The sequence below is a fragment of the Bradyrhizobium sp. CIR48 genome, assembly GCF_014198315.1.
Classification (GTDB): Bacteria; Pseudomonadota; Alphaproteobacteria; order Rhizobiales; family Xanthobacteraceae; genus Bradyrhizobium.
Genome location: NZ_JACIHG010000003.1, coordinates 230,687 through 288,357 on the forward strand (window position 1 = coordinate 230,687; position 57,671 = coordinate 288,357).

Below are 57,671 nucleotides of genomic sequence, written 5' to 3' on the forward strand. Positions count from 1 at the left end.
GGCCGATGCGATGGGGGCGAGAGCCGCAGCCACCTATCCGTCGCTCGTCGCCAATCGCAATCTCGAAGCAAGCTTTGAAGTGATCGATGTTATCCTCAACGGCCGCCGCGGCATGCCCCCTTTCGGCGAAATGATGAGCGACGACCAAGTCGCCGCAGCCGTGAACTACCTACGCACGCATTTCGGAAACAGCTACTCAGATGCAGTTATGGCGAGTGACGTGCAGCGGCGCGAAGGTAAAGGTACAAGATAAATAATAACGGGAAACGACGCTCTCCATGCCCCACTTGTGGACAGCCCCGCTGGGAGACGGTTTAGCCGGCCTTCTTCGCGAGGGCTTCAGTAGTTATCCCAGCAGGATTGTGTATGGCATCGCTTGCGGCATACTACCATTCGCCCATACACGCCTCCTTCGCAAAGTTTGATAGGATTTGGCGCACTTTCGCGTTGGACCTAACTACCGGGAAGCCCTTCAGGATCGTTGGCGATCTCGCCAATCACACGAGCTTGGGCTCCGACACAGTTGCCGAACGAATAGTCGCTCACTTCAAGAAGAGCTCGTCTTCATGATTTGCACGTACGGGTCATGAAGTTAAACTGAATTATTTGATTCGATATATGTAAATGATCCAACCTTATCGCTTAACCTCGTGCTCTTGGACGCTTCTGAGCTTGCTGCCGGTTTGATGGACACCAGACCTTGCCCCAACCATTGCGCGATGAACGATCGGCCGAGGCCTCGCCACCGCGAAGGCGAGAAGCGCTTCGGTCGAAAGGCCACACTCAATCAAGTGCAGCGGCGCCGGCCTGAACTACGCCATCGCCATGCATAGCTATGGTTCGCGTGTCGCGTGACGATCACGCGGAACTTTGCGTGTGCCCAGATCGACGCGTATTGAACACATCCTCGCCGATCAGAAACTTCTTCAGCCCGGTCTCAATCAGAAGACATCTCGGGTCCGAAGGGATCTCCACGTGCCAGATGCGCGCCGAACTCCTTGCTCTGCCACGGCGCGCGTTGCGGCTTAACCTTGCCCCCTGTCTTGGCCAGTTCGGCTGCGATGCCCGCCACGCCGATGGCAATCTCGTCAAACACGAAGGCGATCTGCTTATTCCTTGGCTTGTGGCTCCGCAACCGTTCTGAGCGGGTGCCGTAAAGCGTGCGCTTCAAGCTCTTCACGATCGCCGTCAACTCCAGGATCCACGCGTCGGCCGTCTAGTTAACCGCGGGGAGATCGAAAGTTCGCCGCAGTCAGTATTGCAACCTCGGACACGATGCGGCTGTTCTCCGCCTCAATCACCAACCATTCTGGTGCCGAAGCGAGAATCGTGCATGGGCATCGGAAGGGTCGTCGGAAGCTTTACAACAGGCGGAGCCAGTGCCGCCCATCACAGCAGAGTTGCGCCCATCTCTTCCAAGCCTTTCAGCGCCTCAATTCAATTCGCCGCAAGGTATCAACTCGCCGATTGGGCTTCACAACCGTACCATCATCCAATCTACTGCAGCGACGTGTCAGCTCCTGTCCTAAATTGCGGACTTTCCCGCAAACCGAGTTTTCAACGCAGTGTAACGGTTCGGCCGGGCGGCGCATCTGCCGATCGGCGGCATACTGATCGCTACCACAATCGGCGAGACAAACAACTTGGTGCGTGGCCTAAGTGCAGCCAGCCACATCGCAGCCGGTGCTGCTGGTCATGAGATCACCAACGACCGCTTCCTATGGCTAAGCTAGAAGGCTTCAACCTTTACCGCGCGATCTGCTCAGCGAAATGGGACAGGCGCAGGGCCGCTTCCTCGATTTCCGCGTCGGAGGCACCAAGGTTGATGCGCAAATGACCAGTTGCGCTTTCGCCAAAACCATCTGCGGGTAGGATTGCGACTCCCTCTTGGAGGACTAGGCCCTTAGCAAAGTTATACGCCGAGAGACCAGTGGCGCGCGCATCCAGCATAATGAACATGCCGCCCTCTGGGCGGTAGCAAGACAGCAGGGGAACTGTTTCCATGTAATCGCAAAACTGATCGCGGCGGCGACGATAGGCTGCTCGCAATTCGGGGAGCCCGTTCGGAAACTGCTCCAGCGCCACGACGCCCGCATCTTGGAGAAAAGTAGGAATGCCGTAGGTCGAGCAGAGGGCTACGTTGCCAGCATGACGCACCAGCTCCTGCGGACCGATCATCCAACCGAGCCGCCAACCCGCCATCGCGTGCGACTTGGATAGACTGCTGATGGTGATGGTGCGCTCCGCCATGCCTGGGAGCACACAAGGCGAGACGTGCTGGCCCTCATAGGTAAGTTCACCGTAGACTTCATCCGAAACGAGCCAGAGATTATGATTGCGGCAGAGAGCCGCTATAGCCAGCAATTCGTCTCTCGAATAGACCGCCCCCGTCGGATTATTAGGGGTGGACAAAAAGATCGCGCGGGTTTGTGGAGTGATCGCGGCTTCCATCTCGTTAATTAACGGATGAAACCGGTTTCCTGGCGGCGAGCGGATGCTGACGATGTCGCCGCCGGCAGCAGCGACGGTCCCGGGATAGGTGGTATACATCGGCTCAGGTACTAAGACCTGGTCCCCTGGCTCGACGAGACAAAGGGCCGCGGTGAGCAGCGCGTTCTGCGCGCCGATAGTGACCATGACCTGATCGGCATTGATCGCTTGGAAAGTTTTGCGTGTATGCCGCCGTGCAATCGCCTCGCGCAACGGACGGCCGCCTGCACTAGGGCTGTAATGGGTCCGGCCGGCGGCCAGGTTCTGACGTACAGCGGCGATCGCCCGTTTTGGACTGGCGAAATCGGTGTTTCCGACCGTCAGCAGAATAACTTGATCGCCGCGGTTGCGTTTCTCGATGGCGATCTGATGTATCTCCCAAGCCTCCAATACGCTATCGGCCATTCTGCAGATTCGGGACGAGTAATGCATGGGGTAAGTCCTATTGAGCCTAGAAGATGAGGCTGTTCGCGCCACGGGCCGGAAATCAGCCATTCTGACTATCTTGGTCATTGGCCTGATTGCATCTGACCAACTGATTGCAACACCGCCGACTGCCGAAAGGCCCACGCATCTTACCGCTCCAGCTCGATTACGGTGAGGCGATCATGAACGATGGCTCCCGGGGAAGTGCTCTTTCGATCACGGGCTATCGCGGTTGCGTGGACGTCAAGGGCTAAGGGCCGTCGACAACCGAAACGCAAGCACTTTTCTTCCGGCCTGCCCATTCGCGGGTCCACGATTGAATTCATGAATCGACTACCCCGTCACGTGACGGCCGGACACAGTGCAAACTCCTTGCCACGGATGGGACATAGCTCGTAAATAGGATTAATTGTCAGTGAGCGACGTGCTATTCTGACAGGGTAGTCTCGGAATCGTAGACGTCTCGCAAAAGAGAACACCTTCCAAAGAGGCGAGATACGACCAATAACGCTGTCAATCGGGGATGAGGTTGCGCCAACGTCGCCCTGATGATGGAGACTTACCGGAGAGTTTTTTCAGTGTTTCTCGATTCGTCCGATGCCAATGCTCGCGGAAAGGTCACAGCGCGGCCTGCTTCGACAGGAGAAAAGTGCCACGGTTTTGTCGGGTTTTCGACGATAGCGTCGGACATGTCCTGCATGGCAAGACTAGGGCAATGCATGAGAAGATCGTCTCTCCAACTTGCTTGCGCCGTTGAATGCGCGAGCCTTGTGTTAGGTTCGTAAGGGGTGCAGCATTTGCTGGAAATGATCAGAAGCCAGAGCTGACGATCGGGCGATATCCTTGGCTCTCGCATCTGAACGGATTTTGCGCAATTGCTTTTGGCCAGTTGAGTCTTTACGCGGCGGCGCGCAGAAGCTGAACGCACTGAGTTGGCGACGGGAGCAAGATGCAAATGCCCCCGATCCGCGGAGGCGTAGGTCGTGGAAAAGGACTAGGCCGTCCCGAGATTGATATCTCTCGCGCATATAGGCGATCGCTCGACGCTCAATCATCGAAAATTCGGTGCGATATGTGGACGCATCTGAGGCAAGAGCTCAGAGTGTGTATCCTCGGTGCCTTACCCGGGACGCACACCGTTCGCTGCCCTGCCCACGCGGCATACCCGAGTGTCGTTTCTGGAGCTCGTGAAGGACGACGGCTTCACCTCGAAGGCCATTCAACAAGCTCTGCTATGCTTGAAGCCATGCGCGCACCCCACCTGACTAGGTAGTGCTTCGCTTCTTGTTAATGATGTAAGACTCGGAATGTTGGCCATCAGGCTACAACGCCGCTGATCACGACAGGAGGTGCCGCAATGGCAAATATTGCCCGTCTCTCGGGCCTTCCGCGCTTGCTTCAAACAACCACAGCCTTTAACAGTGCTAAGCTCTGAAAGGACCTCAAGATCGTACGAGCACACAGAGCCTGTGTGCAAGACACGAGATTTCCAAGTCGCTCGATGATAGTGCCGCGGCTCCCTCACGCGCATGCTGGACGCTAGGCCGAGTTCCTAGTTGGGCGAAGCCGATCGCTCGTCTCTCGTGATCGAAAATCTCAGTGACCTCAAAATGCAAAGAATGCGTCTTTCGGCGCGCCCGCTTTTTTCCTTGATCGCGAGGTTTCCAATGCTCCCCATAACACAAAGTCAGTTCCAAGAGCGTGTCACGAATGCGTTGCGGAAGATCCAGGAACTGGAAGCTGCGTATGAGACGATCACTATTGGACAGCTGGTTTCAGAAAGAGCGAGAACGCATGGATCGTCGACCGCAATCGACGTCTTCGAGCAGGGTATGCGCGCGACTTACTCTGAAATGGACCGGGCGTCTAACAAATGTGCACAGGCGCTACGTTTGTTCGGCGTACGCAAGCACGACCGCGTCGGAGTGATGCTACCTAATCGCATTGAATATCCTATCTTATGGTTTGCGATCGCGAAACTTGGTGCGGTGATGGTTCCGATCGACATCCGCTACACGCCAAGGGAGATCGAATACGTTCTCAGCGACACACAAGCGAAATTCGCCGTAGTCGACGAGACGGCTTGGCCAGCGTTCTCGGTAATGGAGCCTTGGCCGCAATACTTCACCAAGGAGCAGATAGTTCTCGTTGGACAGCTTTCCGCAGGAGCAGCTACTACCTTCGATGAGTTGCTTAAAGGAACCGACGACTCTGTGGTGGACGTGGATGTCCGCTCCGACGACTTATTGACCATTCAATATACCTCGGGAACAACGGGCTTTCCGAAAGGCTGCATGCTGACGCACGACTACTGGGGCGTTAGCTCATACCAGGAGGCATCCGGAGACGAGCAGCCGTACCAAAGCTATCTGTGTACAAACTCGTTTTCCTACGGCGACGCGAGACAATACTTGCTGAGGTCATATCGACAGGGCGGCACGCTTTACTTAGCTGCGTCAGTAGACCCGGCACGCTTCGTCGGTTGGCTGAAGCAGCACCGCATTGAGTGGTGCGCTTTTCCAGAGTTGGTGGCGCGCCACGTGGAGACTTCAGACGAAGACGGTGCGACATGCCTGAAACAGACCCTAAATTGGGGCTGGAGCCCTTACTCAGTGCGTCAATTCCGGAAACGCTTTCGCGTGCGCACCCAGGATGCTTATGGGATGACGGAAATTTGGCTTGGCACGCAAATGCCGAACAATTTTGACGAGATGTCCGAATCCGGTTCTGTGGGAATTCGAGCTCCATTTCGGAATCTGCTATTGATGAATGAGGACGGCACCCCCACCGAGATCGGTGAAATCGGCGAACTCTGGGTGAGTGGCCGTGGAATCTTCAAGGGTTATTGGAATAGGCCTGAGGCAAATGCGGCGTCATTCAAAGGCGAATGGTTTAAGACCGGGGACCTGTTGCGGCGCGACCGACTCGGCTTGCATTGGCTGGTAGGACGCACGAAGGATATGATCCGGCGTTCGGGTGACAACATCGCTGCGCGTGAGGTGGAGGCCGTGATCCGCGAAATTTCGGAGATCGCGGACGTAGCTGCCGTTCCCGTTCCCGATGCGGATTGCGGCGAGGAAGTCAATATCTTCGTGGAGTTGAAAGAAGGTCTCGTACCCGACGATCTACTTCTGCAGCGGATCATCGAAAAAGCCCGTGCTGAACTTGCCCTGTTCAAGAGGCCGCGATACATTACTTTTATACCGAAGCTTCCTAGGACGAGCTCCAGCAATAAGGTGCTAAAACGTGAGCTGATAGCCGCGCATGATCTGCGTGCCGAGACCTACGACGCTGAGAACAAGTGCTGGCGCTGAGATAAACATTTGTATCGCAATCCAGGTCGGCTGCCGGTCCGGCCCACATTGCGATACAGCCAGAACCACCTGAGCGCCCCACCGTCCATGGACTCACTTCTTCGTGGTGCGGTAAGGTCCCTGTCTTCCGATGATATATCACGATCGCGGCGTAATGGATGATCTCCGGAGCGGACCAAGATGTACTGGGAATTGTGTCCGCTACCCTGACCGGGTTAGGCGCCGGACCGCCAGCTCATGCCCATAGTCGGATTCCGAGTCTCGTTCGCGCTGGACTTCAAAATCTCCAAAGCAGGATGGATTCTGGTCTGAGCCCCTCGCTTCATCCAGCAATGGAAAGATGAATATGAGCCCAAAGGGCTCGGTGAAGCAACGGGGCGGGGCGCGGAGCCCTCGGCATAGCGCAGCGTCCCGTCCCGTTGCGGCCCAAGAGCGTTGCGTTTGGCGTACTCGGTCGGCGTGAGGTTGCCTAGGGCGCTGTGCGGCCAGGCGTTGTTGTAGTCGTCTTTCCAGGCCGCCAGCACGGCTCGCGCCTGTGCGAGCGAAGTGAACAGCGTCTCATTGAGAAGTTCATCGCGCAGGCGGGCGTTAAAGCTCTCGATGAAGGCATTCTGGGTCGCTTTGCCGGGCGCGGTGTAGTGCCACTCGATCTGCCTCTCTTGGCTGAAGCGCAGCACGGCCATTCCGGTTAGCTCAGTGCCGTTGTCGGACAGGCACATCGCTGGCCGGCCGCGCCAGGCAATGATGACATCGAGCTCGCGTGTGACCCGCAGGCCCGGGAGCGAAGTATCGGCGACGAGCGCCAAGCATTCGCGAGTGAAGTCGTCGACCACGGCCAGAATCCGGAACCGTCGGCCATCGGCGAACGCATCCGACAGAAAGTCGAGACTCCAGCGCTGGTTGGCGCCTTGCGGGATCACCATTGGCGCCCTGGTGCCGAGTGCCCGTTTACGGCCACCACGCCGGCGGACTTGCAGCCGTTCCTCGCGATACAGACGTCGAAACTTCTTGTGGTTCATGACCAGCCCCTCGCGGCGCATCAGCACCAGCAGACGACGGTAGCCGAGCCGGCGGCGGATCGCCGCCAGTTCGCGCAGGCGGGCGCGCACGGCTGCATCATCGGCTCGCCCGCTGCGATAGCGCACCGATGTGCGATCTGCCCCCAAGGCTTTGCACGCCCGCCGTTCGCTCACCTCGAAGGTGGTCCGCAGATGAGCGACGGCCTCTCGCCTCGCGGCGGGCGTCACCATTTTACGCAACGTCCTTGAGCATGGCGTTGTCGAGCATTGCCTCGGCCAGGAGCTTCTTCAGCTTGGCGTTCTCGTCCTCCAATGGCCTTCAGCCGCTTGGCATCGGATACCTCCAGGCCACCGTACTTGGCCTTCCATTTGTAGAACGTTGCGCTCGAGATCCCGTGTTTGCGGCAGCCGTCGCCACACCGGCCTCCTGCTCCCGCAAAATCCCGATGATCTGCTCTTCCGTGACCGACTTGGCTTCATGGTCCATCTCCTCAGACGTGACAGACTCTACCCATTCTTGGAGGGGTTTGCGGGGCTCAGACCACATAGACAAGCTCCCATAAACCTCGTCCGAAACCAGCCAGAGATCATGACTGCGGCACAGAGCCGCTATGGCCGAGAGTTCGTCTCTCGTATAGACCGCGCCGGCCGGATTATTGGGCGCAGCCAGAAAGATCGCGCGAGTCCGCGGCCCGATAGCGGCTTCCATCTCGTTGATCAGTGGATGGAAATGGCTTTCTGCCGGCGAGCGGATGCTGATAATCTCGCCGCCAGCAGCAGCGATGATTCCGCGATAAGAGGTATTGGCTCCGGCACTAACACCTAGTTCCCGGCTCCACGAGACAGAGGGCGGCAGTTTCGCGTTCTGCGCGCGGATGGTGACAACAACTGATCGGCATCGATCGCCTGGCCAGTGTTGCGGGTATGCCGCCTTGCAATCGCCTCGCGAATTGCGCGGCCTGGGGCTCTTATAGGTCCGTCCGGCTGCCAGGTTATCACGTACAGCGGCGATCGCCGGCTCGGGATTGGCGAAATCGGTGTTGCCGACCGTAAGCAGAGTGATGCGTTCGCCGCGGTCGCGTTCTCGACGGCGGTGTAATGAATATGTCCCAGGCCTTCGACCCCCTTACGGCCATTCTGTGGATTCGTGATAAGTAACGCATGGCGAAATTCCTGTCATAGAGCTTTGGAACGCTGTCCCTTGTCAGGCCACGGACTGAAGACGAGCGATTCTGACGAGCTCAATCGCCAGCCTGCTCGCGTCGGAAATTGCATTACGAGGCCGGCGGTGCCGAGTGGTTCCGCATGTCAAAGGCCCCGTTCTGGCAGGACAACCTCACTGACGTCGAGCTTGGACGATGGTTTGCCATATCAAGCCACTGACTAACTGGGGCTTCGCCCTATTGGAACTTTCGTTGAAATCGAAGCTCACATAAATAGCCTACGCAGCACCGCTCGCGAGAGCAAGCGCTGAGTAGTTAGTCAGTTGATCATCCTCAGCACGTCTTTTTTAGTGCACGTGTGCGTCCCGGATCGCATCAGAAGCGCATTGACTACGTTCGGTCAACCCCATGACGAGATGCATCACGCGTAGCACTTTCGTTGCGTGGGCGTGATCACTGCCGCCGCGATCAGACGATGATACCAGTGATAACGCTCCCCCTGCCGCCAGCTCCTTCGGACCAGTGCGGGAACCGCGTTCACTCGAGGTCGAGTTCGCCGGTAAGTCCGTAGTTGCGCGCAAGCGTGCACAGTTTGTCCCAGGTCGCGTTCTCGAGTTCAATGCCGTTTGCCGTGCGCTCCTGCTCGTGTAAATATCCGATCTCGCCGGGGTAGAACACGCCGGATGAGCCTTCGGACGGCGCCGCCGATTTCATGTGCCGTGCGAAGTCCGCGACCTCTTTCTTGAATTTATCAAGCGAGCGGAAGGCCGCCACGTTGAACACGGCCATAAAGCAGCCGAAAGTCTCGCGGCCGCTCGGGTCGCCCCCGAAATCGGGACCAGTCGACAGTCCGCATAACAATTCGACCATCGCTGCGAGGCCACTGCCCTTGTAACCCTCGGTGCCGCCGAGCGGCAGTAGCATACCGCCTTTGCGGTAGTCGCGGGGGTCGGTCGTTGGGCGTCCCTCGGCATTGATCAGCCAGCCCTTCGGAATCTCCTGTCCGCGCGCGATCGCGAGTTCGAGCTTGCCGGCGGCGACCGCCGAGGTCGCCATGTCGAGCAGAAACGGGGCCTTGAGATTGGAGGGTACCGCAATAGAGATCGGGTTGGTGCCAAGCCGCGCCTCGCGTCCGCCGAACGGTGCGACATATTTACGTAAGCGACCAGAATCAGCGACGGCAAGCCCGATCATGTCGGCGCTTGCTGCCATCAAGGGATATTCGGCGAGCCGTCCGACATGGCTTTGCCTGAAAACTGTGCAGGCCGCGACGTTGGCGGTCTTTGCCTTTTCGATCGCGAGCGCCATCGCCTTTTTGTTGACATGAAAGCCAAAACCCCACCGGCCATCGATAACAGCTGTGGTAGGGGTTTCTCGCACGATCGTCCATTCCGCGCCGGGCACGATATCTCCCGCTTTCATACTGTCGATATAGCTTGGAATGGCGATGACGCCATGGGAATCATGACCCGCCAGGTTAGCATTGACACAGCCGGTGGCGACTGCCTGCGCCTCGTCCTCTGAAGCGCCGGCTGCTTTCAGCAGCGCCACACAGACACGGGTGAGACGATCGGGCTTCAAGACCGCCTTTTCGTCCGGCTTGCCCAGCCGTAGGTCCTCGATTGAACTCATGAAGGTTTCCTCGATTTAGGCCCATCCTGGCCATCCGGCCGGCGCGAGACGCACTGCAAACTTCTTGCCGCCCGCAAGGCTCACGTTCGCGAACAAGATTAGTCCTTAAAATCCATACAAGCGCACGCGCTACTCCGACAAACAGTTCCGGAAGCTGGAGGTGCATCGCAAGCACAACAGCCGCCATTTGGAAGGCGGAAGAACCAAAGAACCTTTCAATCCGGCGGCAATCGTCTGCACCAGCATCAGAGGCCGATTGGTAAAGCTCTAGGATACGGAAAATCCGGTACTTTTTTAGTCATTCCATGCCCGCCGCTTCGCGGGAGCTCCAGCGCAGCTTGGCTTGAACGGCAGAAACGTGCTGGCCGGCCGAACTCTCTGGTGGCATGATCCAATCTTCGCGCACGCGACGATCATCCAGTCGAGCGTCGGCATTTCCGCGGCTTGCAGGCACGACCGTTGGGCGGAGCAATACGGCGCTTAGCGCATTCTAACGACGGTTGGCCGTCCGCGCCGGCAGCCCAAGGCGGTTACAGTGACCGTCCGCAAGATTGCGATTCTGTTCTATCATACGCTCAGGTACGGCATGAACAAGGATACGGGTGCCGACCCTACGAGGACAAAAATCGCAGTCGCGTAGTCGCCAAGGTGAAGCGGCGCGCCAAGTCGCTCGGCTTCGTTCTGCAAGTAGATCCTGCCGGCCAATCGGCTGCTTCTTAGGGAGGCGAAGTACAGTGGTCTGGATTCGTCCGAGGCAAGCGCCGCGGATTCTGGCTGTCTTCGACGGCTTGACCCGCTAAAATCTGACGCTCGTCGCCGATACCTCGCATACCTCGCTGCAGAGCCCACGGTCGTACTCTGGCTCGATGTCTGCATCGCCTGGCGTGGTCGACCGGCGCTGTGCCGTGTCCGATACAGAGATCCATTACAAGGCTCTCGTGACCACGCGATTGCCAACATTCCAACCGACGGTGAAACCTGCTCCGCGACAACGAAACTCGGGAGTGAGACGATCCGCAGATCACGATGGGGGCTGGCAGGCTGGGCAAAGAGCGGTCGGCTCAAGAGCTCGGCTTAAAAGCAGGTGAGTATCCGACAGACGAAAGAAGGGAACGCTCCGAAGACGAGCGCAGTGCGCCGGTCCGTCCGCCATCCCTCTCCATGTATCCGTAACATTTACGTTCGGTTGATGCCGGCGGTGTCTGGAAGACGACAAAGCATCGCGGTCGTTCCACTAGATATGCTGGCTCTGCGTGTGTTTCACGCTCGACAAGCAAGCGAACACACCATTCCGCTAGTGGCACGCATGTTGCTAGAATGAGGAGCAAAAGAACGCCGCTCCTGGCAGAGGCATCGGTCCAAAAGCTCCAAATGAGACTTGCCCCGATTGACCTTGGTCAATGCAATGCTGGTGATCCTTGTAATGCAGGAGCGTCGAAAACAAATGTGGCGACCGCCTCAAAGTTCACTGAGAGACGGCAAAAGATGATGGCCGAAACAGAAGAGCATGCACGCGGCCAAGTAGAACTTTGGCGCGAGCAGATACCTTAGAGCCAGATCCCCCGCGCTAAAATGGTGGGAACTGATCAAGACTACCCTTTTTCGTGAGATTGTCGCAGACGCAGCACGGAGATCGACCTATGAAACTCGCTTCCGGATACAAGGCCTTTTGGGAAGCGGCCCACAAGAACTATCCCGATCAAATAAGGTCCGACGGACTTCTCGACCAGTGCGGAATGTTTGACGCATTAACTAACGTTCTGAATGCGGACCATTCTGACCGCTTTGCAAAGCCATCCGAACGAGGGTGGATGTCCTCTATCAATCCATGGAGTGCTGACAAGCGGTCCACAAAAATTGGAGCCTTGGCGAAGACTTATAGAGGGCTGATACTTCTCAAGACACCTTTTGATCTGGCTCTGTATCCAAGACTCATTTGGGAGCTTCAACCGAGGACAATTCTAGAGCTCGGTTCATATCAAGGTGGCAGCGGACTGTGGTTTGCTGATAATATGTCCGTGCTATGTGATAATCCCGGTGAAGTTCACTCCTTTGATTTGTACACTAAGTGTGTCCATGAGCAGGCCAGAAAGCACCCACTGCTCACTTTTCACCAAGTTGATCTTTCGGACGTCGCCAACCTCGATGAAAATTTGCTGATGAGGCTGCCTCATCCCTGGCTTGTGATCGATGACGCGCACGTGCAAATATTTTCGATGTTTTCCTACCTAAATAACTTTCTGGTCTCAGGAGACTACTATGTAATTGAAGACAACCCTGCGAGAGCAAATAAAGAGATTATCGAGGGTTTCCAGTCAATCGAGCAATCAGGATTTTTGATCGACACTTATTACACCGATGCATTCGGGACTAATGTCACTTGTGCTCCAAATGCGTGGCTTCGAAAATCACAAGCCTAGGTCAGCAGGAGTGTGTTGAACAGCAGAACAGGTTGTAACCCGCAAGCTCCAGATTGTTTTCGCAAGAAGAGTTGGCCTTTCAATCAGGCCCTATGGATGACCATCCATCAGATGATCGCAGCCGAGGGATTGGCTACCCGGAAGCTCTTCTCGCGACCTTGAGAGGGACGGCTACAATGCGATAATCGACTTCATTCTGGACAAGCGCTTGGGCGCAAACGTCAGGGCAGATCGGAAGATGATCCGCTATAGCTCAAGCCGGCCTCGAGACACGGCTCTGCGTGGCCGATTGCGCGATCTCGCCAACGAGCGGCGGCGTTTGGGATACCGCCGGCTCTTCGTCTTGCTGCGGCGGGCTCGTTTTCGTTCAGAGTGCCTCTAGAAAGGTAAGCAGGCGGTCGTTCGGCTGGAAGCGGGTTCGCTTGCCGCGCTCGTACGGCTTGAGCTTCGCCAGAGCAGCTTCCTTGAGGGCGAGGTGGGCGTGCAGATAATCGGCGTCGTCTCGACCGATTCATGGCCGAGCCACGGCGCGATCACGGAGCAGTCGATGCCGGCTTGCAGTAGTTCGATTGCGGCGCTGTGCCTCAGCACGTGCGATGACACGCTCTTGGCCTTCAAAGACGGGCAAGTCTTGTGAGCGACACGAAGATGCTTTCTCAGTAGCGACTGGACACTGTCAGCACTGAGCCGGCCGCCGTGCACGTTGGTGATCAACGCTGTAGCTCTTTTCCGCACCGGTTCCTTGAGCCATGCCTGGAGCGCAGACCGAGCGAGTGTGGTCAGCGGAGTGGTCCGCGCCTTCCGCCCTTTACCGACGCATCGTACGTGTGCGCCAGACCCAAGGTGGACGGAATCCGGTCAAGGCCAGTTAAATCTGAGAGACGTAAGCCCGTCTGGGCCGCGACCAGCAGCAAGGTGTGAACTCGGCGGCCAAGTCGTTCGATTGGGCGCGGCGAGAACCGCCTCGATCTCGGGGCGCGCCATGAAGTGCACCTGTCGCTTGTCGTGGCGCTTGCTCGGTATGGCGAGCACGCGCTGGATCAGGCCACTGTGTGCCGGTTCCTCGAAGGACACGAACCTGAAGAAGGACGCAGGTTAGGCGTCTCGCGCTGGCGCCGCGCTTTACCTCGAGATCGGTGAGGAACGCGCCGGTGAACGTTGCATCCAGATTGGCGAGCGTCAGGGCCGATGGGGACTTCCGCAGCCGCACCTGTGCGAACATGAACAGCAGCCGGAACTGCCCCTGTAGGAGGCGATCGTGTTGCCGCTAACATTGCGTTGGCGCATGAGGCGGTCGGTGAAGAAGCGCTCGATCAACGTGGCGACATTGCAGGCTGGCTTCATCGCGTCACCTCCCATCGCCGATTGAGACGCTGCGCCGCTTCTTCCATCAGCTCGGGCAAGCCGAGAGATACCAGTAAGTATCGCGCACGCAGGCGTGGCCGAGGTAAGTGGACAGCACTGGGAGTTGCTGCTCAACGTCCTTGCCTTCGCGATACCAGTCGAGGAAGGTCCGGATGGCGAAGTGGTGACGGAAGTCGTGCACACGTGGCCCGGTACGATCACCGGGCGCCGCAGCCCGATCTCTGTGGACAATCGCCGGAAGACGCGATGCACGTACTGGTGCAGCAAGCGGCCTCCCCTGTTCGGCAACGAAGAAGGTCGAGCCGCAGCGTGATCCGAGCAGTGCATCGCGCCGATCGGCCTAGTCGCGCAGCGCGGTTCTCGTCGTAGCATGCAATAGTACGAGCCGCGACTTGCCGAACTTGGTCAGCCAGACCGTCAGCACGCCGGCGTCGAGGTCGACGTCATTACGCTCCAGGCCCATCACCTCGGTTATACGCATGCCCGTCACCGCGATCAGCCCGAACAAGGTATGGTATGTCCATCGACGCAGCCCGTCCTCTGGCGGCAGAGGAGCCAGCGCCGCCGTCAGCAACGCATCGATCTCCGCGTCGTTGTAGACAATAGGGCTTGGTGCGCTTCCATCCCGGCAGCATGCCGACGGGCGGCACCTCCGTTCTCGGGTCGAAGTTGGCGACATGGCGTGCGAGCCCGCGCACGTCGCTCAATCGCAGCGCCCAGGATGCATTGCCCATTCCATTGCCAACTTCGTCGTGATGATCCTGGCTTTGCGCTTCTCCATGAAGGCGACGAAATCGGCGAGCCGCCGGGTCTGGTGCTCGTACTTATATCCCAGTCCCTTGCGCATGCTCAGGTACTTATCGAGTGCGGAGCGCAGATTGATCATTGCACGCCTCCCGGCCAGGCCAGGCTCAATGTTCTCAGCGCATCGATGTCGACCTTCACGTAAATCCGGGTGGTGCTCGTGGTTCTCGTGCCGCAGCAACTGTCGATCTCCGACAAGGTCGCGCCAGATCGGAGAAGCTCGGTAGCGAGACTGCCGAAAGATATGGGTGCCGCGGTGCGCGCAAACCTTCGATTCCAACGTGATCGAGAGCGGCCTTGGCAATCATGGTGATCGCACATCCGGAAGCGAAGCCGACGTGTGGCGTGAGCGAGCGGACGAACAACCGTCGGCACCACGACTTTGGGCGGCCATTGTGCAGATGTGCAACGATGGCCGCGCCAACGTCTTGCGGTATTGGCATCCGTGCGTGCTGGCGGCGCTTGGCGCGAACGAGTATCTCGCTGGCGCGCCAGTCGATATCGTCGAGGGTGAGCGTCGCGACCTCGTTGGCCCGCAGGCCGAGCTTGGCCATCAACAACAGAATGGCGTAGTCGCGCCGTCCCATCACCGTCTCTCGGTCGCAACCGTCGAGAGCCTTCCGCACCTGAGCGGCGGACAGATAGGTCGGCAGAGATGCGAGCTTCCATTGTCGCATCGATGGAACGCAATCCGCCAACAGGCGCGCGTTCAGCCCCCGATGGTGGAGGTAACGGAGAAAGGCGCGCAACGACCAGCACATCGCCCTGGCTGTTCCCGGGCTCCAATCCTCGGCGTGGCACTCAACGTAGCGGATCACGTCCTCTTGGTTGATCTTGCCGCTGGAGAACACACCTCGTGCAGGAACCTGCGGATTACCGGCAGATGGCTTACGGCGCACCTCGGGGCCAAGCCGCGCTTCGAACTCCTTGAAGATCCGTTCGTGCGGGCGAGAGACTAAGCACCAACGGCGCGATCGCGCCGTCCTCGCGCAGCACTGACAGCCATCGCTTGAGCGCGGCCCGGTCCGCGGGTTGGATAGACTGCCTCCCGACCTCGCTGTAGGAGGTACCGCTCAACGACCTGCTCATCGAGATCGACCAGCTTGTAGCGACGGCCTGCGATCCACGAGCCTGCTGACCACGTTGAGGCAACGCCACGTGCCGTGCCGAACGAGCCTCTCTTCGACGTGACGAGCGGCGTAGCGCTCGACGAGCTGTCCGTGGAGCCCGCTTCTGAGAGCCGGTACAGGTGGCTCCCGCGCAAGTACTCTTCAACTTCCATCTTCCTGTTCTCCGCTGTTGAAAGCGGAGGTACAGAACGAACTATGCCGACCAAACGCCGGTCAGCGAGAAATCTGGGGAAAACGATCCGACTCGGCATAGTTCGGCGAGCGGCGTAAACGGCCAAAATGAATGGCGTCGATCCGCAGGCCTGGCTCACGGATATCCTTGCCCGCATCACCGCCCACCCAGTTCATCGGCTGAATGAGCTTCTGCCCTGGGATTGGACGCCGGCATCAGCGTTCTCCGCTCGAGCGGCACGACCACGCACGTCGACAAGGTTCATCACCCAGGTCGCAAAGGACCTCGGCGAAGACGAAGATTGGCTGTGGGACATCGCCAACGAAATGGAAATCGAGGACGGCGTCATCTGGGTCTATGGCGAGAACCCTGGACTGCTGAAGCGGTAACCCTGCGGCCTACGCCCCTGCGCAATGGATACGGCTTTGGTCGGTCATCGTTAGCTCAACCTTCTTGTATTTTGCGCCGGCCCCCTGGGCCTGAGAGCTCGTGGATAGCGCACGCTCCCGGACGGGCCCATGCGCCCCATACGGATGTATGCGAAGGCATCGACACGACGGTTTTCAGCTCACCGGCATTGCCGTAAGAACGTCAGGCGCTCACCTGGGTGATGAATTTAGTGTTGAGGTAGGCCTCGATCGCCTCCGATCCGCCCTCGGATCCTTCATGCCGCCGAACGGCGTCTCTGGCAAAGCAAGCCCGTGGTGATTAACTGAGATCATTCCACTCTCGAGCTCCGCAGCAAGCCGCGCCGCAGTCATGGTAGAGCTGGTGTAAGCGTAGGCGGCGAGGCCGTAGGGCAGGCCGTTAGCTTCAGCGAACGCCTGTTCGTCGTCCGAGAAGCGTTGGATAGCCGAGACCGGACCAAACGGCTCGTCATTCATTAGGCGTGCCGACAGCGGCACGTTCGTAAATACTGTCGGCTCGAAGAAGTAGCCCTGGTTGCCGATGCGCTTACCGCCGGTGCGGAGTTCTGCTCCCGCGCTTTCGGCGTCCGCAACCAGGGCATCCATCGCCGCGACGCGGCGCGCATGCGCGAGCGGCCCCATGCGGGTCTCGGGGTCGAGGCCGCTACCGATCTTGACGCGCTTCGAGAACGCGACGAAGCCGTCCACGAACTCGTCAAAAACGGAATCGTGCACCAGAAGTCGAGTCGGCGCTACGCAGACCTGGCCCGCGTTGCGATACTTGTTGGCACCGAGCAACTTGACTGCCTTCTGGATGTCGGCCCTTGAACACAATCGCGGGCGCGTGGCCACCGAGCTCCATTGTTACCCGCTTCATGTGCTCGCCGGCGAGCGCAGCAAGCTTCTTGCCGACCGGGGTTGATCCGGTGAATGTCACCTTTCGGCTAACCGGGTGCTCGATGAGGTAGGAGAAATCTCGCCGGGGTCACCGTAGACGAGGCCTAGCACGTCGCCGGGTACGCCGGCATCCAGCAGGGCTCGGATCAGGTCAGCGCAACTCGCCGGCGTATCTTCCGGCCCTTTGAGGATCACCGAGCGACCGGTGCAGAGCGCCGCCGAGACTTTTCGGACGGCCTGATTCAGCGGGAAATTCCAAGGCGTAAAGGCTGCGACCGGGCCGACCGGCTCCTTGACCACGAGCTGCATCACGCCGTCGGCGCGGGCCGGAATGACGCGGCCGTAGGCGCGCTTACCCTCCTCGGCGAACCAATCGTGTCAGCCGCGCCAAGCGTCTCGCCCTTAGCCTCGGCAAGCGGTTTGCCCTGCTCGATCGTCATGGTTCGCGCGATCTCGTCGGCGCGGGAGCGCAGCAAGTCGGCAGCTTTTCGCAGAATCTTGCCGCGATCGTATGCCGAGACCTGCCGCCAGGCTTTGAAGCCGCGCGCGGCCGCTTCAAGCGCCTGCTCGAGATCCTCGCGGTCGGCGTAGGCGTGGGTGCCAACGGGCTCGCCGGTGGCCGGGTTGAGCACTGGGGCCGTGCGCCCGGAGGCAGCGTCGGTCCAAACGCCCGCGATGTGAAGCTTTACGTTGGGATGGCGATTGTCATGGTTCTCTCGAATGTTCTTAGGTTGGGCTCATGAGAACGCTGAAATGAGCGGCTAGCGACCAGCGTGAGACGCGCGGCCAATTTCAGGTCGACTACAGGCTTGGGTTCAATAAGCTCTAGTATGATCTGACCATTCGGGTCTCTCTCTGAGCCTATCTGCGTATCGACGCGCTATGTCCGCGATACGGTCAGGCGCAAAATTCTGTTGTACTAACGCCATGCCGCGGTCGAATACCTCTGAATAGTGGGCGATCCGACCGCCTTTTAGTTCCAGCCGAGCTACTCCATCGAACAGCACCCGGCCCGGACCGGCGCCGTCCGCTGTGGAGCGGTAGCTGAACTTGTAGGGTGCGAACGCGAGATCAGGCGTCGATAAAGTGTCCGAGAAGGTCCAGTGAAAAATCCCGTCCCCCTTGGTAGAAGTGGTAGATCATCTCAATGATGCCGGTGCGCCCCTCCCGCGGACCGAAGAAGTAGTCGTCATAGATGCCATCCGGCGTGAAGCAATCCGCAAGGGCCTCGCCATCCCCCGCCGCAATCGCGGCGCTAAAACTGCGAAGAAGGGCGTGCAAGTTCGGGTTGTCACGGTCAGCCATGAGAGGTAGGAGCTCCTTCACGGTTGGGGTCAGTCAGTTCCACGACCTCCGCCGCGGAGTAACCAATTTCGGCGAGTATCTCTTGCGTGTGCTCGCCGAGACGGGGCGCGTGGCGGCGCAACTGGGCGGGCGTGCGCTCAAATTCGACCGGGTGGCGCACGACTTTGTAGCGGCCCTCGCTCGGGTGTTCTTCGACACGGAACATGCCGACCGCCGTGAGGTGTGGGTCGATCCAGAGATCGACGAGGTCGAGGACAGGCATCGCCGGAATGCTTGCTCGGTCACAGAACCCCATCCATTCGGCGTTCGTAAAGAGCGGGGCGATCTCTTCGACAAGAGTGTACAAGACGTTCACGTTCTGCACACGCTCGGCAAGGCTCGAAAAGCGCGGATCCGCTCCGGCCTCTGCGAGGCCAGCGAAAGTGAAGAAGTCGCGCCAGTTGCGGTCGGAATAGGGAAGGATGCAGGCGAATCCGTCCTTCGTCCGGAACGGCTTACGCATCGGGCTCAGGACCCGCTTCCAGCCGGGCTCGTCGAGCGCCGGCTCAAAGGCGTAAGGGCCGATGTGCTCCACTAAATTGAAGGCGACGAGGGTCTCGAACATCGGGACCTCAAGCGTCTGCCCTTCGCCAGTTTGTGCGCGGTGTAGGAGCGCCGCGAGGATTGCGTTCGCCACCTGCTGTCCCGCCACCTTATCGCAGATCACACTTGGCACGAACGCGGGATTTCCGCATTGCCGCCCCATCAACGCCGCCAAGCCGGACGCAGCCTGGATAGTGTCGTCGTAGGCGGCGCGGGTGGCGTAGGGGCCATTCCCCCCGAACCCGACTGCAGCACAGTAAACAATGTCGGACCGCTGTGCGCGGACCGCGTCGCGACCGAGCCCAAGTTTCGCGATTGCCTGAGGGCGCATGTTGTGCACAAAGACGTCGGCAGTTGCCGTAAGGCGAAGGAGCGCATCCCGCGCTTCTGACTGTTTGAGGTCGAGCCGTACGCTGCGTTTATTGCGGTGCAGGTTAAGAAAAAATCCCGCCATGCCCTCGTTGCGCAGAGGCCGGTAGTTGCGCAACGAGTCGCCCTCGGGGCTTTCGACCTTGATGATGTCGGCGCCAAGATCACCAAGGATCTGCGTGGCGTAGGGTCCCATAATGACGGTGGTAAGATCGACGACCCGAATGCCGGCAAGAGGTCCTTTGGCTGTCATTGAATTGTCCTTCCTGGCATATCCGTCAGCGCCGCCCACAGTCCGCACTCCGCTCTGAGAACATGATGGCCGAGACGCCGACGCCAGAGCGCTTCCGATCCGAATTCGTCGCGCCAAGACCAGAGACTGCGCGTGTGGCGCTGTAGAGAGTACTCAGCGCTAAATCCCATCGCGCCGTGGACTTGGTGTGCTATGGCCGCCACCGTGCCTGCCGCTTCGCCGATACACACCTTCGCGGCTGCGACGGCTAGACGAAATTGAAGCGAGGGTGCCTCAACTGCCGCGTCGAGCGCCGCGGCGGCGGCCGCGACCTGCGACACGGAGACAGCGACCTGATTCTGCACCGCCTGAAACTTCGCAAGGGGGCGGCCGAACTGGTTGCGCGTGTTCACATATTCTATGGAAAGTTCAAGGGCGGCCTCCATAGCACCGACCATCTGCGCGCAGCGTGCGAGTGCACCAAACTCCTCCAGCACGCCCGGGCCGAAGTCGCTCAGCATGGGTCGGACGCGGTCGGGGGCCAAGGCGACATTGTCGAACCGGACATTGTCCCTCCGCTCTCCGGCGAGATTGCAGTCCGGGTTGATAGTGCCGAAGGATCCCGGCACCAGCACGAACTGCGGGCCATCTGGCATCGAGACGACCAGCAGGATCTCGGAAAGGCTGGCCCAGGAAACGTCTTCAATCGCCCCTTCTAGCCGGTACCCACCACTTTCCTCGGAGAGGACGATCCCTCGTGCGTCTGCCGCTAGGGCGCCCGGTGCCTGAAGAGGCTCTCCGCCGGCGCGGCACCAGAGCCAGTTCGCGAGTATCGTGTCACCAACAGGGAGAGGCGCAGCATGGCGCGCGCAAAGCCGCACGAGCGCCATCGCATCCTCAAGGTCGGCACCTGAGCCCGCCACGTCCGGATCGACTAGGGCGTACGGTAGGCCGGCCTCGTCGAAAGCCGCCCAAATCGCGGCCGACCAATCGCCCACTGCCAACGCCGCAAGCGCTGTTGGCGAGCAGGTATCGGCAAGAAGCCTTTGAGTCTGGTCAAGAAGTATCTCGCGCATCTCGCTCATCGCAGCCCTGCCCCTCGTGCAATAATTCCTCGTAAGATCTCCCGGGTGCCGCCGCGGATAGAGAATGATGGCGCGTGAAGGATCGTATGAGCCAGCTCACGCGCGAGAGGTCCATCATCTAAGGACGGTGCCACGTCAAGAATCGGTCTGAGAACCTCTGGGGTGTCCTGCTCTAATGCAGTGCCGAGATCTTTCACTATAGCTGCCTGCAGCATCGGATTCTCGCCACCCTGCAGCATGCCGGCGACTGAGGTCGACATATGCCGAAGCGTGGCGAGGCGGGCGACAAGACCTCCAATTGCCTCAGCAGCGCGGTCGTCAGGCCGACCTTCCCGGATGTGTTCCACGGCGCGCTCCAGAAGTGGATAGGCGGACAAGAAGCGGTCGGGGCCGCTTCGCTCAAAGGCGAGTTCAGCGGTAACCATCGACCATCCTTCCCCAACGGAACCAACGACGAAGTCGTCCTCGACGAAGTAGTCATTAAGAATCACCTCGTTGAACTCGTGCGTCCCGGCAAGGTTCACGATCGGGCGAACTTCGACCCCCGGCTTCCCGAGGTCGCAGACGAACTGGGTCAGGCCGGATTGCCGAACATCGCCAGCCGGAGCGGTGCGCGCGAGAACGATCACGTAGTGTGCGTGATGCGCGAATGTGGTCCATATCTTCGTGCCAGTGACGCGCCAGCCGCCAGCCGCCCGGACGGCGCGGGTGCGCACCGCCGCGAGGTCGGAGCCCGCATCCGGCTCGCTCATGCCGATCGCGAAGAAGCAGGTGCCAGCCGCGATGCCGGGCAGGATTTCGCGTCGGGCGCGCGGGCTGCCGTGGCGTAGGATTTGCGGGCCGCTCTGCCGATCGGCGACCCAATGGGCACCGACCGGCGCGCCTGCTGCAAGCATTTCCTCAACCATAACATAGCGTTCAAGGGTGGAGCGACCGTGGCCACCTACTTCGACTGGCCACGTCATACCAAGGTAGCCTGCTTCGCCGCATCGACGACTAAATGCGGCGTTGAATGTCGCCCACGAGTTGCCACCCGGCTTGTAAACGCCCTCTTCCCGTGTCCGGACGAGGAAGTCACGAACCTCGCGACGTAGAGCTTGAGCCTCCTCTGGCAGGCGCACGGATCTGAACTGAAGTTTGTCGGTCACGCTGCCGCCCCAAGGATCATGTCTGCCCCGCATGCAATCGGGACTGCGGCAGGCTCAGCCCGCAGGGTCGGCAAGAATTCACGGCGCCTGAATCGATTCATACCATCGCCCTCCCTGACCTCGAACCAAGCCCATCCGGGACCGCACTGAATGCGCTTTCATTGTGTCGCATATGCGTTAGTGTTGTATCATTAATTGCTATTTGAAGCGCTTCAAGTTAACCGCGCCTTGAAGGGCTTGTCAAATCGGTCCAGTATCTTTTGAAAGAGGGGATTCAGACGGTGGAAGGTATCAAGAAACCAAAACTTGAGGACGTCGCCCGCCTCGCCGGGGTGTCGCTGGGCAGCGCATCGCGCGCGCTCTCGAGCCCGGAGGCTGTGCGGCCCGCGACACGAGATCGCGTTCACGAGGCGGCGCAGCAACTCGGCTATGTGATTCAGGGCGCGGCCCGAGCGCTTGCTTCACGCCGATCGCGCACGATTGGGGCAATCCTTCCGACCATCAGCAACCCGATCTACGCGGACTTCGTACAGGCGCTGCAGCGCACGCTCGCCGAGCGCGGCTACCACCTGCTTGTCGCTTCGCATGAATATAACCTCGGGAATGAGGTCGATGCGGCGCGTGGACTCATCGAGCGCGGGGCGGACGGTCTCGTCCTTGTGGGCGGCGATCACGACCCGCGTCTGGGCCGGCTGATCGAGGCCGCTGGTATTCCCACGCTTGCTGCTTGGTCCTTCGACGGACGCAACGGACAATCCTCTGTCGGGGTGAGCGACCGCACAGGGGCGGTGCTCGCGACGCGGCACCTTCTCGCTCTCGGGCACCGGCGATTCGCCGTTCTCTCAGGCCCAACTGCCGGGAACGAGCGCCAAAAGGCTCGCGTCACCGGGGCGCTGGAAGCACTTGCCGCCCACGACGTCGCTTGCCCGCCAGAGGCACGGATCGAGGCGCCGTTCTCATTGAAAGCAGGGGCGGGCCTAATAGAGGCAATTCGGCGCCTCGATCACGCTCCGACCGCGGTTATATGCTGCAGCGACATGCTGGCAATCGGTTTAGTCTACGCCGCCAGCCGCGCGGGCATCGCAATCCCGCGAGAAATGTCCGTCACCGGTTTTGGCGACGTCGAGATGGCCGGTCTCATCGACCCGCCGCTCACGACTGTACGTGTACCAATCGCCGAAATAGGGGAGCGCAGTGCTCGCGCCATCGTCGCACTGATTGTGGGCGAGGAAGAGCGGATCATCGAGCACGTTGAAGTCGAGCTTCTCATCCGGGCATCAACGGCGGAGGTGACCCCGGAATGGCATGCCTCGCGGACGCACGTCCTCAAACGCGAGCCACGCGGAGAAGTCTCCAAATGAGCGACGTTCTCATCACCGCTCAGGATCGCGTCGGTGTTGTCGAGATCAATCAACCGCCGCATAACTACTTCGACATCCCGCTTGTGAGCCGCATCGCTGAAGCGTTCGACGACTTGGCTGCGCAAGGCATGCGAGCAATCTTGCTCTGTGCCGCCGGCAAGAATTTCTGCGCTGGCGCTGATCTCTCACGCCGGCCGGAGGCCACGATCGGGTCGTCGGGCGCCCCAACCGGCGACAGCCTCTACCGGCACGCGGTGCGGCTTTATCGCTCACCGCTACCCATTGTTGCCGCTATACAAGGCGCGGCGATCGGAGGCGGGCTTGGACTTGCCATGGTGGCTGACTTCCGCGTCGCCTCGGAAGAATCGCGCTTCAGTGCTAATTTTAGTCGTCTCGGCTTCCACCCGGGTTTTGGCTTAAGCGTTGTCCTGCCGCGCGTTCTCGGACCTCAGCAGGCGGCTCTCCTATTCTATACAGGCCGGCGAATTACGGGTGCCGAGGCACACCGAATCGGTTTAGTTGATGCTCTCGTGCCTGCGGACAGGATGCGCGAGGCCGGCCTTGAGCTCGCTCAGGAAATTGCGATCTCGGCGCCGATTGCAGTACAGTCGGTTCGAGCGACGCTTCGGCAGGGGCTTGCTGAAGCGGTTGAGCGAGCGACCGACCACGAGCTCGCGGAGCAGGAGCGTCATTTCCGCACGGCAGATTATGTGGAAGGTGTGACAGCTATGGCGGAGCGCCGCACGCCTCGATTTGAGGGTCGGTGACCACGATGCAGTCAAATGTCGAGTGCAATGCACAATCCAGTGAGAGTAGATCCGTTCCTATCGCGGGACGCGTTGCTCCGCTGAACGACCTCCTAGTCAAAACCAAACGCTTCCCGATCCGCCCGGGCGATCGACGCGATGGCACATTATGGGGCTAGAACAAGGCGCACCGGCATACGGACGAGAAGTAATGACCTACATGGCCGCGAATCATGCGCGGTCGGTCGTGAGGCCGCCCGGTGAATTGTTGACGGGGGAGCATATAGCCAGCCATTGAACCACGAAACTGACGCTTCTCGGGTGTCATCGTTCGTTTTGTGTGCGGAAGGTAATGAGCCGGCGCGATAGCGAGTGCCTGGTCGACCCGAAATAGTCTGGCATGCACGGACGCAGTTATCGCCATCCGACCGGCGACCGGGATGCGCAAGAACGACGGCCATGGTGGGGAAGGCGACGAGGCCATTCTCGTAGACGTACCGAAGCTCGGTGTCGGTCGTCGGAGCACTCGAGCCCGCAAAAGGTGGTACGTTGCATGTCACTCACCCAGATGAAATTTTCGTAACCTGAAGGGTCGGCGGTCACAGAGCCGCCTGAGAGATGTATTTAACGCTCAGATAAGGCTCGATTCCTTCTGCGCCCCCTCGGAACCATAGCCGGAATCCTTCACGCCACCGAAAGCGTCTCCGGGAGAGCGATGCCCACATGATTGATTCCGAGCATACCGCACTGCAAGCCATTGCCGACGGCGGCCTTAGACTGCGAGCGCGTGTAGGCATAGGGGCCCAGCCCATACGGTAGCCTATTCGACTCGGAGACTGCGTCTTGCAACTCCCGGAACGGGATCATAAGCGCCACTCGGCCGAAGGGCCCTCGTTCATGACCTGCATCGACGTGTCCAAGCAAGACACATGTCGGCTGGTAAAAGAACCCCTTATTGCCGATCCGGCGGGCACCAGTCTCTATTTTCGCGCCCTTTTTGCGAGGGCGTCACCCACCAGATCTTCAATCGCACTCAGGCGCTTTTGGCTGATGAGGGGGACCCATGTTCGTGCTCTCATCCATACCATTCCCACCTTCAGCGTCATCACGAGTGCTTTGCCTCCTTGATCATGTTGCGCGCGATCAAGATCTGTTGGATCTGACTCGTCCCCTCGTACAAGCGGAAGAGGCGGACGTCGCGGTAGAAGCGCTCGATGCCGTAATCGGCGATGTAGCCCGCTCCACCTAAGATCTGCACTGCGCGATCGGCGACACGCCCGCACATCTCAGTAGCAAAGAGTTTGCAACATGATGCTTCGGTCGAGACGATCTTTCCGTCATCCCGCCTGCGTGCCGCGTCGATTACCATGCACTTCGCGGCGTAGATTTCCGTTTGACTATCGGCGAGCATGGCCTGCATGAGCTGAAACTCAGCAATCGGCTGGCCAAACTGCTCGCGTTCGATCGCGTAATTAAGCGCATCGCGGAGTATACGCTCTGCGCCGCCAACGGCGAGGGCGGCGAGGTGAATGCGGCCTTTCTCCAGAACCTTCATCGCCGTCTTGAAACCTTGGCCCTCCTTGCCGCCGATGATCTGTGAGGCCGGGACGCGGCAGTTCTCGAAGATCACGTCGGCTGTATGCGCGCCTTTCTGGCCCATCTTGCTGTCACGCTTGCCAATCGTGATGCCGGGTGTGTCGCGCTCAACGATGAACGCAGTTACCCCGCTCGCGCTCTTGTCCTCAGGATTCGTGCGCGCCATGAGAGTAAATATGTTGGCCTGCGGCGCGTTCGTAATGAAGCGTTTCGTGCCATTCACAATGTAGAAGTCGCCGTCCTGCGCGGCTGTCGTTCGTAGCGATGCGGCGTCAGATCCGGCTTCGGGCTCAGTCAACGCAAATGAAGCGCGAATCTCTCCGGTCGCGAGCTTCGGCAGGTACTTCTTCTTCTGCCATTCCAGTCCGTCCAACAAAATTCCCTGTGAGCCGATGCCAACCGTCGTGCCGAAGACTGACCTGAACGCTGGCGATGTTTGGCCCATCGCCATAATTACAAGGGACTCCTCTTCCATCGTCAAACCAAGCCCGCCATATTCTTCTGGAATGGTGAGCCCGAAGAGTCCAAGGTCCTTCATCTCATCGACGATTTCGTCTGGAATCTCGTCGGTTTCGGCAACAATATGCTCCGCCGGCACGAGCCGCTCGCGCACGAATCGCTCGACAGAGTCGAGCAGGGACTGAAGGATTTCGGGGTCTCTGATCATCGAACTGCGATCTCGTCGTTGGGTTTAGCTAGGCTGATATTGGCTAAAGCGTCTCTTCGGTACCGAGGATCGCCGTCGACTGACTTGAGAGTGTCACTCCATTGCCGTGCGCAAGCGCGGTTCGGGCGCCATTAATTTGTCGTTCGTCGCCTTCACCGCGCAACTGGCGAACGGCTTCGATCAGCGCGAAGATGCCGTACATTCCTGGATGTGTGCATGACAGTCCGCCGCCGTTTGTGTTGACAGGCAACTTTCCGCCCGGCGCGATGTTGCCGTTCTCGACGAAGCGCCCGCCTTCGCCCTTCGGGCAGAATCCGAGATCCTCCAGGAACAGGATGGTATTGATCGTGAACGCATCATAGAGTTCGAGGACATCGATATCACCGGGCTTCATACCAGCCATCGTGAAGGCTGTGGCGCCCGACTGCTTTGCCGGCGTGACCGTCAGGTCGTGCATCGATGAGATCTGGCGATGCCAGACGGCCGTCGCGTTTCCCAGCACGTATATTGGCGTCTTCGGTAGTGTCTTCGCCCGCGCCGCGCTCACCAGCACGTACGCGCCACCTCCATCCGTGACGAGGCAGCAGTCGCGTATGGAAAGCGGGTCCGAGACCATACGTGAGCTCAGCACCTCCTCGCGCGTGAGCCTATCACGCATGAAAGCTTCGGGATTTAGGCCAGCCCACGCACGGGCTGCCACGGCAACATCCGCCATCTGCTCACGCGTCGTGCCAAACTCGTGCATGTGACGAGACGCAGCGAGCGCGTACGCGGAGGGCGGCAGCATCGGCTCGTATGGATGCTCATAGGGCTGCGGGTCGACGATACGCCGTAGCTGCCCGATTTCCCGGCGGCCGACAGCACTCGTGCGCTGCGCGCTGCCGTAGCACACGAGCACCGCGCTGCACTGCCCAGAGCGGAGCGCCTGCATCGCGGGCAGCAGGTGCGCGATAAAGCTCGCTCCCCCTATCATGGTGCCATCGATGTACTTCGGGTTCAAACCCAAGTACTCGACGACGGGCATGGTCCACATGGAAGCACCTGCGCTCGCGGTGCACAGGCCGTCGATGTCGCTCATCCTCAGCCCTGCATCGCTTACAGCCGCATGCGCCGAACGCGCGAGCAACTCCATGTCAGTGAAGCCGGGAGATTCACCGTTGCCGAATGTGCCGACGCCGACTATGGCGGCGCTGCCACGCAACTCCTGCGCTGTGTTCATGGCGCGCTCCCTTCGATGATGTCGAACACGACAATGCCCTGGCCGTCCTTCACGTGAACGCGCGCTTTGACGCGCTGGCCGATTTTCACCGCATCGGACGGAAGACTCTCGACACGGCTCATGAGACGCACGCCTTCGTCGAGATCCACGAGCGACACGTTGATGTCACCGCCTTCGGCAGGTTTGCGCCGGACCGTGGTTACCGCATAGACCGTGCCCATGCCTTTGGGGGCAGTCCATTCGAGCGCCGCGCTGCCGCAATGCGAACAGATTTCTCGCGGGTAGTACACGTGCTTCGTGCAACTCGTGCAGCGCTGGATTAGAAAGCGTCCGTCCTTGAGTTCGACCAGGTGTAAGGCTTCGACGCCTAAGGGGTTTGTCATTTGATATCCTCGTTCAGCCCCGTCCTCCGCGGGCTCTTGGCATCGCGTTCCATGCCTCGCGGTAGTCTGGCTCTGGCTGGGGCCAGCAATCAGACAGGATCCCAGCAGAAGACGTCTCCGGATCTGTCGAGATCGTAGAAACTTGCCTTGAGTGCAGGCAGCGCATGCGCGGCAACGGTCTGCGGCGTCCAACCATCGCTGCGATGGACCGAGCGCAACGGCCGCGGCTGGTTCATCAAGAAAATCTCATTGTTGCGCACCGCGAAGATCTGGCCGTTCACTTCCTTAGCAACGTCGCTCGCGAGGCACACCGCCAATGGCGCAATCTTGGCAGGTGTCATCTGCTTCAGACGATCGAGTCGCGCCTGTTCCTCTGGCGAGTCCGTGGGGATCGAGCCAATCATACGACTCCAGGCGAAGGGCGAAATGCAGTTCGAACGCACGTTGAACTTCTGCATGTCTAGCGCGATCGACTTGGACAGCGCCGCGATCCCCAGCTTCGCCGCCGCATAATTCGCCTGGCCGTAGTTTCCTACCAAGCCCGACATGGACGTCATGTGGACGTAGCAACCGCTCTCTTGCTCTTTGAAATGCGGCGCGGCGGCGCGACTCACGTAGAAGCTGCCGTACAGGTGAACCTTGATGACAGCGTCCCACTCCTCGGGGCTCATCTTGTGGAAGAATCGGTCACGTAGGATTCCGGCGTTGTTCACGACGACATCAATCCGGCCGAACGCCTCGAGCGCCGTCTGGACGATAGACCCAGCGCTCGCCAATTCCGACACGCTGTCGGTGTTCGCGACAGCTTGCCCGCCAAACACCTTGATCTCGTTCACGACCGACTGCGCGGGGCCTGTGTCCTCGCCCTCACCCGACACCGAGGAGCCAATGTCGTTCACAACGACCATCGCTCCTTCGCGGGCCATCGCGAGGGCAACGTCGCGCCCGATGCCGCCGCCAGCGCCGGTGACGACGACGACCTTATCGAGAACCATGCTCATCTTGACTGCTCCAATTTTGCGGCACCAAACCAGGTGGATGCCTTGTCGGTCTAGCGTTCCCAGGTGCTGCCGGCCAAGGTGTTCTCTACCTTGTTATGTTCGTACATAACGATATGTACGAACATACTGCAAGTGTCAATGCGGCCGACTTGTGTAGGGCGGTGGACAGGCTCGGTATTCGGCTTCCAAAATGGCCTCGACGGGAAAGACCATGACGCAGGCTACCGCACGGTCCCTTGTTTCGGCGGACGTTCGTGTTGGCGCAACCGTCATGGCGCTCTGGACAACGTTCGGGAAAGAATCGTGCTTTGGTTAGACATCCGCACACGGCTGCGCGACGTGTTCGCCGCGGTTATGCAGGATTCGAGAAGGTCATCAACATCATGACGTGGGTGGGCACGCCAATGCCCCGACGGAGTGGATGAGCGCGGCCTACATCTGAATTGACGCACGCCCGAAAAATAGAGTTGCGATAGGACCAAGCTCCTCCGCGCACCAGAACCCGCAGGCAATCGAGCCATCACACGAGATCTAGTTCCTATCTTCAAGACCGGCACGAGCACGCTCGGTGAGTAGCACGTCGAGCTTTGCTGGCTTGCGCTGGGCAAGTTCAGCCCGATCTCGGCGCAACACGGATCTAACTAACTCCCTTCGAGGTAGCGAAACGGCTCTGGCCGGAAATCTGCGTGTTCGACGGTTCACAAGTCCGTTAGAGGTCTATCGTTCTTTCCGCTCGAGGGCTAAGCCTGCCAGAATTCGACCGCCACTGCGGCTCGGATTTGCGCCGTTGCCGCTCCGACCAACTCCGTAGGCGATATGACGGGCTCCCGGCAACGTTCCAAGCAAGGGTAGACCATCATAAGTTCGATCTATCGGGCCGGACCAAGACCGTTCAATAGGACATCTCGAAGCATGGGATAGACACGCCGGAAATCTTCTACTGCTTCGCGTTTCCCGGACTGGGTCCGGGGAGGGACGATGGCTCCGCCAGAACCTTGCATCGGCTCGGCAGTAAAGGCACCAATCGTTTCAGGCCCTTCCCGCAGAATCAGCCTTTCCAGCGAATCGGCGCAACGGTTGCGAAGCCCTCCTCAGTCTCCCCTGGATTGCCGTAACGATAAAAGCTAGGGCAGTCCGTATGCAGAACCCCAGCGATAGGAAGGTCAAAGTCCAAATGATTGTTCGGAAGACCTGTTAGGCTGGCGGTTGCAATCGTTACTCCGTGGTAAGCTTTCGCCTCGAGAAATGATCTTCGGCTTTCTGATGGCATTGTGAAAATACCATACCAGCTTGATCGCGGTATCGATTCGCGCTCGCGATATCGCCAGTGTGCTGCATCCTATACCAATGTGGCAAGTCATGAACAGGACGGGCCCGTCGTCATCGCGGCTGGCGACGGGATTTATGTAGTCGACAACGAGGGCAATCGCTACATCGAGGCGCTCAGTGAACCGCGTCTCGTGGACGCTGCTTTGCGGCAAATGAAGACGTTGCCATTCTTTCAAAGCTTTGACGGAAAAACACACCAGCCAGCGGTTGAACTGGCAGAGCGACTCATCGCCTTGGCGCCGGTGCCAATGTCAAAAGTGTTCTTCGCCAATTCAGGATCGGAGGCGAACCAACCGGCGCTCTTGGCGGCCATCTTGATTGAGCCGCGTCCTTAGGTCGAGCGGGGATTTAGAGATAGACAAGGCACAAATGAGCGAAATCGTTGATAGGTCGTAACCTATTTCTGTTAAGGTTCGAACCTAGGGCCTACCCTTTCTATATCGATGCGGTAGAAGCGACTGCCAGAGCCGGAGCAAGGGGAGTTAAAGATCTTGGAGACACGTTGGGCTTACGTCGCAAGATCGCTCATGCAACGCATTTCCGAGGGCGCGTATCGGGTAGGTACCACGCTGCCCAAGGAATTGGAGTTGGCGGAAGAATTGGGTGTCAGCCGGTCAACGATCCGGGCTGCCCTCCGCAGCCTTCAGGACGCCGGCATGATCAGCCGAAAACGGAATGCGGGAACGCGGGTTGAAGCCGCGAGGCCAACCAACGGTCCTGAAAGCTTTCATCAGACGCTCGCGACGATCGAGGACGTCGCGCAATACGGCGTTGAGACTAAGCGCGTGGTGCGTGACATCGTCGAAGAAGCGGTTGACCCTGAACTCGCGCTACGGCTCGGCTGCTCTCCCGGACGAACATGGGTCCGTGTTACCAGTCTGCGCGTAAGCCGCACTAAGTCCGCTCTCCCAATCTGCTGGACCGACGTTTATATCGACGCGGAAATCGGGCGGGCCGTAAAGTCTCGAGTGCGCCGCTACCAGGGCCTGATAGCATCACTCGTCGAGGAGGATTGCGGAAGGCGCACGGCCGAAATTCGGCAGTCCATCCGCGCGACGAGAGTGTCGGCGCTGGTTGCTCAGGCCATCAACGTCGAAGCCGGTATGCCTGTTTTGGAGATCGAACGGCGCTACCTGGATTCGAAGGCCAAGGTCTATCTCATGAGCCGCAGCTATCATCCAGCCGACCGGTTTCACTATGAATCGAGACTGTTGAGACAAAATTCGTCGGTTGGCTGAGTATCGGATGGTTGCAGTCTCCAGTTCATCGCCTAGCCATATGCGAAAGTCTGGTGCCGTCGCTGTCACTCAGGCGGAAATTGTTAAGCATCCGCACGTTGCAAGTGCCGACGGAGACGCGCCGCAAACGCCCTCGCTTCCGCGACCGCAATGAAGCTGGGGGGTAACTGATCGAGCGCGGTTGATGAATGTTTATGTTCGTACCTATTGACCTTTTATAAGTTCGAACATATTCGAGTCGTTTAGGAGCTTGTCACCGTGACGGCGGCGTTGGCCGCTCGCTGCTCCGATAACATAGAAGGAGCTGGATATGCCGAGCACCGTCACGGAATCCCTGATCTTTCGCGACATGTTCGGAACACCGGCGATGCGCGAAATTTTCTCAGATGAAGCACTCGTGCGGAATTACCTGAATGTCGAGGCCGCGCTGGCCCGGGCGGAAGCGCGGTTCGGCATAGTCCCTGAGCAAGCAGCCAGCACTATCACCCAAGCCGCGGCTGGGCTTGTGATCGACTTCGACCGCCTGCGACGAGAAACTGAGATTGTCGGTTACCCGATCGTAGCGATTGTGAACCAATTGGCGGAGGCGTCAGGCGAGGCCGGCAGATATGTCCATTGGGGTGCGACAACTCAGGACATTATGGACACGGCAACAATCCTCCAGATACGCAGGGCGCTCGATCTGGTTGCTTGCGACCTCAGGGAGGTTCAGGAAGCGCTGTCCAAATTGTGCCAACGCCACCGCTTCACGGCGATGGCCGGACGCACCCACCTTCAGCAAGCTCTCCCAGTCACCTTCGGCTATAAGGCCGCGATCTGGATGTCGATGATCAATCGCCACGTCGAGAGGCTCGAGCAGATCAAGCAGCGGGTCTTAACCGGCGAGTTGGGCGGTGCGGCGGGCACACTCGCTTCGCTCGGTAATAAAGGACTGTCGGTTCAAGAGGCCTTTTGCCAAGATCTGCAGTTGCAACAACCCACCGCACCCTGGCACGTCGCGCGCGATGGACTTGCCGAGGTCGTCGCATTTCTCGGTTTAGTCACCGGTAGTCTCGCGAAGATCGCAACGGATGTCACGCTTCTTATGACGACCGAATTCTCGGAGGTCGCCGAACCTTTCGTCAAGGGGCGCGGGGCGTCCTCGACCATGCCGCAAAAGCACAACCCAATCTCTTCGGAGTTAATGCTGGCCTGCGCAATGGCGGTTCGTCAAAACGTCGCTCTCATGCTCAACGGAATGGTACATGATCTTGAGCGGGCTACAGGCCCTTGGCATGTCGAATGGATTGCGATCCCGGACAGCTTCGTTTTGACCGCTGGCGCGCTCGCCCAAGCCAAGTTCATGTTGGGCGGCATAATTGTCCATCCAGACCGTATGCGTGCCAATTTGGGCATAAGCGGTGGGCTTATTGTCGCCGAGGCGGTCATGATGGCTGCCGCGCCAAAGCTAGGGCGACAGAAGGCCCACGAAGTCGTCTATGACGCCTGTCGAGTAGCCGCTACAGAGAGCCGTTCGCTCGCCGATGTGCTGCTCGCCTATCCCAGCATCGTCGAGGCGCTTGGCAGCGCTGATGATGTGCGGGCTGTGTGCGACCCGGCAAACTACCTGGGCCAAGCCCCGCAAGTCGTCGATCGCGTGCTGGCCGAATACGCTCGGCTCAGGGGATGCCACGCTCCTGCGCCTGCGAACTCGCACAGTTAGTGGAGCATTGCCATGCATGAAAATATCGAGACGTCGCCCTTGGCTGAATTTGTCGCCCATCCGCGGATATCGTCAGCAGGCGGGTCGCTACGCGATCGAAGAAACGCGAGGACAGATCCGCAAGGCAGGCTTAGCCGGATCGACTACTCGAGTTGCGAGCCGATGACGATCTTGCGTCTCCGGACGAAGCCATGTGGCCGGCTCGCTTACTTGTGCCTCCATGTTGGTGAAGGCTCAAGCTTCCGCACCGGGCGCCATAATGAAAGCTATGCTGGTAGGAGCCGCTCAATCATCTGATAATAAGAAGCACTCATCCTGCGGCGCGAGTTGGATGCGCAGGGCTGCCCGCAGTGCGCGGAGGCCGAACGCACGCAGGTCCTCATTGAAGTCGCCCATCCGCGGAGACAGGACAAGCGCCTCAATGCCCGCAGCTTCGGCGGGTTCGGTCAATGCGGCGAGCGCCGTGTCACCCGCCGCATCGGCGTCGCGGGCGATGTAGAGCCGACGCAGCGCCGGCGGGAGCAGAAGGGCGGCAAGGTGGTTGGCCGAGAGCGCGGCAGCCATCGGCATGGCAGGCAGCGCACAGCGCAGCGACAGCATCGTCTCGATGCTTTCGCCGACAGCGAGGACGTCGTCGGCCGCGCCAAGCGGACGGCATGGTCGAGGAGACGGCCCATGGCCCGTCGCGGCGTGCCGACCGGCGCCTTGCCGAAGCCGTCCGATGTGCGCCGGTGATGGCGCCGGAAAGATCGGTGACGGCGGCGATCATCGCCGGCCAGCTCTCAGTCGGGCTATGCTCGTCAGGCCGATAGTAGCAGCGTGGATGAAACCGCCGCGCGCCCGCATCGTGGACAGCTTTGATGCCGCGATTGCACAGGTAGGTCTCAACGAGCGTCCGGCGGATCGGCTGCGACATGGCGAAGAGCCGCTGCGCCGCTTTCGACGATCCGGCAGGGACGGGTGTACGAGCGGGCTTTGGGCTGCGGCCCGGTTCGGCGCGCGGCAGTCTCAGAAAGCGTCGTGCCTCCTCGGCGACATCGCGGAAGTCGATGAAACCGCAGCTCTCGCGGATCACGTCGAGGAGATCGCCAAATTCGGCCGAGGCGGCATCGCTCCACTGCCCGGCAGCGCCGGGACCGGAGTCCGGCCCGCTGAGCCGGACGAACATCGACCGGCGGGCGTATTGCGAACGTCGCCCACCGTCCAGTAGCGGCCCTGACGCCGCCCGTTGGACAGATAATGGCGGCATACCGCCTCGGCATCGCGGGCGAGGCGGCGCGCCAGTTCAGAAGCGTCGCGGGGCATCACGCCCCCCCCCGCAGCGCACTAGCATTATGTTGCGTAGAAGCTGTTAACCGTCTGTGAGACAGCCCCCAATCGCAAATGCGCAACATAACTCTCAGCGCAACATATTCGGTCCACTTGCCGGCGGGGCCCTTCGCCGATTCCTGGAGCCGCACGAACAACGAGCGGCCTGGCGTGTTGTGGACGTCGCCGACCACCAGTACCGCCCCGCCCGCTTCCCATTGGAGAGATAATGCCGGCAGACCGCCTCGGCTTCGCGGGCGAGGCGGTGTGCCAGTTCGGAAGCATCGCGAGACATCACGCGGCCTCCCGTTCACCGACGCGCAACCGGATAGGTCTCGAGCACCTTCGACAGGATCTCGACGCCGCTTGTGTCCGTCGGCACGAACATGCGCAGCTTCCAGGAGATGATCTCCTCAAAAGAGGCCGTAAGCCCGGAGGCGATCGCGCATCGTGTCGTTGAAGCCCGAAAATTCGATGCGGTATGCGCCCATCACTCGGACGCGGCGAAGCTGGAGCTCCTCTGCGAGATCGCGGACGGTCCGTCCCTCCATCAGCGCGGCAAAGGCAGCGTCCGGCGTTAGCGCGGGTGCGTCCGCCGCAAGGACGCTTGCGACCCAAGTCGCAGAAACCTTGCGGCCGATGATCCGCTTGCCTTTGTCGGTCTGAAGCCGATAGACGCGGGTCGATTCGTTCGGCAGCCGCTTCCAGATGGGCAGCAGCAGGCCCGCCACGACGTGGATTGTGCTTTCGGTGAACTCTGGGATCTCGGCAAGCTCCGCCAGCCAGGCCGCGGCGAAGCGTTCACGGTCCGCCTCGGCCCAATGGCTCTCCGCCATCATGGGTCAAGGGGACCGTATGCTGCTCCATCGGCCGTACCAGGCTGACGCGCCGCTCGATCTCGCCGTAGTCGAGCATGACGCTCGCCGCCGGCACCTGCACGGCCCATCCCGAGCGCTCATTGATCAGCAGAACAGCTCGGCGATCGGAAAGTCGCGCGAGAGCGTCATCCAGATTTACAAAATGGTTGCGCTGGCGCTGGATGATCGTGATCAGCCGGGTCTCGGCGCCTGTGCCCGGATGGACATGGACCGTTCGCCGGTCAGTGACGACAAAGCTCTGGGCGCGAAGCGTTTCCAGCCCGACGTCGTAGGTGCCGGATGCAACCGCGCCCTCGATCCGAGCGGTCAAGAGCTGCTCGAAGGCGGTGAAGAGGATATTCTGTAGGCCGATGGTGAGCGCGAGCAGCCTGTTCAGAAAGGTGGTGATCGGCGGGAGATCATCCTTGAGCCATTGGCATCTGTCAGCTTCAGGCCGGTTGCATCCTCGAACCTTCCAAGCGAGCAGCCGTCGACCTTGCCCCGCGCGAGCAGCGTGTAGAGCTGACGCAAGGCATCACGCCCGTACGGGCTTTCGAGATTGTCCTTGGGCCGGAACAGGCCCTGCCCTCCGGTCTGGCGCTGGCCGCGGGTGATGGCGCCTAGCGTATCAAGCCGGCGGGCAATGGTGCTGAGAAAACGCTTTTCGGCCTTCACATCGGTTGCGATTGGCCGAAATAGCGGTGGCTGCGCTTGTGTTGGTCCGGTTGGTACGGCCGAGCCCCTGGATCGCGGCGTCAGCCTTCCAGCCGGGCTCGAGCAGGTAATGGACTCGCAGGCGGCGATTCCGGGCCGACAGTTCGGCATGGTAGCTCCTTCCCGTGCCGCCGGCGTCGGAGAACGGGAGCATACGTTTGACATCATCCATGAAGGCCGAGGTCTCCGCGAGGTTCGCCGAGCCCGCGCGATTTTCGACCACCAAGCGGTCCTCCTTGCGAACGATGCGGCGAGAGCGGCCAGTTACTTCGGCGACCAAGTCGGTGCCGAAGCGGTGGATGACCTGATCCAGCGCGCCGGGTACCGGCGGTAGTGAGGCGAGTTTCTCGACCAAACGATCGCGGCGGGCGACGGCCTCCCGGCTCTCGAGCGGCTGGCCATCGCGATAGACAGGCCGGGAGCAGAGGTTGCACTCCAAGTCGGTGAAGGGCTCGTAGAGCTGAACCGGAAAGGAATGGGCGAGATAGTCGAGGACATACTCGCGCGGGGTGATGTCGACCTGGACGTCGCCCCATCTTCAGTCGGGATCTCAGCGAGCCGGCGCTCCATCAGCGCTTCGCCCGTCGACACGATCTGGATGACCGCCGCGTGTCCAGCCTCAAGATCGTGCTCGATCGAACGGATCAGCGACGGTGTCTTCATCGAGGTCAGGAGATGCCCGAAGAAGCGCTGCTTCGCTGCTCTCGAAGGGGCCGAGCGGGCGGCGGATTTTGCTTGCCCGTTCCGCGTTCCGGTTTCGCCGGTAATGTTGGCCGCTCGCATCGCGGCGTCGAGATTGTTGTGAATGATGCCGAACGCATCAGCATAGGCGTCGTAGATGCGAACCTGCTCCTGACTGGTGCTCGACGAACTCGTACGCGACACCCTCGTACGAGAGCGAGCGAGCCGCGTAGAGGCCGAGCGCCTTGAGATCGCGCGCCAGCACCTCCATCGCCGCGACCCCACCCTCCTCGATCGCTTCGACGAACTCGGCGCGCGTGGCGAACGGGAAGTCGGCGCCGCCCCCAGAGACCGAGGCGTTGGGCATAAGAGAGGTTGTGGACCGTGGTGGCGCCGGTCGAAATCGGAGCCCAACCATTCGACGATCTGCCTGACCCGCGAAAGCTTTTCGCCACGCTCGTCGGTGCGCAGCGTGGCATAGGTGGTAAATAGGACGCCCTCGGCGAGGCGGACTGGCGTACCCTGCCGGAAACGTGATAGCGGCGTGACAAGCAGCCGCTCCATGCCGAGCGCCGACCAGTCGCGCTGCGCGTCCTCGATCAGCTCGTCGGATTTGCTGATCCAGACCGCGCGGCGGCGGCCCTTGAGCCAGTTATCGATCAGGATACCGGCGACCTGGCGCCCCTTGCCCGCGCCGGTGCCATCGCCCAAGAACCAGCCGCGGCGAAAGCGGACGGCGTTTTCGTCGTCGTCGCGCGCGGCGGCCACGACATCAAAGGTCGCGTCGACAGTCCAGGAGCCTGCGAGACATTCGGAATGCGCGTCGCCGGCATAGATGATGCTCTCGAGCTGTGCGTCCGACAGAACTCCATCTGCCAAGAGATTCGAAGGCAGGCGTGGACGGTAGGATGGCTTCGGTGGCGCAACGGACGCCATCGCCGCGGACTGCACGAGCTTGGTCGGATGTGCGCACGTTCCGTGAATACGGATCGACTGCAATCCGTATTCCTCATAAAGCGCATCGGTCAGTCGGGCGCCTTCCCGCGGTGACCATTCGACCGTCTCGTAGATCAGTTCTACGCCTTCGGGCGCTACGCCACTCGAAGCGTGTGGCGCAGAGGCGCCGGCCGATCGTGATATTGCAGGCCGCCTGATGGCGTTGACCGCTACCGGCGTCGCGATGGGCAACCTCGAAGGCACATGCTGGATCACCCAGTCAAGCAAGGTGGCGACATCGCCCGCCATGTCCGATGAAGCGGGAAAGACGTTCGGATCCGCGGCGGGCAGCTTGTCGATCACAAGCAGCCGTGTGTCGGTGTGCGTTCCGTGCCTGGCGTAAACAGCGCCGTCTATGGCGGCGGAAGACACCACCCGCCCGCGTTCCTGGAGACGACCAAAGGCATCGCGCCATGCCGGGTTGTCCGGCGCAAAGCTCTCGCCGACGATGGCGACGAGGCGCCCACCGTCACAAAAGCGTGCCAGGGCTGAAGCGATGTGCCGGAGAGCCGCGTCAGCCATCCGTCGACGAAATTCGCCAGCGGTGAGAACGGTGGGTTCATCAGGACGACGATAGGTCTGATACTCGCATCGAGATGGTCATCGATCTGGGCCGCGTCGAACCGCGTGACCTCAACATTGGCGAACAGTTGGTCGAGTAGGTCGGCGCGCGCCTCAGCCAACTCGTTTAATACCAAAGCGCCGCCGGCGAGTTCGGCAAGGATGGCAAGCAAACCGGTCCCGGCGGACGGCTCGAGCACGCGATCAGCCGGCGTGATGCCGGCTGCGTTGCATGCGGCGAGCCCAAGCGGAATCGGCGTCGAGAATTGAAACGCTGACTGTCCTCGGAGCGCCGCGTATGGGCAGGCAGACAGTTCGCGATTCTGGCAAGAATCGGCAGCATGGCGGCCGTCGAGCCAGCCTTGGCGCGCATGGCCGGGCCGAACGTGCGTAGGAATAGAACGGTTGCCGCCTCGCAGACGTCATAGGCAGTCTTCCAGTTCCAGATGCCGGCAGCGTCCGAGGCGCCGAAGGCCGCCTCCATGGCGCTACGCAGAACGGCGGCATCAATGCGACGGCCGCATTCGAGATCGGTCAGGAGCTGTCGCGCGGCTCTGACGGCGGCGCTGGTGAGACTTGCAGCAGCACGCATCGAGAGCGGCGCGGCGGCGGCGCCGCCGGTGAGAGATTCGGTCATGGCAGGATGTTTTTCGGAGAGCAGGAAGGGGTCGAACCATCAGGCTCTCCTTTGACCCGACAGCTCAAACCCTTCCCGGCCTGTCTCTCCCTCTCAGCCGTCGGCAATAAAAAGGAGACCAGCGCTGAGCACCGGTCCCCGAACGACTGCCGGGCGGCCGGAGCCACCCCGCTCTGTCACGTCACTCAGCCGCGTCGAGCTGTTGCGGATCGTCGTCGCCGACGTCTCCGGATCCTCCTCGTCGGCAAGGAATTCGGGCAATGGGCCTGCTTCACCCTCCTGCTCCGCTGACGACGCGCTGGAGTCGACGAGACGTAGCGGCTCCGGCAACCATGCTGAACCGTCGAGAAGGCGCTCGGCCTCCATGGCCATGTCGGCTTTCTTCAGGTGGTCAATCAGTTGCGCGGACGACTCGCCCCTTGCTTCCCGCACCGCCTCCAGAATGCGAGGCTTGGTGACCCGGCTGAGATAGTTGTCGACCGTGGGTTGCCAGCCGGCCTGCACCATGTCCAGCCCGACCGCGCGCGCAACCACGTCAGCCTGGTCCAGACGCGTGCGGACACCGTGGGCGGAGACACGGCCCTGATTGTAGCGGTTGGCTGGCTCATAGACGGCGTTGACCGCAAATGACGCGCAGTGAGCGAACAGGGATGCTTGCGCAGTACCATCCAGGGCCGTGTGCGCATCCCAGAGATCGTTTTCTCGGCAACCGTGCCTTCCACGCCTCATGCCGCGCCTCGACGGCCTTCGCGGACTCGCTGTCTCTCAAGCCAGGAGCTTGAGCGGGAAAGGTAGGCGTGCGCAGGCCGATCTCAAGGCAGCACCCGGACGGAGCAAACCGATAAAAGGCCGTTAGCACGAAGTTGTGCAACACCGCCTGGAACGCGACCGCGGGATTTTCCGCCAGTGCTTCCCCCAAAGCCAGGGTGCGATGCGCCGTGAGCTCGATGATCAGCCGATCCGGCAAAGGTTTGGTCGCGTCCTCATCATCTTCTTCGGCATCAGCAGCGCTAATGCGCAATCCGCGACGCGGCCCGCCTTCCATCGGATTCTTCATGGGACTTGGCCTTGAGGTGGCTTAAGCGCCGTAGCGCCCACCAGGCGTGCGCCAACGGCGCATCGCCTCAATGGAAAATGGCACCTGGAGAGCGTGAGCATAGCGACCCGAAGGGGACGCGGGTCCGAGTGCAGCGACGAGACCGGTCCAATAGCGGCACCCGGGAACGGGGCAGTGATGGCGATCGCCGCAGGCGAGCCCTTTCCCGAGTGCCCCCCGGCGAGGAGCTCTGCAAGCCCTTGCGCGAGGGATCGACGCCGGATGGCGTGCGCCGTTGAGGCGTGGAGAAGAAGGGAGTGTTCGAAAGAATGGAGCCTGCTGGCGGCTCTTACTTGCCCGGCTTACCCGTGTCGGAAACGACTGAAACTCCGAAAGGAGAACGGGACAAAAGCTTGCCGGGAAACGTCTCGAAATCGGGCGCCGCAGCCCGGTGGAGAGCACAGAGTAAGGTATGCATGGTGAAAGCTGTATTGCCTGAATCGCAGTTTCCAGTTGCCAAAGGGCTGGCCGTAGCGAACGCGGCTGCCACGCTATGCCACGCGGGGCAGATCGCACCGGCCAGTGCAATCAGCCACCAGTCCGCGTGGGACGACCACCATCGGTGGGTCAAGGAAACGAGCGGGACACCTAAACACACCGCAAATTCCTGCACACGCAACTACGGGATCGCCTGCAGCAGGCTCTTCCTATGAGGGCTGGAAGGCCGCGTCATAAAAGAGTTCCACGAGGGTCTAAGCAAGGTGCGCGTGCGCCGCACGGTCGATTGCTCCTTCCGATAGCCTCCGGTTGCTCAGCCAGGTCAGCATGGCATCGCGAGCACAACGTGCAGGCAAAGAAGCCAAACCGAGCGAGGTAGGAACCGTCTGCCGCCCATTCTCGCGGCAGGACGATTCATGGCGAATGTGGAAGCTGCGTTCGCCTTCGCAACCTACAAAAGCCAACCTCCGTCATAGCTTGCACCTCGCGGATGCGCTCGCCTTGTGCCGTACGCCGCACGCGCACGCGTGGTGTTGGCATAGCGTCGAAACCAGTCTCTCAATGCGTTCGACAGGAACGTCGCCTAATGTAGTCGGCATTTCGTTGGCAATGGCCGGGACTTCCTATCATCGCTCGCAGCCGAACGGATCTCGCACGACATGCAGCCCGGTCCATGCAATCGCTTGCAGGCACGTGCCTGTGGGTAAGCCACCGAGGTCCATCGCGCCAACTCCGTTTCGACTCGCGTCCGAGCGAACGAATACGTTGATGCCGCTGGACTGGAGCGCATCTCAGTTCGCCACGAGGCTCTCCATCAGAAAGACAAGCCGCACGTGCTGTACGGCACCACCCTGGGCATTCATATCAAGCACTGCTACTCGGCAAGCTGCCTCGCGGAATTGACCTCAGCAAGCAGCTTCGAGGACAGACACTGTGCGTTGGGCGAAGCGGGCCTGATGACGGTATTCGTCAGCAATGATGGACAACATTGACTGAGAGGCTAAAAAATCAGAAAGGCCCCCGGCGGGCATGCCGGAGGCCTTCTTGGAGGTTAAACTAGTTCAAAAGAGCCTTTACCTGCCTCCTTCCGTTAGGTTTGTGGCGTACTTAGAAGTTCCGCTGTGCACGCAAGAGCAGCACGAGGCTATGCTGATCTTTTAGCTCATATACAGTGGCGGGTTTTGCAACGCTCGATTGCAAAGGCAAGGTCACAGTGCTTGCACCTGCGTACTTCTGATCAAGGATCTGGTACACAAGCTCGCCAGTGAACGTCAGGTTTTTGAGGGGAGTCCACGACGTCTTCGTACCAACGGCTGCATAGTTGAAGTCGGGGTTGCAACCGGCAAAGCCGGTCGAAAGAGCGAGGGTTCCGACGAAGGCCCCGCAGATATAACCCTTCGCCGTGTTGCTATACCTCACAGCTGCCCACCCGCCGAAAACGGACGTGTTCCAGTAGGGGTCCCAGTTGTGCGTATAGCCACCATTGAAGCCGAAGGTTGTGGTGAGTTGCTGGCCGGAACCTGTCACGAACACCGAGTCAGATGCGCCAGCGAGACCGAGACTCTGATAGGCGCCCGCGATTCCCGTACCGCCATACATCGCGAAAGTATTCGACATATAGTCGTGGAAGACGTATCGGCTTGCACCGTTGGCATATACGCCCGTCAGATTGATGGAGTCACCCGCGCCAGTCGGGAGGTTCTTGATCGACAACGCCAGTTGTCCGGCCCAACCCCACTTATCGTCCGGATGGCCGGTAGTTTCATCGGCGCCGTAATAAGCGGGATGGTTATCGTGCGCAGCAAACGATGCCTGGAAGAGGCCCCAAGCCTGATCGACGCGGACTCTCGCGATGAGGTCTGGAGCTCGCGTAGCGCCGAGGTCGTTGGCACCGTACGTGCCGGTCGCTAGACCCGCGGCCGTCGCGCCACTCACGTTCCAGACGTTGCCTTGGTCATGAGCGACCTGATCCTGGGCCGAGAACGAAGCCGTAATGCCCTGACCAAAGTCGGCCGTATACGTGATCTGGTTTACGGGGTCCCAACCAGCACTGCCGGGCAATTCGAAGTTGTTTGCCGGATATTCGCCCCAAGGCGTCCTGAATTGCGATTCCGCCTTGCCGAACGTGAACCCAGCGAACTGAATGAACGCGTAGTACAAACCGAGGGCACCACCCGCAACTGTGCCGCGACCACTGCCTGCAGGATTCGTTCCGTTGTACGCGGTCGAGCCGTTTACGCCGGTCGTGCCGGCACCACTATAGGCGCCCGATGACCATGTGAACACCATCTCGGCGAAAGTCCGGACCACACCATATTCGGTCGCCGTTCGTGTATCAATTTGCAGGTCTTGACGGGCGAGGGTCGTATAGTAGTTGCTGAGGCGGTTACGGGCGCCGCCCAAACCGGCGTTGGGAGCGTCGAGGTCACCGTGGGTGTTGAACACGGTATCTGCACGCAGATAACCACCGAGCTTGATGCAGGTGTCAGTACCCGGGATATAGTAGAAGCCCGCGCCATACAGCGAGCAGATCTTCACATATTCGATCGGCTTCGCTTTGACTGGGAGATCGGCTGCCTGTGCCCCGGCGCCGGCGAACATTGCCGCAGAACCGAGGATGAGACCCTTTGTCAGTTTCATCGATGAAGCTCCAAGTTGAAATATCGTTTCCGTCGTCCAGATCCGCCGCTACTAGCCTCACCCCAGTGGGCTGGCCTTGACGGAACGACTTCGAGGCGCCCCCTCTCCGTCCACCGTCGTATAGTTCTGAACTACAATTGCTTCAATTAATTAATTCCAGACGTTATCCTTTGATTGAGGTGCGTGACAATCCAGCAACATAATTGGTATTAAGGTAGGCATATGAACCAAAAAAAGCAAAAAAGAACCCCCAGGGGGCATCCCGGAGGTTCTCCTTGGAGATTTTACATGAACCATCGGCCAAAGGGCCTCAGAGTCTGCAGTTCTGATATCATACATGAATTGTTTTGGTCAATTAATTTTTTGCATGACCGGTATGTCGCGTCAAATCGTATCGAGACGGGCGCGAGCATTCCCGCTAATAATCACCTGCGTAGCCTGTAGGCACCATGACGTAGCGGAAAGACCAAAATGGGCGAAAAGGATCAACTGGATAAGGCCGTTACGGACTTCATCTGGAACATCGTCGAGATCCATTCCCAACTCGAGGAGATACACAAGGGGTGGGCCGATATGTTGGGAATAAGCGAACCCCAATGGTTGATTTTGATTGCTATTGACCGACTCGATGAAGGCCGCGGGGTTTCCGGGATCGCGGTGGCGACTAAGCTTCGAATCCACCCGGCCTTCGTCACGAACCAAACGAAAAAGCTCGAAGAGAAAGGCTATCTATCTCGCGTGACATCCACTGACGATGCACGTTTCCTTCAGATCTCGCTGACCGAAAAGGCCCGGGCAGAAATTGCGAACCTGTCAAACAAGAGGCAAGCGCTCAATTTGACGATGTTCGCCGGGCTAGACGAGGCATCCCTGGACTATCTCAACAAACGACTGGCTTCGATTGCCAAGAACAGCCGGCTGGCCTCTCAAAAACTGAGTATAGGCGTACTGTAGGATTGATCGATTGATCCGTTCGGCGCCGAGCTTCTCCGCCAGTCATTGTCGATTGTGGCACCGCGTGTGCTCCAAAGAGGAGAGCGCAATGTGCCGGAAAGCCTTGACGTTCCAGATCTTCCAGTTCTTAGGAACACTAGCTTCAAACACCGCTTGCCGAAGTGAGCAACTGCGCTAATGCACACACCGCCACCGCGCGTGTAATTGAACCGAGGCGGGTACTCGCCCCAGGGCGATCCTCGAAATTCAATCGACGTTCTGCTTCGCTCATTGCTTTCAACCTAGGGCTCGGCAACGCCAGCAATCACGTTGACCACGTTGATTCCGGTTACCTTGGCGAAGGGCTCGAACAGTGCTTGGGAGAGACTTGGGTGAAGCGGATACCCGAAAGACCGCGACGACTCGCCAGAGCCAGTGAGGCTGTCTTCAAGGGTGGCGGCGCTACGTACAAGCAAAAGGAATGCTCATCGCCGCGGCGGCGGCCCGAAAGATGCTCGCACAGGTAAGCCGGACGTTGTATGTGCCCAGCCTCAGAAAAGTCGGACACTCAGTTTCCCTCCTACGTTCGTTTGCAATCCTTAGGGAGGGTTGGGCTCCAGAGCGCGGACCACCCGTCTTTGTTTATGAAGCTGCCCCGAGAGTGCGCCGGAGGTAGCACCAGCAAGAACTCCGCTATCCGCTGGCCAGCTAGCGGGCGGCATCGAGAGAGGCATATGTACCCAGCATCAGCGTTGTCGTTTTCTCCGCTGGGCCAAGCAACGGAATGAATTCCCCGGATGAGATTGAAAAACTGATATGGTCAACCGCGATCCACCACGGGAGCCCTTCCACAAATTCCGGGGCGCGATTTCCCCGATTTTCAGACCAGAGGCCCTACAATGTGATTTCAATACTTAGGTCCCTATCGACTCGCGTGCGTGTTAAGTCCCGACAGTCAGGTTCTTCTTCGATAGCTCGATAGGGCATTGGCGGCGATGACAATCGCAGCCAATGCAAACTGCAAAGTGGCCACCGCCGATATGGTGGGATTTACACTCTGTCTGATGCTTTGCCACATAAGCATAGGCAAAGTACTGATCCTCCCGATGCCCAGAAACAGAACATAGACAACATCGTCAAACGAATTCAGGAAGGCAAAAAAGGCAGCCACGACCAACGCCGGCATAATCAGCGGAGCGACAATGGTTCGGATGGTCGCAGCCGGGCCCGCACCAAGGCTGCGGGCCGCACGCTCATATGCCGGGTTGAGGTCACGAAGATTGGCAGCTACGATCACGACCACGAAAGGGATGGAGTAGACCGCCTGACCAAGAGCCAATCCGAACTCTGTGCCCTGAAGCCCTATCCGCGCGAGCAGGAAATAGGTAGCAACCGCCACCACAATCGTTGGTACAATGATTGGGGCGATGACAAGTGCGACAATGGCTTTGCGACCGGGGACGCGACCGCGAGCAAGACCGAAGGCCAGCATGGTTCCAAGCACTGTTGCTATCGCGGTTGCCATCAACGCAACACGAACGCTGATCAGCGTAGCGCTTATCCAATGCATGTCAGAGAGATACGCTTCGTAATTGTGGAGCGAGTAACCTGGCGCAGGAAATTCGAAATAGGGCGACGAGCTGAACGACAGATAGACGACGCCTAGCACCGGCAGCAGAAGCAGCGCCCCCATCAGGCTCGCAGCAATCGAGACGCTGTAGCCTCCGATCGAGGGAAGCCATCGGTCGAGCGCGTTCGCTGCCGAGCCAATATGCATCAGCCAGTATCTTCCCAACGGTTGGCGGACAGCCGCATGCGATGCATTCTCGTCGTCCGACAATCCCAGAAGCCGGTCGATGGGAAAGAAGCGCGAACCGATCCACAGAATTGCCAATACCGCGGCTAGAAGCACCATAGACAGTGCGGATCCAAAGTTCCAATTGAGCTGATCAACTACCTGACTGTATATTTCCATTGTTATGGTGACGTCAGACAAACCTCCAAGCAATGCTGGAGTTATGTAAAACCCGAGGCAACTGATAAAGACCAGCAACACGGCGGCCAACACGCCCGGCAAGCTGAGAGGCAGGAAAATAGTTAGAAAGGCCGCGATTGCACTCGCGCCGCTTGCCCTTGCGGCACGCAACAGTCTCTGATCAATGCTCGACATGACCGTATACATAGGCAGGATCATGAGCGGCATGAGGATTTGGGTCATGCCCATAATTACGGTAAAACGATTGTAGAGCATCGAGATTGGCTGAGAGACGAGACCAAGTTTGAGCAGGACGTCGTTGATTACGCCGCCTCGTCCCAAAAGAATGATCCAGGCAAAAGTCCGAACCAAGACACTCGTGAAATACGGCAACACGACTGCCAAGAGAAGGAAGGTGCGCAGGATTGATCCTCGCGTGGCCAATGCGTAGGCGATCGGGTACGCTAGCACCAGGGCCAACGCAGTCACAGGCACACTTATCTCAACTGTTGTTCGCAGAACTTTCACATAGGCTGGATCCGCGCCGATACGCAGAAAATTCGAAAGGGTCCAATTGGGTATTCCAAGTGAGAACGCCAACAGTCCTACCAGCGGTAAGACAAAGAGTACCGCGAGGAAGAGGCTTCCGGGCACCAGAAGCCAAGCCCATGGCGTGGGTCTCGCCGATCGCAAGACCCAAGCAGACTTCGAATGCCCGTCTCGTGGTGGGAAGATTATCGTGCCCGCCACGCCAGCCACCGTTCCTGAATGTGGTCGTAGTTAGTTTTGCCGTCCGGCCGCATTGCGCCAAGCCAAGCCGAGTCCTCGATGATCAAGCTATCGGGGTGGCTGATGCTGAGCAGCGGGACCAGATCTGACGGGAGATATTGGAGCTGATGTACATTCGGGCCAGGCTCGGGCAAGCTCAACGTCCAGGCGGCAGCAATTTTTGCTCGATTCACAAACGCGATTAGCTTTTGCGCGTTTTCGTTGTTCGGCCCACCCTTGAGTACCGTCCAGTACGTGTAATTGACAGGCGTGTTGTCCCACACCATTCGCAGCGGCGCCCCCTGCCGAGCTAGCACAATTATGGTCGCTTCATAGGCAGTGGTCATCACATATTCGCGGTTGGTAAGGAGCTGGCCCGATTCACCACCGGACGTCCACCACTTCGTCACGTGCGGCTTGATTTCGTCGAGCTTTTTGAATGCTCGTTCAATTTTGTCGTCCGTCAGCGGCCAGATGTCCGTCTTAGCTACGCCGTCAGCCAACAATGCGGGAATGATGCTGAACTTGCCGATAGGAGCGTAGAGGCCGCGCGGCCCAGGGAAAGCCTTCACGTTCCAGAAATCGGCCCAGGTCTTTGGCCCATTTTTCCCGAATACCCGCTCGTCATAAGCCAGCACCTGGCCCGATTGGATCACGGGGAATGCGTCGTTCAGGCGCACCGCTTTAGGTACGCCTTCGATCGATTCGTCGTCCCATAGGCTGTAGTCGATCGGAACGAACATGCCGGCCTGGCTCATCGCGGGATAGGTGGATGCCTGTATCGGCGCGATGTCCCAATCTACACGCCCAGCTTGGTTCATTGCCTTGACTTGGGGCTCGGCAATATCACCCGTCACATCGCTGACTTTGATGCCAGTCGCATTCGTGAAAGGTTCGAAGACGTTTTTACGTACGGCTGCGGTGGTTGAACCGCCCCACCCAAACACAACGACTTCGCCGCTACCGGAGAGCTTGTCCTTTGCAAAGGCAACCGTAGCTCGCGCAACCGCCGGGATCGCCATCGCGGCGGCAACTGCTCGCAGGACACTCCGGCGGTCGAAGCTGGAATTTTTAGGTGCAGTGTTGGTTAGATCGCTCATAGTTCTCCCCCTGGTTTGATTAAACGGATCGCTACGGCCTATGGAATTCGCTCTGCTGCGGGCCAAGAATTCTCGACCCGCGTCAAGCGAGACCCAAGCACCACCAAACAGAATGACGTCGGTTGAAAAAGTCGCACGCGCGCATCGCGAGCGAAGCACAACTACCGCTCCCCCCCCGCAACATCCGCGGACAAGCAATCACGCTAGGCCTCGACTTGCACTATGCAGTAGCAGACGCCTTGAGTAATTCGTCCCACGTGGACCAAGATCTGGTCCTCACCGCGAGAGAACCACAGGGTGAAATGGGGACACGTGTGGACATCTAGCCGCGCGACGCCTGTCACAATTTCCTCCCTTTACCGGTCAAGAACGTGAAACAGAACCACGTTTGGTCCTCTCTTAAAGATAACGGGATTTCAATGCTGTTTGATGCAGCGAACCGCGCCTTAGCGCTTAAATTCTGCAATCAGCCCCCGCGGATTGATTTTTTTTCAACTCACCACGGGTGAGTCCGATAACTTGAAGAACCGCGCGCTCGCCAATGCGGCGAATCTCATTCGCCTGCCTCGATAGGCTGACCAGTAGCCACTACACGACGCAAAAGGACTGCCGGGATCGGACCAGAAAAGACATCGAGCGCGGTAATGATATCCCCAGGATCTAACACATAAGCGACTGATGCGGGAGAACAAGCGAACTAACAGGAAAGGCCGCGCTCGCTGCTGCGTACTAGACCCAGCCGCTGTGCAGAGCTCATCGCCGGAATCACCCCCGCGCAGCGCCCAATGAAGCTCGCGCACCTCATCAGCAAGTCGTTCACTCTGCTCCGCACATTGCAGCCGAAACGATCACACTCTATTCACCGGAGGGGCGCATCAGCTGGCGGCCATGTGAGATGGACTGCTCGTGGTGGAACAAGCGTCAGCGCGTACTCGAGCGCAAGAATGTCTGTTCGCGATGGTGGCGACGGTCGAAGTCGCCACCATCGCCACTCTGTTCAACGTCGCCAGGCTTGAACAATTGTCGATCCTCAGGCTGGCTCACCACTAATCTCGAAAGCATCGCCGCGGATTAGCCAAACGACGGCTCGACGCTCCTACGCCTGCCCTCGAACAACCAGCCAAGCTGAACGGCCCAGATGGACGCCTACAGCTAGCTCGAGGGCGTTTCCCACCTGAGCCCACACTCTTTCTGCGCGACAGAGAATCCACTCAGCTGATCGAGCGGCGGAGCTGACCGAGAAAACCAGGCGAAATGTTCCTTTCTCGGCTATCCAAGTGAGGCGCCGGCGTGCCGAGACAAGTCCGGGATCGCTATTGGCGACGCAGAACCGAAGGTGCCACGTATCGTGCGGGCGGTCATCGAGTACGGCATCGATGACGGAAGTGGGCGATGGGCGCGGGGACGGATGATAATAGCTGCTAGGCTGACGCCGTCCGGGTTGAACTCGCCCGTCCCTTGCAAAGCACAAAATCGGCAAGATCGACTTTTTAACTTTTTCCTTCGACGTCACCGCTTAAGATGGCAGTAAAAAGGATCGCGGACCGCCCTTGCACCAGATTTAGTGTCCTCAAGCATGATCATAGATCAGGAATGCCGCCGTCGGTTCAATCGATGCCGAGGGCTTTAATCTGAGCCACAGTGAGGGTTAAAACTCGGCGCATCCGAGCGACAATCTCGCTAATCTGGTCCTCAGTCACGATCAACGGTGGACATAGTGCCAGCGTATCGCCGATAGAGCGGAAGATAAGGCCTTGCTCGTGGCCAATCTGCATTGCCAGAGTACCAACTCTTCCAGGCTTCGAGAAGGGACGTTTCGAAGCCTTGTCCGCGACAAGCTCTACGGCACAAATGAGGCCCACACCTCGTACCTCTCCGACAAAAGGAAGTTCAGCCAGTTGACTAAGACCGCACTGGAACTGATCCTGCAGTTTTGCGGCGTTGCCAATTAGGTCGCGCTCCTCGATTATTTTCAGATTTTCGAGCGCGACAGCTGTAGCAACGGGATGCGCAGACCCGGTATAGCCATGACCGAATGTACCGATTCTGTGAGAGTTGTCGGCGACGGCGTTGTAGATACGCTCTCCGAACAGGACTGCACCCAATGGCATATAGCTTGACGTAATCTGCTTCGAGACGGTGACGATATCGGGCGAGAACCCGAACTTTTTGTAACCGAATGACGTGCCTAGACGCCCAAAGCCGGTAATAACCTCATCCGCGACCAGGAGAATATCGTACTTGCGGCAAAGCGCTTCGATTCCAGGCCAATAGCCTTCCGGCGGCGGCAAGACGCCGCCGGCTGCCATAACGGGCTCGCCGATGAACGCAGCAATCGTCTCCGGCCCTTTCTGCAGTATTGTGTGTTCAGCCTCGTCCAGCAGGCGCTGGGTAAACTCAGCCTCAGATTCTCCATCCACCCCGAACCGGTAATAGTGCGGACAACTCAGATGCACTACTGGGATTGCAGGCAGGTCGAAATCGCGGTGGTTGTTGGGCAGGCCAGTTAGACTGCCCGCACCGATAGTAATACCATGATAGGCCTTGTTGCGAGCCAGGAACGTTTTCTTTTGAGGCCGGCCCAAAGCATTATTCATGTACCAGACAAGCTTAATTACCGTATCGTTCGCCTCGGAGCCAGAGTTGGTATAAAATACCCTTGATAGGCGCTGATCGGCCGCCATCTCGACTAGTTTATCCGACAACCTGATAGACGGCTCGTGCGATTTGCCAGCGAAGATGTGATAATAAGGCAGTTTTTCCATCTGCTGCATGGCAGCGTTGAGCAAGCGCTGTTCACTAAATCCGACGGCAACCGACCACAATCCAGCAAGCGCCTCAATGTACTGCTTGCCACCCGAATCATAGACATAAATGCCGTCCCCCCGATCCATGATCAGAGGCCCCGTCGCCTCAAAGGCGCGCGCATCCGTATACGGGTGCAGCGACGTCGTAACATCCATTGTGGCGAGCGAATTTGACAGGGTCATATTAATCCTCAAGCTGACACAAGCGGCGAAACCTCGAGACTTCATCTCGAACGTCCCGGTGTGCAGTTTCGTTGCCCCTAAACTCGACATCCAGGATGGCCGTCAGCGGCGACGGCTCTTGAATGGAATCGAGCCGAGGCCAACAGTTTGGTGTCGGCAAGGCTCAACCTCCCGAGTAGGCGAGGGAGATCCAGCTAGTACTTTTCAGTCATGCATTGAGTAAACCAGCCTCAGCGCCGGTATGCGGATTTTTGGAAGGCCGTCCCGCAGGATTATTTCATTGTTTCGGATATAGTGTGGAAAAACCGCGTCAGGCAATGCGATCGCTACAGGTTGATTGTTCCTACCGAATCGCATCCGAATAGCTACTAATGCAGCGCGCCAAGCGTGGTAGTTGGGAAGCGCAAGATTGAATAGTGCGATGCATGTTATGCGTAAAGCAGGTGCAGACCATGGGTCCTTGAAACGCGGCGCCGTTGAACAGCTGCTCCCGCCGATCGGGCAGTCGCATCATCAAAAACAACTCCCATAGCATGAACTGACCGACGTCTGGATTCGACTTCCGTACGCGTTGTTCAAGGTCGAATGCTGTGCCTGGTGGGAGGCAGGGCAGCATAAGCACCTGATTTATCGCGCCCGCCAACTAGAGGATCGAGAACATGATAGGCCAGACGCTCGCTGTTGGAGCTAAAAACTAAAGGCTTCTTAGAGAGGGAGCCGTCTCTGAGCCTCGCCAACTTTTAGTAAAGACCGATGGTGCTACTTACCGGGATCAAAAGCGCAACGAGTCTGCTCACCGGAAAGCGCCACAATTCCGCTCGTCCGATGGGACGTGGTCTCGCGGCATCTCGAACGGCGAGGACTATGAACGGATAGCTGGCGATCCAGATAAGCGTGCTTCGAAGCGTTCCCGCCATCACGCTGCAGGAGCCGATCAAGTCCATCGAGAGCACCCAAAAACAACGGGAGCTGTTGCTCTTCTAACCCTTCTAATGAGTCGGATGGTGCTGCTGGCGTTAACAAACTTGAATGCGTGAAAAGGTCTAGCACTGCGAAATGGTGCCATCCTGACTCACCTTAAGGAAAGGTGATATTATTGGTTCGGCGCTCCGTTTCGGTCCAATCTGCAGCCAAGCATTGGCGACATCCTGGCTCTGCGCAAACCACACATTGTCGTGCTTCCTTACGTAAGCAATGAAGTCGCGCAACATGCGAACACGGGAAGGACGTCCGGTCACCTGCGGATGCATAAGGAGATTGAAATAGCCGCCCGATAGATAGGCCTCATCGAACTCGGCTTTCCAGATCGAAAGGATATGGTCGTTTGTCTGAATGGGGCGATGAGTTTTGGCGTTGCTTAACAAGTACTGAGCATCATCCAAGCTCCAGTGCCAAGGTAGCTCGACGAGGCCAGGGGATCCATCCTGCAGAAAGTGGCGATAAGGTTCAACGTCGTCCGTCATGCTGCTGTCGTAAAGGAAGCCGCGTTCACTTAAGAGACGAACCAGATTGGGGCTAGTTTCCCCCGACGGCGCGCGATAGCCGACAGGAGCAATGCCGACGACACGCTTGATCGCCTCAATACCGCTTTCGAGCTCTTCTAGTTCTAGTTCAGGGTCTTTGGGGTCAACTGCTTTGTGCAAATAGCCATGATGCGCGATTTCATGCCCGGCCTTGATGATTTTCTCCACGACATGGGTTCGGTTGTCCACAACCCAGCCAGGTACAAAAAACGTAGCTGGCAGGCCTTCGCTGGAAAGCAATTCGAGTATCTTCGGAACGCCAACTTTCGCTCCGTAGGTTCCTTGTGACAGCGTTCCAGGTCGATCGATATTGGCAGGGTCACGCGATAGCCATAGAGTTTCTGCATCGAAATCAAACGTTAGATTAACGGCGAGCTTAGCATTGTTGGGCCACGGGACGTTGGGCATGTTTTGCTTCCAGATTGGGGTTACAAATTTGCACGCTTCGAACTTGAGTAAATAGTTTAACGTGAACCTCCAGACGCCGCCCTTATGCGGCATATGGTGGCATGAGCTTAGAATATAGACATGTTGCGATGGCGGTCACGCCCTGTTCCGTAGTGACGCTCAAGATACTGTAGGGCAATGACGGAGGGTATGCTGACCGCAAGAAAGAACACGCCAACCATGGTCATCGGTTCAACATAGCGGTAGTTCACATTGGCAATGATGCGGGCTTGAGCCATTAACTCAATGACCGTGATCGTGGACAGCAGCGGCGTTTCTTTGAACATCGAAACGACGTAGTTGCAAAGCGCAGGCAGCATTGGAGGAACTGCTAGCGGAATGATGACATACCGCCAAGTTTGGAGCCTTGTTAGGTTTAGCGCTTTGGCCGCCTCCCACAGCGCGCGATCCACATTATCTATGCCAGCGCGATATACTTCGGAGGTATAAGTTGCGTAGTGGATCCCCAGCGTAGCCACGCCAGCAGTGAGAGGACTCAACAGAATACCGATGTCGGGTAATACATAGAAGACGAAGTAGAGTTGAACGAGGAGCGGAGTCCCGCGCACGAATTCCACATAAGAGTGCGAGAGCGCCCGCAAGACTCGTCGTCCAGATCGCCGGCCGATGGCGATCGCAAGTCCGAGTGCCATAGCTAACGCAGAGCCGAGTAGGCTAGCAAGCAGAGTAGTCTTAACCCCTTCGAGTAGCTGGGGCAGTATCTTCAAAACTAAGGACCAATCCCAATCCATCTCAGGTTTACCTGACCGAGCTCGGCATGAGACGCAACTCAACGCGACGCAGCAGCGTGGAAATGGTGATCGCCAGGACGAAGTACACGATTAAGATAGTTAGAAACGGCACAGCACCTTCGCCGGTCTGGGTGCGGACCGTTTGCGCCCGGAAAGTCATGTCTGATAGTGAGATCAGCGAGACGATCGCAGTCGCTTTCATCAGCTCGATGACGCTGTTGGAGAACGGCGGAATCATCAACCGTAGAGCCTGGGGCAGAAGCACATAGCTCAAGCGTTGCCAGGGGCTGAAGTTTAGAGCAATACAAGCCTCGAATTGTTCGCGCGGCAGAGCCAGCATGGCGCCACGGACGATTTCGGACATGTAGGCGCCGCCGTTTAGTCCGAGAACGGTGACCCCCGCCTGAAATGGCGTGAGCGAAATGCCAAACAACGGAAGGACAAAATACGCCCAGAAAAGTTGCACGAAGATGGATGTTCCCCGAAAACACTCCATAAAGACCCTGGCCGGAATACGGAGCCAAGCGGAGTTTGAAAGACGCGCAAATGCGACGGTGAACGCGACTACTCCAGCGATGAGGCTCCCCAGCAGTGTGAGTTCTACTGTAAGGACCGCGCCCGCAAGAATGTTAGGAAGAAATTCGATAGACCCGGGCATCTTATAAGCTCAGCCCCGCAGCGACAATCTTGCGTAGGAAAAGCTTGGTCCTATCTTGCTGGGGGTTGCCGAATATCTCAGGCGGCGCCCCCTCCTCTACAATTCGGCCACCGTCTAAAAAGATGATGCGATCGGCAAAATCGCGGGCAAAGCTCATCTCGTGGGTGACAAGCAGCATCGTCATGTCCGTTTCAAGCGCGAGCTTGCGCAAAACATTGAGCACTTCCTCAACGAGCTCTGGATCGAGCGCCGAAGTGACTTCGTCGAACAACATGACTTTAGGTTTTAGGGCAAGCGCACGCGCAATCGCCACCCGCTGCTTCTGTCCACCTGACAGCTCTGCCGGGACCGCGTGTGCCTTATGGGCCATACCAACCATTTCAAGTTGATGCATGGCAAGTGCTTCAGCAGCCGACTTGGAGACGCCTTGGGTGAGGATAGGCGCGAGGGCAACATTGCGCAGGACGGTCATGTGCGGGAATAGATTGAATTGCTGAAAGACCATTCCGATGTCCTTGCGCACCTCATGCAAGTGAGCCTCACGCTGCCGGGTATGCAAGCTCGCAGTCTCAGCGCTCCACAGAGATCGACCATTGACGATAACGCTACCGCCGTCGATTGCCTCTAGCGTCATCAAGATGCGCAGAATTGTCGTCTTGCCGGAGCCGGACGCACCGATCAACGCTAATTTTTCGCCAAGCGATGCGCTGAAAGTCAAATCGCTTAGAACAGGACAAGCGCCATAGAGTTTACGAACACTGTCAAACTGAACCATTGGCGGGATCATGTCGGCTCCAGATGACTCATCGCGGGGATGCCAACTAGGCAGGACGAGATGGCGCTGCCCAGCAGAAGAACGTTCAAGGCTGCCAACACGTGAACAGGTGTTTGCGTTCGCGGGCATTTGATGATGGCGTCAGCGAGCGGGCTAACGCCGAGTTAGACTCGATCGTGCGTCACACAAGCATCGCGACGACAACCAGGTTTGCAAGAAGCAGCGGTTGTCGTCGCGAAAGTCTCAGCAGATGGATTATTGTTGGCAGAGCAGAGCGGTAGATCGGCTAGTGACAAGGCTTGCCAGCTCTTCATTTCCAAACTTTTTAAGGATGGCGGTATATTCACCACTTTCTTGGATTTTTTTGAGTCCGGCGTTGTACGCGTTGCGGAATTCAGCATCCTCCTTGCTGAACACGGCTCCTGTACAGCTCATTGGCGCATCCTTGACCTGGATCAATGCGGTGAGCGAGGGATTGCTGGACGTCGCTCGGACGTGCGTCATGGGACCGGCGCCACTTGCCAAAACATCGATACGCTTGTCGAGCAGCATCTTGAGCCCACTTACATCGTCCGGGAAAATGACAAGGTTTTCCCGTTTCACGCCAGCGCCTAATGCGAACTTCTCCATCGTGCATCCACCGCAGACCCCGATTTTGAGACCGCGATCGGCAACCTCTTTGTAAGTAGTGACGGATTGCCCGGGGTCAGCACGCACTACGAAGGCATCGCCCATGCACGTGGTTGGCTCGGAAAAGAGAACCGCCTGGCATCTCTCCGGTGTTATATTCAGGGCTCCTCCCGAGGCGAAAATGATCCGATGCGCACGCACTGCGGGAATAAGTGCCCCGTATTCCATGACTTGCGCCGCCACAGCGGAAACGCCCATTTGTCCCAGGACGGCTTTGTCGATGCTTGGGCCGATGCCGTCCGGCTTGCCGTCTGGGGTCATGCTCATAAATGGGGGATCGTTGGCGATTCCGATAACTGCATTTTCACCGCCACGCAGGCGATCGAGAGTAGATTGAGCACAGAGGGTCCGCGGCCCCGCGACAAAGCAGACCGCAGCACTGGCGGTAATGGCTAAAACCCGTGCCAAGAAGTCGCCGGAAATCAACCTGATCGATGTCTGCATTTTTGAGGTCCCCCTGGTTACGTCTGACTGGTCGTTGAAGCGACAATTAGCATTCTCGTGGAGGTGAACGCAGGCGACATGCAAGACGCTACTTCACGTTGCGTCTGCTGCAAGGCATCGATCCGCGTGCTCAGCAACAAGTGTTAACGTAGGGCCGATATCCTATGACATCGGTGCCTTTTGAAGCTCGAGTTTTTATAACGTGCCGGACGCTTTGAGCTAGTGAAGGCAATCATAAGGCATGCCCCAGGCAGCTAAGCGTGTTCATTTCGATCGAATCTCATCTGAGCGTTGCCTCTTCCATACGAACGCTAGCGCATCTCGGAGGCACAAATTCTTCTTAATGCCCGAGTGCCGGCGAAAAACGTGCAATTTTGTTGATCGCAAAGCAGGATTCCCTCGCACAAAGGGCGGAAGGCTAGGACCGGAATGGCCTGTATAGAAACAAGACGTGACTAGGTTGCTGGCCTAGATATGACACAGGAAGGCGAAAACTTCTGATGCTAGTACCGGCGTTCGCCTTGGGCGATGACTGGCCCATCAGCACCTTGAAAGAGGCGAACGGCGTGGTGGTGCCATGACGCTAGTAGTCGTGGGTGACGCTTTCGATGGAGCCAAATCGGATGGGCAGCATGCTGGCGCGCTCGATAGCCTGGATCTGCGTCATTCTCATTGGCGCATAGCAGCAAGGACTTATCGGGCGTAATGAGATAAAGCCCTAGGACATCGCACAACTGGTCGATCGCTACTTTCAGCTCGTCGGTCACAATCTCGTCGCACGCGTAGCTTCAAAGCTTCAACCGATGTCTTTTTCATCGAGAACCGCGTTATGGCCAACAGATGATTGCGTCCGTCGCTCGACATCGTGAGCATCGCCGACTTCGGCGCAGTGGCTAAGAGACGTCTGCCAAGTTCGGCGACACTCGCTATCGACTGAGTGCGACAGACCGTTAGGCGAACATTCTTGAGTGATTCATGCATGGATGCTGCATCGCGAAATCACCTTGCCTACCATCCTGCTTAAATCAACCCGCCCGACACAGGAATGTTTGCTCCGGTGATGTAACTCGAGCCCGGACTCAGCCGGAAGGATACGACTGCGGCGACCTCGGTTGGTTCACCCATCCTCCTCAGTGGGACGGCGCGTATGCGCTCTGCTTCCTCTTGACCAAAAACTTGGGCCATAGGGGTGTTTATCGTCCCAGGACAAACAGAGTTAATGCGAATTTCTCGATGTGCCAGTTCATGGCAAAGGTGACGGACTAAGCCATTCACTCCCCACTTACTGGCTGTATACTGAGCACCGCCGGTGAAACTATGATCTAGTCCGGCAGTAGACGAGATGATGACAATACTCGCGCCATCTCGAAGGAATTCGTCAGCGGCATAAAGAATCGTGAAAACGCTATTCAAATTAGCATCCAGAACTTCTCTCCAATCTGGGTGATTGATCTCGCGCAACTTTCCGCCTCTGAACAAACCATGC

At 58.8% G+C, this 57,671-nt stretch carries 32 protein-coding genes and 13 pseudogenes (2 of these 45 running past the window's edge); 11 read left to right on the forward strand and 34 right to left on the reverse strand.

What is annotated here, in order from left to right:
• On the forward strand, positions 1 to 253 hold the 3' portion of the coding sequence (locus GGD66_RS11335; RefSeq protein ID WP_312014129.1) for a cytochrome c. 74 nt of this gene lie to the left of the window's left edge; only the last 253 of its 327 coding nucleotides appear in the window; the start codon falls outside the window, past its left edge; its stop codon occupies positions 251 to 253.
• A 684-nt stretch (positions 254 to 937) separates the two neighbouring features.
• Here GGD66_RS11335 and GGD66_RS11340 read toward each other — a convergent pair.
• Both GGD66_RS11340 and GGD66_RS11345 read right to left on the reverse strand, forming a co-directional pair.
• A complete protein-coding gene (locus tag GGD66_RS11340) occupies positions 938 to 1,192 on the reverse strand; it encodes a hypothetical protein (RefSeq protein WP_183257753.1) in 255 nt (84 codons plus the stop codon).
• Between the two features lie 554 nt (positions 1,193 to 1,746).
• Positions 1,747 to 2,895, reverse strand: a complete 1,149-nt coding sequence (locus GGD66_RS11345) for a pyridoxal phosphate-dependent aminotransferase (RefSeq protein ID WP_183257754.1) — start codon at positions 2,893 to 2,895, stop codon at positions 1,747 to 1,749.
• 1,577 nt (positions 2,896 to 4,472) lie between these two features.
• Here GGD66_RS11345 and GGD66_RS11350 point away from each other — a divergent pair.
• Positions 4,473 to 6,230, forward strand: a complete 1,758-nt coding sequence (locus GGD66_RS11350) for a class I adenylate-forming enzyme family protein (protein ID WP_246788836.1) — start codon at positions 4,473 to 4,475, stop codon at positions 6,228 to 6,230.
• A 365-nt stretch (positions 6,231 to 6,595) separates the two neighbouring features.
• Here the strand turns inward: GGD66_RS11350 and GGD66_RS11355 are convergent.
• From GGD66_RS11355 to GGD66_RS11365, 3 genes and pseudogenes are all read right to left on the reverse strand, one after another.
• Positions 6,596 to 7,736, reverse strand: a pseudogene (locus GGD66_RS11355) (IS3 family transposase); the annotation flags it as partial.
• Positions 7,737 to 7,805: 69 nt separating this feature from the next.
• Positions 7,806 to 8,312, reverse strand: a pseudogene (locus tag GGD66_RS42375) (aminotransferase class I/II-fold pyridoxal phosphate-dependent enzyme); the annotation flags it as partial.
• A 637-nt stretch (positions 8,313 to 8,949) separates the two neighbouring features.
• On the reverse strand, positions 8,950 to 10,044 hold the full coding sequence (locus GGD66_RS11365) for an Ldh family oxidoreductase (RefSeq protein WP_183257755.1): 1,095 nt from the start codon (positions 10,042 to 10,044) through the stop codon (positions 8,950 to 8,952).
• 1,640 nt (positions 10,045 to 11,684) lie between these two features.
• Here GGD66_RS11365 and GGD66_RS11370 point away from each other — a divergent pair.
• Positions 11,685 to 12,464: a CmcI family methyltransferase gene (locus GGD66_RS11370; RefSeq protein ID WP_183257756.1), complete on the forward strand. Its 780-nt coding sequence runs from the start codon at positions 11,685 to 11,687 to the stop codon at positions 12,462 to 12,464.
• Positions 12,465 to 12,687: 223 nt separating this feature from the next.
• Positions 12,688 to 12,819: pseudogene (locus tag GGD66_RS11375) on the forward strand (IS3 family transposase); the annotation flags it as partial.
• A gap of 12 nt (positions 12,820 to 12,831) precedes the next feature.
• Here the strand turns inward: GGD66_RS11375 and GGD66_RS11380 are convergent.
• The 4 genes and pseudogenes from GGD66_RS11380 to GGD66_RS42195 all read right to left on the reverse strand — a co-directional run bounded on the left by GGD66_RS11380 (position 12,832) and on the right by GGD66_RS42195 (position 15,484).
• Positions 12,832 to 13,808, reverse strand: a pseudogene (locus GGD66_RS11380) (tyrosine-type recombinase/integrase).
• Between the two features lie 361 nt (positions 13,809 to 14,169).
• On the reverse strand, positions 14,170 to 14,403 hold the full coding sequence (locus GGD66_RS41350; RefSeq protein ID WP_246788837.1) for a tyrosine-type recombinase/integrase: 234 nt from the start codon (positions 14,401 to 14,403) through the stop codon (positions 14,170 to 14,172).
• Between the two features lie 129 nt (positions 14,404 to 14,532).
• A complete protein-coding gene (locus GGD66_RS41355; RefSeq protein WP_246788838.1) occupies positions 14,533 to 14,715 on the reverse strand; it encodes a hypothetical protein in 183 nt (60 codons plus the stop codon).
• Positions 14,716 to 14,770: 55 nt separating this feature from the next.
• Positions 14,771 to 15,484, reverse strand: a complete 714-nt coding sequence (locus GGD66_RS42195) for a tyrosine-type recombinase/integrase (RefSeq protein ID WP_312014107.1) — start codon at positions 15,482 to 15,484, stop codon at positions 14,771 to 14,773.
• Between the two features lie 549 nt (positions 15,485 to 16,033).
• Here GGD66_RS42195 and GGD66_RS11395 point away from each other — a divergent pair.
• Positions 16,034 to 16,141, forward strand: a pseudogene (locus GGD66_RS11395) (transposase domain-containing protein); the annotation flags it as partial.
• A 385-nt stretch (positions 16,142 to 16,526) separates the two neighbouring features.
• Here the strand turns inward: GGD66_RS11395 and GGD66_RS11400 are convergent.
• From GGD66_RS11400 to GGD66_RS11420, 5 genes and pseudogenes are all read right to left on the reverse strand, one after another.
• Positions 16,527 to 17,961, reverse strand: a pseudogene (locus GGD66_RS11400) (NAD-dependent succinate-semialdehyde dehydrogenase).
• Between the two features lie 349 nt (positions 17,962 to 18,310).
• Positions 18,311 to 18,544, reverse strand: a complete 234-nt coding sequence (locus GGD66_RS11405; protein WP_183257757.1) for a nuclear transport factor 2 family protein — start codon at positions 18,542 to 18,544, stop codon at positions 18,311 to 18,313.
• Positions 18,537 to 19,748: a CaiB/BaiF CoA-transferase family protein gene (locus GGD66_RS11410; RefSeq protein WP_183257758.1), complete on the reverse strand. Its 1,212-nt coding sequence runs from the start codon at positions 19,746 to 19,748 to the stop codon at positions 18,537 to 18,539. Before GGD66_RS11410 ends, GGD66_RS11405 begins: the two co-directional genes overlap by 8 nt.
• Complete coding sequence (locus GGD66_RS11415) at positions 19,745 to 20,812, reverse strand: acyl-CoA dehydrogenase family protein (RefSeq protein ID WP_183257759.1); 1,068 nt, start codon at positions 20,810 to 20,812, stop codon at positions 19,745 to 19,747. Before GGD66_RS11415 ends, GGD66_RS11410 begins: the two co-directional genes overlap by 4 nt.
• Positions 20,809 to 21,960 (reverse strand): acyl-CoA dehydrogenase family protein, encoded by a 1,152-nt coding sequence (locus tag GGD66_RS11420; protein ID WP_312014108.1) that lies wholly within the window; start codon positions 21,958 to 21,960, stop codon positions 20,809 to 20,811. The genes GGD66_RS11415 and GGD66_RS11420 overlap by 4 nt, the downstream gene beginning before the upstream one ends.
• 281 nt (positions 21,961 to 22,241) lie before the next feature.
• Between GGD66_RS11420 and GGD66_RS11425 the strand changes: the two genes are divergently transcribed.
• Both GGD66_RS11425 and GGD66_RS11430 read left to right on the forward strand, forming a co-directional pair.
• Positions 22,242 to 23,321 carry a LacI family DNA-binding transcriptional regulator gene (locus GGD66_RS11425; RefSeq protein ID WP_183257761.1) on the forward strand — a complete coding sequence of 360 codons (1,080 nt, stop codon included), beginning with the start codon at positions 22,242 to 22,244 and terminating at the stop codon, positions 23,319 to 23,321.
• The gene (locus tag GGD66_RS11430; protein ID WP_183257762.1) at positions 23,318 to 24,088 is read left to right on the forward strand and encodes an enoyl-CoA hydratase/isomerase family protein; all 771 of its coding nucleotides are present in this window, start codon (positions 23,318 to 23,320) and stop codon (positions 24,086 to 24,088) included. The genes GGD66_RS11425 and GGD66_RS11430 overlap by 4 nt, the downstream gene beginning before the upstream one ends.
• 663 nt (positions 24,089 to 24,751) lie before the next feature.
• Here the strand turns inward: GGD66_RS11430 and GGD66_RS42380 are convergent.
• The 6 genes and pseudogenes from GGD66_RS42380 to GGD66_RS41360 form a co-directional block, all read right to left on the reverse strand.
• Positions 24,752 to 25,057: pseudogene (locus GGD66_RS42380) on the reverse strand (aldehyde dehydrogenase family protein); the annotation flags it as partial.
• Between the two features lie 115 nt (positions 25,058 to 25,172).
• Positions 25,173 to 26,330, reverse strand: coding sequence for an acyl-CoA dehydrogenase family protein (locus GGD66_RS11440; protein ID WP_183257763.1), 1,158 nt, complete (start codon positions 26,328 to 26,330; stop codon positions 25,173 to 25,175).
• A gap of 43 nt (positions 26,331 to 26,373) precedes the next feature.
• Positions 26,374 to 27,549 (reverse strand): thiolase, encoded by a 1,176-nt coding sequence (locus GGD66_RS11445; protein ID WP_183257764.1) that lies wholly within the window; start codon positions 27,547 to 27,549, stop codon positions 26,374 to 26,376.
• The gene (locus GGD66_RS11450) at positions 27,546 to 27,932 is read right to left on the reverse strand and encodes a Zn-ribbon domain-containing OB-fold protein (protein ID WP_183257765.1); all 387 of its coding nucleotides are present in this window, start codon (positions 27,930 to 27,932) and stop codon (positions 27,546 to 27,548) included. The genes GGD66_RS11445 and GGD66_RS11450 overlap by 4 nt, the downstream gene beginning before the upstream one ends.
• Before the next feature lie 89 nt (positions 27,933 to 28,021).
• Positions 28,022 to 28,933, reverse strand: a complete 912-nt coding sequence (locus GGD66_RS11455; protein WP_210321543.1) for an SDR family NAD(P)-dependent oxidoreductase — start codon at positions 28,931 to 28,933, stop codon at positions 28,022 to 28,024.
• Positions 28,934 to 29,871: 938 nt separating this feature from the next.
• Positions 29,872 to 30,237, reverse strand: a pseudogene (locus tag GGD66_RS41360) (aminotransferase class III-fold pyridoxal phosphate-dependent enzyme); the annotation flags it as partial.
• On the opposite strand from GGD66_RS41360, the pseudogene GGD66_RS11460 reads away from it, so the two are divergent.
• The 3 genes and pseudogenes from GGD66_RS11460 to pcaB form a co-directional block, all read left to right on the forward strand.
• Positions 30,224 to 30,564 (forward strand): annotated as a pseudogene (locus GGD66_RS11460) (aminotransferase class III-fold pyridoxal phosphate-dependent enzyme); the annotation flags it as partial. The pseudogenes GGD66_RS41360 and GGD66_RS11460 sit on opposite strands and share 14 nt — an antisense overlap.
• A 189-nt stretch (positions 30,565 to 30,753) precedes the next feature.
• On the forward strand, positions 30,754 to 31,500 hold the full coding sequence (locus tag GGD66_RS11465; RefSeq protein ID WP_283814472.1) for a GntR family transcriptional regulator: 747 nt from the start codon (positions 30,754 to 30,756) through the stop codon (positions 31,498 to 31,500).
• Positions 31,501 to 31,810: 310 nt separating this feature from the next.
• Positions 31,811 to 33,202, forward strand: a complete 1,392-nt coding sequence (gene pcaB / locus GGD66_RS11470) for a 3-carboxy-cis,cis-muconate cycloisomerase (RefSeq protein WP_183257767.1) — start codon at positions 31,811 to 31,813, stop codon at positions 33,200 to 33,202.
• 285 nt (positions 33,203 to 33,487) lie between these two features.
• On the opposite strand, the pseudogene GGD66_RS11475 reads toward pcaB, so the two are convergent.
• From GGD66_RS11475 to GGD66_RS11490, 5 genes and pseudogenes are all read right to left on the reverse strand, one after another.
• A pseudogene (locus GGD66_RS11475) lies at positions 33,488 to 34,507 on the reverse strand (toprim domain-containing protein).
• A 110-nt stretch (positions 34,508 to 34,617) separates the two neighbouring features.
• Positions 34,618 to 34,805: pseudogene (locus GGD66_RS41365) on the reverse strand (DNA primase); the annotation flags it as partial.
• Positions 34,805 to 38,956: pseudogene (locus GGD66_RS11480) on the reverse strand (strawberry notch C-terminal domain-containing protein). The pseudogenes GGD66_RS11480 and GGD66_RS41365, both read right to left, overlap by 1 nt.
• Before the next feature lie 181 nt (positions 38,957 to 39,137).
• Positions 39,138 to 39,965: pseudogene (locus GGD66_RS11485) on the reverse strand (DNA-binding protein); the annotation flags it as partial.
• 1,632 nt (positions 39,966 to 41,597) lie between these two features.
• A complete protein-coding gene (locus GGD66_RS11490) occupies positions 41,598 to 43,130 on the reverse strand; it encodes a porin (protein ID WP_183257768.1) in 1,533 nt (510 codons plus the stop codon).
• A 471-nt stretch (positions 43,131 to 43,601) separates the two neighbouring features.
• Here GGD66_RS11490 and GGD66_RS11495 point away from each other — a divergent pair, with 471 nt between their 5' ends.
• Positions 43,602 to 44,084 carry a MarR family winged helix-turn-helix transcriptional regulator gene (locus tag GGD66_RS11495; RefSeq protein WP_183257769.1) on the forward strand — a complete coding sequence of 161 codons (483 nt, stop codon included), beginning with the start codon at positions 43,602 to 43,604 and terminating at the stop codon, positions 44,082 to 44,084.
• A 934-nt stretch (positions 44,085 to 45,018) separates the two neighbouring features.
• Here the strand turns inward: GGD66_RS11495 and GGD66_RS11500 are convergent.
• From GGD66_RS11500 to GGD66_RS11540, 9 genes are all read right to left on the reverse strand, one after another.
• On the reverse strand, positions 45,019 to 46,638 hold the full coding sequence (locus GGD66_RS11500) for an ABC transporter permease subunit (RefSeq protein ID WP_183257770.1): 1,620 nt from the start codon (positions 46,636 to 46,638) through the stop codon (positions 45,019 to 45,021).
• A 134-nt stretch (positions 46,639 to 46,772) separates the two neighbouring features.
• A complete protein-coding gene (locus GGD66_RS11505) occupies positions 46,773 to 47,906 on the reverse strand; it encodes an ABC transporter substrate-binding protein (protein ID WP_183257771.1) in 1,134 nt (377 codons plus the stop codon).
• Between the two features lie 1,607 nt (positions 47,907 to 49,513).
• The gene (locus tag GGD66_RS11510) at positions 49,514 to 50,896 is read right to left on the reverse strand and encodes an aspartate aminotransferase family protein (RefSeq protein ID WP_183257772.1); all 1,383 of its coding nucleotides are present in this window, start codon (positions 50,894 to 50,896) and stop codon (positions 49,514 to 49,516) included.
• Positions 50,897 to 51,939: 1,043 nt separating this feature from the next.
• Entirely contained in the window at positions 51,940 to 52,827 is an 888-nt protein-coding gene (locus tag GGD66_RS11515; RefSeq protein ID WP_183257773.1) for a polysaccharide deacetylase, read from the reverse strand.
• A gap of 107 nt (positions 52,828 to 52,934) precedes the next feature.
• A complete protein-coding gene (gene ehuD, locus GGD66_RS11520; protein WP_183257774.1) occupies positions 52,935 to 53,618 on the reverse strand; it encodes an ectoine/hydroxyectoine ABC transporter permease subunit EhuD in 684 nt (227 codons plus the stop codon).
• Between the two features lie 7 nt (positions 53,619 to 53,625).
• Positions 53,626 to 54,276 carry an ectoine/hydroxyectoine ABC transporter permease subunit EhuC gene (gene ehuC, locus GGD66_RS11525; RefSeq protein WP_183257775.1) on the reverse strand — a complete coding sequence of 217 codons (651 nt, stop codon included), beginning with the start codon at positions 54,274 to 54,276 and terminating at the stop codon, positions 53,626 to 53,628.
• A gap of 1 nt (position 54,277) precedes the next feature.
• A complete protein-coding gene (ehuA, locus tag GGD66_RS11530; RefSeq protein ID WP_183257776.1) occupies positions 54,278 to 55,063 on the reverse strand; it encodes an ectoine/hydroxyectoine ABC transporter ATP-binding protein EhuA in 786 nt (261 codons plus the stop codon).
• A 243-nt stretch (positions 55,064 to 55,306) separates the two neighbouring features.
• Entirely contained in the window at positions 55,307 to 56,185 is an 879-nt protein-coding gene (gene ehuB / locus GGD66_RS11535; RefSeq protein WP_183257777.1) for an ectoine/hydroxyectoine ABC transporter substrate-binding protein EhuB, read from the reverse strand.
• Between the two features lie 1,020 nt (positions 56,186 to 57,205).
• Positions 57,206 to 57,671: the 3' portion of an SDR family NAD(P)-dependent oxidoreductase gene (locus tag GGD66_RS11540; protein ID WP_183257778.1), read on the reverse strand. The gene runs 281 nt beyond the window's last position; 466 of the gene's 747 nt are visible here — the last part of the coding sequence; its start codon lies off the right edge, out of view; the stop codon is at positions 57,206 to 57,208.

What these genes read in the sequence shown, in the direction of transcription:
- GGD66_RS11345 (WP_183257754.1), bottom strand. Translation starts at nt 2,895, where the DNA reads ATGGCCGATAGCGTATTGGAGGCTTGGGAGATACATCAGATCGCCATC.
- GGD66_RS11365 (WP_183257755.1), bottom strand. Translation starts at nt 10,044, where the DNA reads ATGAGTTCAATCGAGGACCTACGGCTGGGCAAGCCGGACGAAAAGGCG.
- GGD66_RS11370 (WP_183257756.1), top strand. Translation starts at nt 11,685, where the DNA reads ATGAAACTCGCTTCCGGATACAAGGCCTTTTGGGAAGCGGCCCACAAG.
- GGD66_RS41355 (WP_246788838.1), bottom strand. Translation starts at nt 14,715, where the DNA reads ATGATCAATCTGCGCTCCGCACTCGATAAGTACCTGAGCATGCGCAAG.
- GGD66_RS11405 (WP_183257757.1), bottom strand. Translation starts at nt 18,544, where the DNA reads ATGGCTGACCGTGACAACCCGAACTTGCACGCCCTTCTTCGCAGTTTT.
- GGD66_RS11410 (WP_183257758.1), bottom strand. Translation starts at nt 19,748, where the DNA reads ATGACAGCCAAAGGACCTCTTGCCGGCATTCGGGTCGTCGATCTTACC.
- GGD66_RS11415 (WP_183257759.1), bottom strand. Translation starts at nt 20,812, where the DNA reads ATGAGCGAGATGCGCGAGATACTTCTTGACCAGACTCAAAGGCTTCTT.
- GGD66_RS11430 (WP_183257762.1), top strand. Translation starts at nt 23,318, where the DNA reads ATGAGCGACGTTCTCATCACCGCTCAGGATCGCGTCGGTGTTGTCGAG.
- GGD66_RS11440 (WP_183257763.1), bottom strand. Translation starts at nt 26,330, where the DNA reads ATGATCAGAGACCCCGAAATCCTTCAGTCCCTGCTCGACTCTGTCGAG.
- GGD66_RS11445 (WP_183257764.1), bottom strand. Translation starts at nt 27,549, where the DNA reads ATGAACACAGCGCAGGAGTTGCGTGGCAGCGCCGCCATAGTCGGCGTC.
- GGD66_RS11450 (WP_183257765.1), bottom strand. Translation starts at nt 27,932, where the DNA reads ATGACAAACCCCTTAGGCGTCGAAGCCTTACACCTGGTCGAACTCAAG.
- GGD66_RS11455 (WP_210321543.1), bottom strand. Translation starts at nt 28,933, where the DNA reads ATGAGCATGGTTCTCGATAAGGTCGTCGTCGTCACCGGCGCTGGCGGC.
- pcaB (WP_183257767.1), top strand. Translation starts at nt 31,811, where the DNA reads ATGCCGAGCACCGTCACGGAATCCCTGATCTTTCGCGACATGTTCGGA.
- GGD66_RS11490 (WP_183257768.1), bottom strand. Translation starts at nt 43,130, where the DNA reads ATGAAACTGACAAAGGGTCTCATCCTCGGTTCTGCGGCAATGTTCGCC.
- GGD66_RS11495 (WP_183257769.1), top strand. Translation starts at nt 43,602, where the DNA reads ATGGGCGAAAAGGATCAACTGGATAAGGCCGTTACGGACTTCATCTGG.
- GGD66_RS11505 (WP_183257771.1), bottom strand. Translation starts at nt 47,906, where the DNA reads ATGAGCGATCTAACCAACACTGCACCTAAAAATTCCAGCTTCGACCGC.
- GGD66_RS11510 (WP_183257772.1), bottom strand. Translation starts at nt 50,896, where the DNA reads ATGACCCTGTCAAATTCGCTCGCCACAATGGATGTTACGACGTCGCTG.
- GGD66_RS11515 (WP_183257773.1), bottom strand. Translation starts at nt 52,827, where the DNA reads ATGCCCAACGTCCCGTGGCCCAACAATGCTAAGCTCGCCGTTAATCTA.
- ehuD (WP_183257774.1), bottom strand. Translation starts at nt 53,618, where the DNA reads ATGGATTGGGATTGGTCCTTAGTTTTGAAGATACTGCCCCAGCTACTC.
- ehuC (WP_183257775.1), bottom strand. Translation starts at nt 54,276, where the DNA reads ATGCCCGGGTCTATCGAATTTCTTCCTAACATTCTTGCGGGCGCGGTC.
- ehuA (WP_183257776.1), bottom strand. Translation starts at nt 55,063, where the DNA reads ATGATCCCGCCAATGGTTCAGTTTGACAGTGTTCGTAAACTCTATGGC.
- ehuB (WP_183257777.1), bottom strand. Translation starts at nt 56,185, where the DNA reads ATGCAGACATCGATCAGGTTGATTTCCGGCGACTTCTTGGCACGGGTT.